49 protein-coding genes, 12 tRNA genes and 1 other RNA gene (2 of these 62 running past the window's edge) are annotated in these 56,285 nt (G+C 66.4%); 20 read left to right on the top strand and 42 right to left on the bottom strand.

The annotated features are described in order from the left end of the window. Positions 1-12, top strand: an RNA gene (gene ffs / locus AC5P5M_RS13705) — signal recognition particle sRNA small type (it extends 85 nt beyond the left edge of the window). 65 nt (positions 13-77) lie between these two features. Here the strand turns inward: ffs and AC5P5M_RS13710 are convergent. Genes AC5P5M_RS13710 through AC5P5M_RS13720 form a run of 3 tightly spaced genes read right to left on the bottom strand, consistent with a single transcriptional unit; the run spans position 78 to position 1,980 of the window. Next, positions 78-467, bottom strand: coding sequence for a nuclear transport factor 2 family protein (locus AC5P5M_RS13710; protein WP_053519070.1), 390 nt, complete (start codon positions 465-467; stop codon positions 78-80). Continuing rightward, positions 464-1,231 carry an MBL fold metallo-hydrolase gene (locus AC5P5M_RS13715; protein WP_495206040.1) on the bottom strand — a complete coding sequence of 256 codons (768 nt, stop codon included), beginning with the start codon at positions 1,229-1,231 and terminating at the stop codon, positions 464-466. The genes AC5P5M_RS13710 and AC5P5M_RS13715 overlap by 4 nt, the downstream gene beginning before the upstream one ends. Continuing rightward, the gene (locus tag AC5P5M_RS13720) at positions 1,231-1,980 is read right to left on the bottom strand and encodes a 3-deoxy-D-manno-octulosonic acid kinase (protein WP_053519066.1); all 750 of its coding nucleotides are present in this window, start codon (positions 1,978-1,980) and stop codon (positions 1,231-1,233) included. Before AC5P5M_RS13720 ends, AC5P5M_RS13715 begins: the two co-directional genes overlap by 1 nt. Positions 1,981-2,000: 20 nt before the next feature. On the opposite strand from AC5P5M_RS13720, the gene AC5P5M_RS13725 reads away from it, so the two are divergent. Then, positions 2,001-3,047 (top strand): glycosyltransferase family 9 protein, encoded by a 1,047-nt coding sequence (locus AC5P5M_RS13725; protein WP_053519064.1) that lies wholly within the window; start codon positions 2,001-2,003, stop codon positions 3,045-3,047. A gap of 46 nt (positions 3,048-3,093) precedes the next feature. Here AC5P5M_RS13725 and AC5P5M_RS13730 read toward each other — a convergent pair whose 3' ends face one another. Next, positions 3,094-3,498: a DUF6165 family protein gene (locus AC5P5M_RS13730; RefSeq protein ID WP_053519062.1), complete on the bottom strand. Its 405-nt coding sequence runs from the start codon at positions 3,496-3,498 to the stop codon at positions 3,094-3,096. Between the two features lie 133 nt (positions 3,499-3,631). Further along, positions 3,632-3,722: transfer RNA gene (locus tag AC5P5M_RS13735), tRNA-Ser, on the bottom strand. A gap of 162 nt (positions 3,723-3,884) precedes the next feature. Between AC5P5M_RS13735 and AC5P5M_RS13740 the strand changes: the two genes are divergently transcribed. Beyond that, positions 3,885-4,589 (top strand): PP2C family protein-serine/threonine phosphatase, encoded by a 705-nt coding sequence (locus tag AC5P5M_RS13740; RefSeq protein WP_053519060.1) that lies wholly within the window; start codon positions 3,885-3,887, stop codon positions 4,587-4,589. Between the two features lie 35 nt (positions 4,590-4,624). Here AC5P5M_RS13740 and dnaQ read toward each other — a convergent pair whose 3' ends face one another. The 3 genes from dnaQ to AC5P5M_RS13755 are packed head-to-tail and all read right to left on the bottom strand — an operon-like array spanning position 4,625 to position 6,471. Further along, positions 4,625-5,356 (bottom strand): DNA polymerase III subunit epsilon, encoded by a 732-nt coding sequence (gene dnaQ, locus AC5P5M_RS13745; RefSeq protein ID WP_053519058.1) that lies wholly within the window; start codon positions 5,354-5,356, stop codon positions 4,625-4,627. A gap of 4 nt (positions 5,357-5,360) precedes the next feature. Beyond that, a complete protein-coding gene (gene rnhA, locus AC5P5M_RS13750; protein WP_053519056.1) occupies positions 5,361-5,813 on the bottom strand; it encodes a ribonuclease HI in 453 nt (150 codons plus the stop codon). A 13-nt stretch (positions 5,814-5,826) separates the two neighbouring features. Beyond that, complete coding sequence (locus AC5P5M_RS13755) at positions 5,827-6,471, bottom strand: methyltransferase domain-containing protein (RefSeq protein ID WP_053519054.1); 645 nt, start codon at positions 6,469-6,471, stop codon at positions 5,827-5,829. A gap of 11 nt (positions 6,472-6,482) precedes the next feature. On the opposite strand from AC5P5M_RS13755, the gene gloB reads away from it, so the two are divergent. Further along, complete coding sequence (gene gloB, locus AC5P5M_RS13760) at positions 6,483-7,247, top strand: hydroxyacylglutathione hydrolase (protein ID WP_053519052.1); 765 nt, start codon at positions 6,483-6,485, stop codon at positions 7,245-7,247. Beyond that, entirely contained in the window at positions 7,244-8,449 is a 1,206-nt protein-coding gene (locus AC5P5M_RS13765) for a lytic transglycosylase domain-containing protein (RefSeq protein WP_065182465.1), read from the top strand. Before gloB ends, AC5P5M_RS13765 begins: the two co-directional genes overlap by 4 nt. Before the next feature lie 99 nt (positions 8,450-8,548). Here the strand turns inward: AC5P5M_RS13765 and AC5P5M_RS13770 are convergent, their stop codons facing one another. The 12 genes from AC5P5M_RS13770 to AC5P5M_RS13825 all read right to left on the bottom strand — a co-directional run bounded on the left by AC5P5M_RS13770 (position 8,549) and on the right by AC5P5M_RS13825 (position 18,105). After that, positions 8,549-10,504, bottom strand: a complete 1,956-nt coding sequence (locus AC5P5M_RS13770) for a peptidyl-prolyl cis-trans isomerase (RefSeq protein ID WP_197600975.1) — start codon at positions 10,502-10,504, stop codon at positions 8,549-8,551. 130 nt (positions 10,505-10,634) lie between these two features. Continuing rightward, a tRNA-Asp gene (locus tag AC5P5M_RS13775) sits at positions 10,635-10,711 on the bottom strand. A 107-nt stretch (positions 10,712-10,818) separates the two neighbouring features. Further along, positions 10,819-10,895 (bottom strand) — tRNA-Asp (locus AC5P5M_RS13780). An 87-nt stretch (positions 10,896-10,982) separates the two neighbouring features. Next, a tRNA-Asp gene (locus tag AC5P5M_RS13785) sits at positions 10,983-11,059 on the bottom strand. An 84-nt stretch (positions 11,060-11,143) separates the two neighbouring features. Next, positions 11,144-11,220: transfer RNA gene (locus AC5P5M_RS13790), tRNA-Asp, on the bottom strand. 26 nt (positions 11,221-11,246) lie between these two features. Continuing rightward, positions 11,247-11,321: transfer RNA gene (locus tag AC5P5M_RS13795), tRNA-Val, on the bottom strand. An 11-nt stretch (positions 11,322-11,332) separates the two neighbouring features. After that, the gene (locus tag AC5P5M_RS13800) at positions 11,333-11,605 is read right to left on the bottom strand and encodes an HU family DNA-binding protein (RefSeq protein WP_005408270.1); all 273 of its coding nucleotides are present in this window, start codon (positions 11,603-11,605) and stop codon (positions 11,333-11,335) included. Positions 11,606-11,822: 217 nt separating this feature from the next. Further along, entirely contained in the window at positions 11,823-14,273 is a 2,451-nt protein-coding gene (gene lon / locus AC5P5M_RS13805) for an endopeptidase La (RefSeq protein WP_053520353.1), read from the bottom strand. 142 nt (positions 14,274-14,415) lie between these two features. Continuing rightward, on the bottom strand, positions 14,416-15,705 hold the full coding sequence (gene clpX / locus AC5P5M_RS13810; protein ID WP_053520352.1) for an ATP-dependent Clp protease ATP-binding subunit ClpX: 1,290 nt from the start codon (positions 15,703-15,705) through the stop codon (positions 14,416-14,418). A 126-nt stretch (positions 15,706-15,831) separates the two neighbouring features. Then, positions 15,832-16,458: an ATP-dependent Clp endopeptidase proteolytic subunit ClpP gene (gene clpP, locus AC5P5M_RS13815; protein WP_053520351.1), complete on the bottom strand. Its 627-nt coding sequence runs from the start codon at positions 16,456-16,458 to the stop codon at positions 15,832-15,834. 76 nt (positions 16,459-16,534) lie between these two features. Next, a complete protein-coding gene (gene tig, locus AC5P5M_RS13820) occupies positions 16,535-17,830 on the bottom strand; it encodes a trigger factor (RefSeq protein WP_495206041.1) in 1,296 nt (431 codons plus the stop codon). A gap of 190 nt (positions 17,831-18,020) precedes the next feature. Continuing rightward, positions 18,021-18,105: transfer RNA gene (locus AC5P5M_RS13825), tRNA-Leu, on the bottom strand. 144 nt (positions 18,106-18,249) lie between these two features. Here AC5P5M_RS13825 and AC5P5M_RS13830 point away from each other — a divergent pair. Beyond that, complete coding sequence (locus AC5P5M_RS13830; RefSeq protein ID WP_081284423.1) at positions 18,250-18,909, top strand: DUF2306 domain-containing protein; 660 nt, start codon at positions 18,250-18,252, stop codon at positions 18,907-18,909. Positions 18,910-18,953: 44 nt separating this feature from the next. Here AC5P5M_RS13830 and AC5P5M_RS13835 read toward each other — a convergent pair. The 5 genes from AC5P5M_RS13835 to AC5P5M_RS13855 form a co-directional block, all read right to left on the bottom strand. Further along, positions 18,954-19,029 (bottom strand) — tRNA-Lys (locus AC5P5M_RS13835). A gap of 163 nt (positions 19,030-19,192) precedes the next feature. Beyond that, positions 19,193-19,268: transfer RNA gene (locus AC5P5M_RS13840), tRNA-Lys, on the bottom strand. A 79-nt stretch (positions 19,269-19,347) separates the two neighbouring features. Then, positions 19,348-19,424: transfer RNA gene (locus tag AC5P5M_RS13845), tRNA-His, on the bottom strand. Positions 19,425-19,597: 173 nt separating this feature from the next. After that, a tRNA-Arg gene (locus tag AC5P5M_RS13850) sits at positions 19,598-19,674 on the bottom strand. Between the two features lie 39 nt (positions 19,675-19,713). Beyond that, positions 19,714-19,790: transfer RNA gene (locus AC5P5M_RS13855), tRNA-Pro, on the bottom strand. Between the two features lie 181 nt (positions 19,791-19,971). On the opposite strand from AC5P5M_RS13855, the gene AC5P5M_RS13860 reads away from it, so the two are divergent. Together AC5P5M_RS13860 and AC5P5M_RS13865 are read left to right on the top strand one after the other, a co-directional pair. Beyond that, complete coding sequence (locus tag AC5P5M_RS13860) at positions 19,972-20,727, top strand: Bax inhibitor-1/YccA family protein (protein WP_053520416.1); 756 nt, start codon at positions 19,972-19,974, stop codon at positions 20,725-20,727. Positions 20,728-20,802: 75 nt separating this feature from the next. Continuing rightward, on the top strand, positions 20,803-21,423 hold the full coding sequence (locus AC5P5M_RS13865; RefSeq protein WP_053520417.1) for a flavin reductase family protein: 621 nt from the start codon (positions 20,803-20,805) through the stop codon (positions 21,421-21,423). Between the two features lie 3 nt (positions 21,424-21,426). On the opposite strand, the gene AC5P5M_RS13870 is transcribed toward AC5P5M_RS13865, so the two are convergent. The 4 genes from AC5P5M_RS13870 to grxC form a co-directional block, all read right to left on the bottom strand. Beyond that, positions 21,427-22,188: a sulfite exporter TauE/SafE family protein gene (locus AC5P5M_RS13870; protein ID WP_053520419.1), complete on the bottom strand. Its 762-nt coding sequence runs from the start codon at positions 22,186-22,188 to the stop codon at positions 21,427-21,429. Positions 22,189-22,385: 197 nt separating this feature from the next. Beyond that, on the bottom strand, positions 22,386-23,390 hold the full coding sequence (locus AC5P5M_RS13875) for an isocitrate dehydrogenase (RefSeq protein WP_053520418.1): 1,005 nt from the start codon (positions 23,388-23,390) through the stop codon (positions 22,386-22,388). A gap of 227 nt (positions 23,391-23,617) precedes the next feature. Continuing rightward, positions 23,618-24,010, bottom strand: a complete 393-nt coding sequence (locus tag AC5P5M_RS13880) for a carboxymuconolactone decarboxylase family protein (protein WP_053519434.1) — start codon at positions 24,008-24,010, stop codon at positions 23,618-23,620. Beyond that, positions 24,007-24,297, bottom strand: coding sequence for a glutaredoxin 3 (gene grxC / locus AC5P5M_RS13885; protein WP_004154541.1), 291 nt, complete (start codon positions 24,295-24,297; stop codon positions 24,007-24,009). Before grxC ends, AC5P5M_RS13880 begins: the two co-directional genes overlap by 4 nt. Positions 24,298-24,439: 142 nt before the next feature. On the opposite strand from grxC, the gene AC5P5M_RS13890 reads away from it, so the two are divergent. The 9 genes from AC5P5M_RS13890 to lpxH all read left to right on the top strand — a co-directional run bounded on the left by AC5P5M_RS13890 (position 24,440) and on the right by lpxH (position 38,176). Then, complete coding sequence (locus AC5P5M_RS13890) at positions 24,440-26,086, top strand: M48 family metalloprotease (RefSeq protein ID WP_053519435.1); 1,647 nt, start codon at positions 24,440-24,442, stop codon at positions 26,084-26,086. 116 nt (positions 26,087-26,202) lie between these two features. Beyond that, a complete protein-coding gene (gene phoB, locus AC5P5M_RS13895) occupies positions 26,203-26,892 on the top strand; it encodes a phosphate regulon transcriptional regulator PhoB (protein ID WP_053519436.1) in 690 nt (229 codons plus the stop codon). A gap of 105 nt (positions 26,893-26,997) precedes the next feature. After that, complete coding sequence (gene phoR, locus AC5P5M_RS13900) at positions 26,998-28,326, top strand: phosphate regulon sensor histidine kinase PhoR (protein ID WP_053519437.1); 1,329 nt, start codon at positions 26,998-27,000, stop codon at positions 28,324-28,326. A 4-nt stretch (positions 28,327-28,330) separates the two neighbouring features. Further along, the gene (gene ppk1 / locus AC5P5M_RS13905; protein WP_053519438.1) at positions 28,331-30,418 is read left to right on the top strand and encodes a polyphosphate kinase 1; all 2,088 of its coding nucleotides are present in this window, start codon (positions 28,331-28,333) and stop codon (positions 30,416-30,418) included. Between the two features lie 364 nt (positions 30,419-30,782). Continuing rightward, positions 30,783-32,309 carry an exopolyphosphatase gene (gene ppx, locus AC5P5M_RS13910; protein ID WP_053519439.1) on the top strand — a complete coding sequence of 509 codons (1,527 nt, stop codon included), beginning with the start codon at positions 30,783-30,785 and terminating at the stop codon, positions 32,307-32,309. A gap of 292 nt (positions 32,310-32,601) precedes the next feature. Then, the gene (locus AC5P5M_RS13915) at positions 32,602-35,532 is read left to right on the top strand and encodes a TonB-dependent receptor domain-containing protein (RefSeq protein WP_495206042.1); all 2,931 of its coding nucleotides are present in this window, start codon (positions 32,602-32,604) and stop codon (positions 35,530-35,532) included. Positions 35,533-35,698: 166 nt separating this feature from the next. Beyond that, complete coding sequence (locus AC5P5M_RS13920) at positions 35,699-36,844, top strand: glycosyltransferase family 4 protein (protein ID WP_111186886.1); 1,146 nt, start codon at positions 35,699-35,701, stop codon at positions 36,842-36,844. Beyond that, positions 36,825-37,364 (top strand): phosphatase PAP2 family protein, encoded by a 540-nt coding sequence (locus AC5P5M_RS13925; RefSeq protein WP_053519442.1) that lies wholly within the window; start codon positions 36,825-36,827, stop codon positions 37,362-37,364. The genes AC5P5M_RS13920 and AC5P5M_RS13925 overlap by 20 nt, the downstream gene beginning before the upstream one ends. Positions 37,365-37,435: 71 nt before the next feature. Then, positions 37,436-38,176, top strand: a complete 741-nt coding sequence (gene lpxH / locus AC5P5M_RS13930) for a UDP-2,3-diacylglucosamine diphosphatase (protein WP_053519443.1) — start codon at positions 37,436-37,438, stop codon at positions 38,174-38,176. A 54-nt stretch (positions 38,177-38,230) separates the two neighbouring features. Here the strand turns inward: lpxH and AC5P5M_RS13935 are convergent, their stop codons facing one another. Beyond that, positions 38,231-39,484, bottom strand: a complete 1,254-nt coding sequence (locus tag AC5P5M_RS13935; RefSeq protein ID WP_053519444.1) for a M12 family metallo-peptidase — start codon at positions 39,482-39,484, stop codon at positions 38,231-38,233. A gap of 225 nt (positions 39,485-39,709) precedes the next feature. Here AC5P5M_RS13935 and AC5P5M_RS13940 point away from each other — a divergent pair, with 225 nt between their 5' ends. Beyond that, entirely contained in the window at positions 39,710-41,167 is a 1,458-nt protein-coding gene (locus AC5P5M_RS13940; protein WP_495206043.1) for a T6SS phospholipase effector Tle1-like catalytic domain-containing protein, read from the top strand. 42 nt (positions 41,168-41,209) lie between these two features. On the opposite strand, the gene AC5P5M_RS13945 is transcribed toward AC5P5M_RS13940, so the two are convergent. From AC5P5M_RS13945 to AC5P5M_RS13975, 7 genes are all read right to left on the bottom strand, one after another. Beyond that, a complete protein-coding gene (locus AC5P5M_RS13945) occupies positions 41,210-42,034 on the bottom strand; it encodes a ferritin-like domain-containing protein (RefSeq protein WP_262100145.1) in 825 nt (274 codons plus the stop codon). A gap of 10 nt (positions 42,035-42,044) precedes the next feature. After that, the gene (gene purF / locus AC5P5M_RS13950) at positions 42,045-43,511 is read right to left on the bottom strand and encodes an amidophosphoribosyltransferase (RefSeq protein ID WP_065175938.1); all 1,467 of its coding nucleotides are present in this window, start codon (positions 43,509-43,511) and stop codon (positions 42,045-42,047) included. Between the two features lie 30 nt (positions 43,512-43,541). Then, positions 43,542-44,303, bottom strand: coding sequence for a CvpA family protein (locus AC5P5M_RS13955; protein WP_053519448.1), 762 nt, complete (start codon positions 44,301-44,303; stop codon positions 43,542-43,544). 43 nt (positions 44,304-44,346) lie between these two features. Continuing rightward, positions 44,347-45,357, bottom strand: coding sequence for an SPOR domain-containing protein (locus AC5P5M_RS13960; RefSeq protein WP_253118863.1), 1,011 nt, complete (start codon positions 45,355-45,357; stop codon positions 44,347-44,349). A gap of 81 nt (positions 45,358-45,438) precedes the next feature. Beyond that, positions 45,439-46,710, bottom strand: a complete 1,272-nt coding sequence (gene folC / locus AC5P5M_RS13965; RefSeq protein WP_495206044.1) for a bifunctional tetrahydrofolate synthase/dihydrofolate synthase — start codon at positions 46,708-46,710, stop codon at positions 45,439-45,441. Between the two features lie 45 nt (positions 46,711-46,755). Next, positions 46,756-47,400, bottom strand: coding sequence for a histidine phosphatase family protein (locus tag AC5P5M_RS13970; RefSeq protein ID WP_053519451.1), 645 nt, complete (start codon positions 47,398-47,400; stop codon positions 46,756-46,758). Between the two features lie 193 nt (positions 47,401-47,593). Further along, the gene (locus tag AC5P5M_RS13975) at positions 47,594-49,756 is read right to left on the bottom strand and encodes a S46 family peptidase (RefSeq protein ID WP_495206045.1); all 2,163 of its coding nucleotides are present in this window, start codon (positions 49,754-49,756) and stop codon (positions 47,594-47,596) included. A gap of 335 nt (positions 49,757-50,091) precedes the next feature. Here AC5P5M_RS13975 and tdh point away from each other — a divergent pair, with 335 nt between their 5' ends. Next, on the top strand, positions 50,092-51,114 hold the full coding sequence (tdh, locus tag AC5P5M_RS13980) for an L-threonine 3-dehydrogenase (RefSeq protein WP_053520036.1): 1,023 nt from the start codon (positions 50,092-50,094) through the stop codon (positions 51,112-51,114). A gap of 142 nt (positions 51,115-51,256) precedes the next feature. Here the strand turns inward: tdh and AC5P5M_RS13985 are convergent, their stop codons facing one another. Continuing rightward, positions 51,257-51,949, bottom strand: coding sequence for a TorF family putative porin (locus tag AC5P5M_RS13985; protein ID WP_128989467.1), 693 nt, complete (start codon positions 51,947-51,949; stop codon positions 51,257-51,259). A gap of 199 nt (positions 51,950-52,148) precedes the next feature. Here AC5P5M_RS13985 and kbl point away from each other — a divergent pair, with 199 nt between their 5' ends. Next, complete coding sequence (gene kbl / locus AC5P5M_RS13990; RefSeq protein ID WP_065175932.1) at positions 52,149-53,357, top strand: glycine C-acetyltransferase; 1,209 nt, start codon at positions 52,149-52,151, stop codon at positions 53,355-53,357. 105 nt (positions 53,358-53,462) lie between these two features. Here kbl and AC5P5M_RS13995 read toward each other — a convergent pair whose 3' ends face one another. The 4 genes from AC5P5M_RS13995 to AC5P5M_RS14010 all read right to left on the bottom strand — a co-directional run. Then, positions 53,463-53,798: a hypothetical protein gene (locus tag AC5P5M_RS13995; protein WP_065175931.1), complete on the bottom strand. Its 336-nt coding sequence runs from the start codon at positions 53,796-53,798 to the stop codon at positions 53,463-53,465. Between the two features lie 86 nt (positions 53,799-53,884). Further along, positions 53,885-54,691 (bottom strand): pseudouridine synthase, encoded by an 807-nt coding sequence (locus tag AC5P5M_RS14000; protein WP_476342339.1) that lies wholly within the window; start codon positions 54,689-54,691, stop codon positions 53,885-53,887. 20 nt (positions 54,692-54,711) lie between these two features. Next, on the bottom strand, positions 54,712-55,218 hold the full coding sequence (locus tag AC5P5M_RS14005) for a hypothetical protein (protein ID WP_065182879.1): 507 nt from the start codon (positions 55,216-55,218) through the stop codon (positions 54,712-54,714). 220 nt (positions 55,219-55,438) lie between these two features. Next, positions 55,439-56,285, bottom strand: the 3' portion of a protein-coding gene (locus AC5P5M_RS14010; RefSeq protein ID WP_164153140.1) for an OmpA family protein. Its footprint extends 245 nt past the window's final position; 847 of the gene's 1,092 nt are visible here — the last part of the coding sequence; its start codon lies beyond the right edge, outside the window — the gene reads right to left on this strand; it ends in the stop codon at positions 55,439-55,441.

Below are 56,285 nucleotides of genomic sequence, written 5' to 3' on the forward strand. Positions count from 1 at the left end.
AGCCGGCGGGGCCATCGCCTTTCTGGCAGTGCCGCGCTCTGGTAAGAGGTCAACCCTGGTTGGCCCCCTCGCCGGCGCTACCGTGCTTCGGGCGTCCCTTGATGGAATACCACCCGCCATCCCTGCCCATGCCTGCGCCACAACGAACTGCGCAGCACCCAGCGCTGCGGCTGGCCATCCAGGTGGTAGCGGCTGCGATAACGCACCTGGGCCAGGTCTGGTGCCAGCAACGAGACCGCGTACTGCTCCGATTCGATCTGCACCTGCGCCCGCTCCAGCGGAATCTCCGCCAGCGCAGCCGCACGGCCATAGCACTGGCCGGAGCTGCCGATCTCGCTGAAATCCTCATCCAGCAGTTCCGACAGCCGCGCGCGATCACCGCGCACCTGCGGGGTGTGCAGCGCGCGTTCCAGATGTTCCAGCTCGGCCGCCAGCGCCGCGTCGGCAGGCTGGCCAGAGGTATTCACGGCGGATCCTGCGCCAGCACGTGCGGCGCGGTCGGGGTCGCCAGCGGCACGCACTGGCCCGGCTGTGCCACGCGGTGTCCGCGCGCGGCCAGCGCAGCACCATCGGCCACGCTGGCGTAGTGGTACAGCATCATCCGCGCCTGCAGCTCAGCGCTGTACTCGCGCTCCAGATCATCGACCCCGGTATGCGATGGATTGCCGTGCAGGCCGCAGTCGTGGGCGATCAGCTCGTTGTCACTGGCGTACCGCGCCAGCATCTCCGGGATCGGCCGGGTATCACCGCTCCAGGTCAGCGCGCCCTGCAGGCGCAACCCATAGGCGGTCTCCGGCCAGTGGTGGCGTGCCGGGAATACTTCCAGGCGCACGCCTTCATGCCAGAACGCGTCGCCGACCACGACCAGCTGGAACGCATCCCAGAAATTGGCACCGCCCTCGGCCAGCACATTGGGGTAATCGCCGATGCGCCTGTGCAGCAGCGGCACCACGGTGGCCGGCACATACAGGCGCACCCTCCCACGCCGCTGCGCGTTGAAGTAGGTATCCACGAACAGCCGCTCGAAACCGGCCACATGGTCCAGGTGGACATGCGTGATGAACAGCGCCTGCGGCATGTGGCCGTAGTGCGCCCTGAAGGCGGTCAGGCCTTCCCCGCCACAGTCGATCGTCAACCACGGCCGACCTTCGCGCTCGATCACCGACATCGGTGATCCCAACTCGACCGCCGACGCATTGCCGACGCCGAGGAAACGCAACGACCAGTCCATCAGGTGCCCCGGTTCCAGGCCATGTCATAGGCGCGGCGCAGCCGCGCGTAGTCCTTCTGCACGTCCTCTACGCTGCGCTCGCCGCGCAGCTTGATCAACGAGCGCAGCAGGCGCTTGAGGTTGCGCTCCCGCCAGGCGGTGGCCGGAATGCGGATGACGCCACGATCGAAGTCGATCAGCCAGCCATGGCCGTTGCTGTCGAACAGGATGTTGTGCGCGTTGAGGTCGGCATGGTCCAGGCCGGCACGGTGGAAGCGGGCGATCAGCCGACCGGTCTCTTCCCACGGCGCGCCACGTCCGGCAACCAGCGCGCGGTCGGCCAGCGAACGCACCCCTTCGATCCGTTCCATCAGGATCGCCGCCCGGTAGCGCATGCCCTGCCGCATGTAGAAAGCCGCCACCGGCCGGGGAACCGGCAGCTTCAGCGCGCGCAGGGCCCGCATCAGCCGGAACTCGGCAAAACTGCGGGTCCGGTCGGCGCCCCGCCACAGGTACTGGTCGTGGCTGATCCTGGCCACCAGGCCACCGCGCAGGTAGTGGCGCAGCACGCTGGGGCCGAACGGCGCGTCGACGAACCAGGCGCTGCCACGCCCCCCTTCGCCCACCGGCCGGGCCCGGCTGCCCCAGTGCTGGGGAGAGAACAGGCCGATGTCGGCTTGCCGCAGGCGCTCGCGGTCGAACAGAATGGCCCCGATGCCGCGACCCTCGCGGCATGGCGTCAGCGCTTCATTGGCGTCGAATGCGACCATTTCTTTGAGTCTAACAACACATGGCATCAGCGTCCTCATCCTTGTGCCTTCTGCGCCTGTCCGCACTTGGCGATGTCACCCACGTGGTGCCCCTGGTGCGTACGCTGCAGGCCGCACGCCCGGACACGCCGATCCACTGGATCATCGACAAGGCCGGGCAGAAGCTGCTCGAGGGTCTGCCGGGCGTGACCTTCCACGCCTACGACAAGAAGAGCGGCATGGCCGGCGTCAAGGAGCTGCGCAAGCAGCTGCCACCGGGGCGCTTCGAGGCGCTGCTGCAGATGCAGGTGGCCTTCCGCGCGAACCTGCTGTCGGCGTTCATCCCGGCCGAACGCCGCATCGGATACGACCGCAGCCGCTCGAAGGATCTGCATGGGTTGTTCATCAACGAACGCATTCCGGACCGCCCCGGCATCCATGTGCTGGATGCGATCGGCAGCTTCTGCGAGCCGCTGGGCCTGCGCCAGACCGACGTGAGCTGGGACCTGGCCGTGCCGCAGTCCGCGTTCGAGTGGGCCGCGGCGCAGTGGCAGGATGATGGCCGGCCGGTACTGATGATTTCGCCCTGCTCCAGCCACGTCCGCCGCAACTGGTACGCCGACCGCTATGCGGCCGTCGCCAACCATGCCACGCAGCGCGGCTGGCAGGTGGTGCTGTGCGGTGGCCGCAGTGAACTGGAACGCAGCATGGCCGACGCGATCCAGGCCCAGCTGCACACGCCGGCACTGGACCTGGTCGGCAAGGACACGCTCAAGCAGCTGCCTGCGCTGCTGGCACGCGCCAATCTGGTGATGACACCCGATTCGGGACCGATGCATATCGCCAATGCCATGGGAGCGAAGGTGCTGGGCCTGCACGCGGCCAGCAACCCGCACCGCAGCGGCCCGTATTCGGATCGCCGCTACTGCGTGGACCGCTATGACGACGCCGCACGCAAGTATCTCGGCAAGCAGGCCGCCGACCTCAAGTGGGGCACCAAGATCGAGTTCGATGATGTGATGGAACTGATCACGGTCGAGGACGGCATCGCCGCCTTCGAACGTTACGTGACCGACCACCTCACCTGAGTCGATGGATCATCGGTAGCGCCGGGCGACGCCCGGCGGATCCATCTCACCCGCGCTGTGCGTAATCCTGGTACGACTTCTCTTCCACGTAGGCAGAGCCCAGTGCCAGGTTGATCGCCTTCTTGATGCGCGCACGCTCGTCGTTGCGCAGATACACACTGCGTGCAAGGTCGATGAAGCCCTGGTCGAACGCCTGCGCCTTCTCCTTCAGGCGGATGTCGTCCTCGATGTCCCACAACTGCTCGTTGACGGCCTTGAGTTCACCGCGCAGCTTGGCGATGTCCTTGACCGCGGCCGGGTGCGCCATCCAGGTCTGCTCCAGCGCCGACAGCTCCTTGCGCACGTTGGCCAGCTTGCCCTCGTCGCTGATCCGCTCGGACTTGATCTGCAGGATCGAAATCTTGTCGAGCAGTTCGCCAAAGGACACGGGAACGAGGATTTCAGCAGTCATGGGGGAGCTCCAGCAGGTGATGCGTACATGTTAACCCGCAGCACCCCGAGGGGAGATCCATTGCCGCCCCGCAACGCGCGCGGCCAGCGGGACAACGAAAAAAGCCGCCCGGGGGGCGGCTTTCTTCTTCATCTGGCGGAGAGGGGGGGATTCGAACCCCCGAGGCGCTATAAACGCCTGCCTGATTTCGAGTCAGGTACATTCAACCACTCTGCCACCTCTCCGGGTGGTCCCCGGCGAACCGGGGACGCGCATCATACGAGGAAGTGAGGCTGCCGACAAGTCTCCTGGGGCCTGCGGCGCAATTTTCCTGCCGCCATGCCTTGCCGGATGCCGGTCACGCCGTGATGATGCCCTCTCCCCCGCGCTACTCCGCCCCGCACACCATGATCGAATTCGGACATCTCACCCATCCCGGCCTGCGCCGCGAGCTCAACGAGGACACCTATTACGGTGACAGCGAGCTGGGCGTGTGGCTGGTGGCCGATGGCATGGGCGGGCACGCCTGCGGCGAGGTCGCCAGCGCGCTGGCGCGCGAAGCCATCGTCCGCGAGATCCGCCGCGGCGCGTCGCTGGAGCAGGCCATCCGCACGGCCGACGAAGAGATCATCCGCGCTTCGCGGCGACGCAACGATACGCTGCCGATGGGCACCACCGTGGTCGCCGCGCGCGTGCAGGGCAATCGCTACGAAGTGGCCTGGGTCGGTGACAGCCGGGCCTACCTGTGGCGCGACGGCCAGCTGGCCCAGCTCAGCCAGGATCACAGCGTGGTGCAGGAACTGGTCACGCAGGGCAACCTGACCGCGGAGCAGGCGCGCGCGCATCCGCACCGCAATGTGGTCACCCAGGCGCTGGGCGTGACCGATCCGGCGCACCTGAACGTGGCCACCACCCGTGGCGAACTTCGTCCCGGCATGCAGCTGCTGCTGTGCAGCGATGGCCTGACCGAGGAGGTCGATGATCGCGGTATAGCCCGCACGCTGGCCTTCGACGACGCCAGCGCACAGGAATGCGTGGATACGCTCGTCGCCGCCGCGCTTGATGGCGGCGGCCGCGACAACATCAGCGTGATCCTGGTCCGCTGCCACTGAGCCAGCGGACCGCACGTGCACCCTGCGCCGAGGGTCTACGCGCTGGCGGGCTCTTCCACTTTCGGGCCGTCCCACAGCGCGTGACCGGCCTTCTTGCGCAGGCGCTCCAGTCGCGCGGCGTGCGCTTCACGTTCCGATGCGGTGGCGACCACGCGCGGACGGGGCAGCAGCTTGGCAGCATCGAACGCCTGCAGCACCGCGCCACCCGCGCCGGCCTCGTCCTCGCCCAGACCGAAGCCGATCTCTTCCTGCCCTGACGTCAGCGCGATGTAGACATCGCCCAGGATCTGCGCATCGAGCAGGCCGCCGTGCAGTGCACGGTGCGAATTGTCCACGCCCAGCCGCTTGCACAGCGCATCCAGCGAGTTGCGCTGGCCAGGGAAACGCTCGCGCGCCATCGCCAGGGTATCGATCACGGTGCAGCGATCGGTGATCTTCCCGTACTGCGGCCCCAGCAGGGACAGCTCGTTGTCGAGGAAACCCAGGTCGAATGCCGCGTTGTGGATGATCAGCTCGGCGCCGTCGATGAACGCCAGGAACTCGTCGGCGATCTGCGCGAACTCGGGCTTGTCGGCCAGGAAGTCCAGGGTCAGGCCGGTGACTTCCTGCGCGCCCTGTTCGAACTCACAGTCCGGCTTGATGTACTGGTGATAGTTGTTGCCGGTGGGGCGACGCTTGAACAGCTCCACGCAGCCGATTTCGACGATGCGGTTGCCCTTCTTCCACTCCAGGCCGGTGGTTTCGGTATCGAGGATGATCTGACGCATGGGCTCAGTTTACCGGGCTGGCATCGCGGATCTGGATGGCGGCATTGCGCGCCAGCGTATCGACGCGTTCATTGTCCGGATCGCCGGAATGCCCCTTCACCCAGCGCCAGTCGATCTGGTGCCGCAGCGTCGCCGCATGCAGCCGCTCCCACAGCTCGCGGTTCTTCACCGGATCACCGCCGGCGGTCTTCCAGTTCTTGCGGATCCAGCCCGGCATCCATTGGGTCAGGCCCTGCCGCACATACTGGGAGTCGGTGAACAGCACGATGTTGCAGGGCTCGGTCAGCGCCTCCAGGCCGGAAATGGCCGCCATCAGTTCCATCCGGTTGTTGGTGGTATGCGCTTCGCCGCCGCTCAGTTCACGCTCGTGGTCCTTGTAGCGCAGCAACGCGGCCCAGCCGCCGGGACCGGGATTGCCGAGGCAGGATCCGTCGGTATGGATTTCGATGGTTTTCAATACAGCTCCAGAATCAGGTAGCAACGGTGCCATGCCAGCGCACCGGCAGCGGTGTCGGCCCGGGCAGGGCCAACGTACGTTTTTCGGCATGGAACAGGCAGGCCGCGCGCAGCGGGGCCCAACCCCCGCGGCCACGACTGCCGGCGCCCTGCCAGAGCGGGCCCAGGTAGCGCATGTCGTCGCAGTCCAGCCCGTGACGACCCAGCAGCTGGCGGATCCGCTGCGGCGTACGCACCGTCAGGCCATGCTGGCGCCAGTGGGTGCGGAACGGACTGAACGGATTAAGGCTGCTCAACCACAGATGGCCGCCGGGCATCAGCACCCGCTCGCACTCGTCAAGCAGCTGGTCGGCATCAGCGGCCGTCACGTGCTGCAGCACGATGGCATTGACGCTTTCGGTGGCCAGCGGCAGCGGCAGACCGCAGCACGCATCGCCGGCATAGCGGCCGCCATTGCGGTACAGGCGCAGGCCGCGCCCGCCCGGCTGCGCATCTTCCAGCCAGGCAGCGCTCGGCGCGATCCACATCCAGGGCTGTGCGGGCAGCACCGACAGCTGTGGCAACAGCAGTTGCCGCTCCAGCACGCGCAGGGCCGCCGCCGGCTCGCTGTCGAACCACGGGGCCAGGCTCGCTTGACGGGTGCTCTGCAGCGCGGGCATGGTCCAATTCTATGCGACTGACTGCCCTGCCCGCATTTGCGGACAACTACATCTGGGTGCTGATCGATGATGAAGGCGCTGCCATCGTCGTCGATCCCGGTGATGCCGCGCCGGTGCTCGCGCTGGCCGAACAGGGCCTGCGCGTGGATACCATCCTGCTGACCCACCATCACGACGACCACATCGGTGGCGTGCCGGCCCTGCGTGCCCGTTTTCCCGGCGCGCGGGTGGTCGCACCGGTGGAGGAACGCATCACCACCGCCACCGAACGCGTCGGCGAAGGTGAACGCGTTCAGGCACTGGGCCGGACGTTCCACGTACTATCCGTGCCCGGGCATACCCGCAGCCACATCGCGTTTCACACTGCTGAACATCTTTTCAGCGGAGATTCGTTGTTCAGCCTGGGCTGTGGACGCCTGTTCGAAGGTACGCCGTCCCAGCTGCTGGCATCGATGCGCACGCTGGGTACCTTGCCTGCACGACTGCTGCTTTGTTGTGCCCATGAGTACACCGTGTCAAATGCCGTCTTCGCGCGGCATGTCGACCCCGCCAACGCTGCCCTGCGGCAGCGCCAAGAGGAGGCTTTGGCCATGCGCCGCGATGACCGTTCCACCCTGCCGGTAACCCTGGCCAACGAACTGGACTGCAATCCGTTCCTGCGTGTGCACACCGCGCCGATCCGCGCGGCGGTGTCGGCGCACCTGGGGCGCGACGTCGTTGACGATGTCGATGTCATGGCCGGTCTCCGGCATTGGAAAGACGGCTTCCGCGCATGATGCGCCGAAGTCTGCCGCTGGCCCTGGGCATCGCTCTGGGGCTGGCTGGAACCGCAGGCGCGCAGTCGCTGGGCGCTGGCATCGGCCAGAATCTCACCGCCGCTGCTGCGTTGCCCTTGGACGCCTCTTCGCTGCCACCTGCATCGGTGCGCAATGGCCAGGAGATCTTCTCCAGCTTCCGCGATGGCCTGGCTGAACCCACCTGCGACGCCGAGGCCACCAGCCCGCGCTGGCAGAAACAGTTCGCGCACGCCCCGTCGCGCCTGGCCAACCAGGATGACGATGCACTGGTCCTGTTCGGCTATGTGGTCGAAGAACTGCGCAAGGCCAACCTGCCGACCGAATTCGCGCTGATTCCCTTCGTGGAAAGCGGCTACCGGCCCAATGCCCGCAATGGCAGCGGACCGACCGGGTTGTGGCAGTTCATCGCCACCACCGCCCGCAACCATCGCGTGCCGATGGCCAACGGCTACGACGGCCGCCTGTCGGCGGTGGATTCGACCCAGGCCGCGGTGCGCTACCTGAAAACCCTGCACGGCATGTTCGGCGGCGACTGGCGGCTGGCCACCATGGCCTACAACGCTGGCGAATATCGCGTGCTGCAGGCACTGCGCAAGGCGGGCATGAATGCGCAGAACGCCACGCCCTCGGCCCTGCCCGGCCTGTCGCCGGTCACCTATGCCTACGTCGAGAAGCTTCACGCCCTGGCCTGTGTGCTGGAAGACGTGGAAGAACAGCCGGGCGTCATGGCCTCGCTGGACCGCACCGTGCCGGTGCTGAAGGATCATGCCCTGCCGGCCGGCACCAGCGTCCAGCAGTGGGCCGCCCAGCGCTCACTGGACCCGGCACGCATCGCCCGCCTGAATCCCGCCCTGGCCGCCGGTGGCCGCCCCACGGGCACCACCCGGGTGCTGGCCCCTGTCGCAGCGGCGACCGCCGACGTGGTGGACAGCACGACGGCGCTGGCGGCCTCGGTTTCGCCCGCCTCTGCCCCCGCTGCCTCGCCAGCGCCGCAGGTTGCCCGCACCGTCGCCGCCGCCGTCGACCGTCCGCGCAGCCGTCGGCATACGGTGCGCAACGGCGAGTCGGCCTGGACCATTGCCCGTCGCTACGGCATGCCGGTCAAGGCGCTGCTGTCGCTGAATGGCCTGAGTGGCAGCAGCGTGCTCAAGCCGGGCGCGGTGCTTCGCCTGGAAGACTGACCGGCGCACAGCAGCGCCGCGCGATCCTCCTGCTACCGGGCACCCGCCCACGAAAAAGGCCCGGCAATGCCGGGCCTTTCCGTTCTGCCCGCCGTGGGCTTACAGATTCGCTTCGGTGGTCTGCACCACGAACTTCTTGCGCATCGCGTCGATGTAGGCCTTGGCTGCGGCCATGCCGTCGATCTGGCTCAACTGTTCCTTCAGCTGCTTCTGCTGCTCGGCGGTCACGTCCTTGATGTCGCCCGGATTGACCTTGTTCACCGCGAACACCAGCGCACGGCCGTTGACGTCGACCTTGCCGTAGGTCGGCTTGCCTGCGGTGGGTACCGGCGCGCTGAAGATCGCGCTGTTGATTTCCGGGGTCGGCACCGGCTGGCCACGCGGCAGGCCCGGCATCGGGCTCAGCTGCAGCTTTTCGCTGGCAGCCAGCGACTGCAGGGTGGCACCGCCCTTCAACTTGGCCAGCAGCGCTTCGGCCGCCTTGTCGCTGGCCTGGCGCTGGCGGTCGGCACGGATCGCGGCGATCACCTGCTCGCGGGCCTTCTCCAGCGGCAGCGCCTGCTCCGGCGTGTGGGCCGCGACGCGGATCACGACGCTGTGGTTGGTGGCGCCTCCCAGGGCGATCGGATCGCTGGCGGTCCCGTCCTGCACCAGCACGTCCGAGAACGCGGCGCGCAGCACAGCCGGGTCGCTGGCGATGCCGCTGGCGGTAGCGCGGGTGATCGGTCCCAGGGTCTGCAGCGGCAGCCCCACTTCCTTGGCTGCGGCAGCCAGGTCGCTCGGGCTCTTGTTGATGGCATCGACCAGACGGCCGGCCAGCTCGTTGAAACCGCGCTCACCGTCGGCCTTGAGCTGTTCGGCGGCCAGCGTATCGCGCACGTCCTCGAACGACTTGCCTTCGCCGCCGCGTACCGCGGCGACCTTGATGATGTGGTATCCGTATTCGGTCTTGACCGGACCGATCACGTCGCCGGCCTTGGCCGCGAACAGGGCGTCTTCAAACGGCTTGACCATCGCGCCACGCTCCACCCAGCCCAGGTCACCGCCCTGGTCCTTGGAGCCCGGATCCTCGGAGTTGGCCTTGGCCAGGGCTGCGAAGTCGGCACCGGCCGCCTTTGCCTCGGCCGCCAGCTTGTTCGCCTTGGCCTCAGCACCGTCGCCGGTAATCAGGATGTGGGCGGCCTGGCGCTGCTCCGGAGAGGTGAACTTGGCCTTTTCTTCCTCGTAGCGCTTGCGCAGGGTGGCTTCGTCGGCCGGCGTCGGCGCCGGCAGGTTGGCACCGTTGACCTCGACATACTCCAGCGAAACGGTTTCGGCCTGGCGGAAATCCTTGCCATGGCTGTCGTACCACTGCTTGATCTGCGCATCGGTCACCGGGGCCGTGTCAGCCGGCACCGGCGGCAGCGCAGCCAGCTCGACATCACGGGTTTCGCCCAGCAGCTTCAACAGGCGTTCGGTCTCGGCCTGGGTGACAAAACCGGAGTTCTGCAGTCCGGCCGGAATCACCGACTGCTGCAGGCTCTCGCGCACCAGTTCCTGGAACTGGGTCGGGGTACGCGGAGGATTGCCGCCGGCCAGCGCCAGGCGGTAGCTGTTCTCGTTGAACTTGCCATCCGGCCCCTGGAACGCCGGCATGGACATGATGTACTCGCGCACGGCGCCATCGCCAATCACCACACCCGCCTGCTCGCCGACCAGGCGCACGACCTGCTCGTCGATCAGCTGATCCAGGACCGCCAGCTTGTTCTCGGTGCTTTCGAACGCGCGCGGGTCGAAGTTCTCGCCCTGCTGCTGGCGCTCACGCATGCGCTCCTGCTCGAAACGGGTGCGGAAATCCTGCGCGCTGATCTCATGGTGCTGCCACAGCATGCGTACCGGCCACCACGACGGCGCGGAAGGCCACCAGGTCGGCGGTGCGGAAACCTTGGCCACGTTCTGTGCGCCAACGCCACCCAGGTAGCTGTTGTCGATCACGAACAGGAACGGAATCATCAGCAGCCCCAGGATCACGGTGACGATCCAGCCTGAGGTCTTGTCGCGGAGTTTCTGCAGCATGGTGAGGAATCACAAGGCCTGATTGGCGAGCCCGGCAGTGTAACCCGCTTCGTCGCAGGGACCAAAAACGCCAAGGGCGACATGCGCGCAAAGAAAAAGCCCCCGGCATTCGCCGAGGGCTTTTGAAAGTTGGCGGAGCGGACGGGACTCGAACCCGCGACCTCCGGCGTGACAGGCCAGCATTCTAACCAGCTGAACTACCGCTCCGCGCTTGAAACTTTGCAGGCGCCCAGTATATCCGAAGACACCCTGGAAACCCAGCCCGATGAACACTTTTTTCAAAGTTTTTTCACAGGGACTTAAGAACTTCGCAATGGCGGAGCGGACGGGACTCGAACCCGCGACCTCCGGCGTGACAGGCCAGCATTCTAACCAGCTGAACTACCGCTCCGTGCTTGCGACAACCCTTCTGCCTTCGTCCCGGACAGGCCGGGGAGAAGACAAGGCCCCCAGCTTTGGACCGGGGGCCTCGATGTAATGGCGGAGCGGACGGGACTCGAACCCGCGACCTCCGGCGTGACAGGCCAGCATTCTAACCAGCTGAACTACCGCTCCACGTTGTACTGCTTGTGTTCTCTTCCCGATCAGGATCAGGGAGAAAACAAAGCCTCCAGCTTTTGGCCGGAGGCCTCGTTGAAGTGGCGGAGCGGACGGGACTCGAACCCGCGACCTCCGGCGTGACAGGCCAGCATTCTAACCAGCTGAACTACCGCTCCACACTCAAACTTTTACCGCGGTGCTGTGGTGGGTGCTGAGGGTTTCGAACCCCCGACCCTCTCCGTGTAAAGGAGACGCTCTACCGCTGAGCTAAGCACCCCAGCGAGCCGCTTAGTTTACAGCATCCTTAAGGGCCTTGCCAGCCTTGAAGGACGGATTCTTCGAAGCAGCGATCTTGATGGTGTCGCCGGTCTTCGGGTTGCGGCCGGTGCGGGCTGCACGGTCGCGGACCTGGAAGGTACCGAAGCCGACCAGGGTGACCGCATCGCCGTCCTTCAGCGCCTTGGTGATGGCAGCAACGACGGCATCGACAGCGCGGCTGGACTCGGCCTTGGTCAGGTCGGCAGCTTCAGCAACGGCGTCGATCAATTCGGTCTTGTTCATTCTCTACAACTCCTTTGGCGGTGGGTTCCGCGGATTCGACAGGGAAGCAACCGCACGCCATCTGCGTGCGATCGCCATGTGGAAACGGTTCGCCGATTCAGAGATCGCCAACAGCGATCACTCATTTGCGAGTGCTGCTTTTATACCAGTGGCCCTACCCCCACGCAAGCTGGAAAGCCAGTAACGACGCGGGTTTCAGGCCATTCGGCAACGCGCGTCAGTGCTTGACGCGCGCGTTTCCACTCGGTTTCGCCTTGCTACGTACCGTGACGCGCTGCGCACTCTTGCGCGCCTTCTTCGGTGCCAGCGGACGCTCCAACGCCAGATCAAGCACTTCTTCGATGTACTTCACCGGCACGATCTTCAGATCACGGGTGACGTTGGCCGGGATGTCGGCCAGATCCTTGCGGTTCTCTTCGGGAATGATGACCGTGCGGATACCGCCACGCAGGGCAGCCAGCAGCTTCTCCTTCAGTCCACCGATGGCGGTGACCCGCCCACGCAGCGTGATTTCGCCGGTCATCGCCACATCGGCACGCACCGGCACCCTGGTCAGCATCGAGACCAGGGACGTCACCATCGCCGCGCCGGCGCTCGGGCCGTCCTTCGGCGTGGCGCCGTCCGGAACGTGCAGGTGCACGTCGTGCTTCTGCAGGAAGTCGCTGTCGATGCCGAAACGATCGGCGCGCGAACGCACGACCGACAGCGCCGCCGAAGCCGATTCCTTCATCACGTTGCCAAGCTGGCCGGTCAGGATCAACTGGCCCTTGCCCGGTACCAGCGTCGATTCGATCTGCAGCAGGTCGCCACCGACTTCGGTCCAGGCCAGGCCGGTGACCAGGCCGATCTCGTTTTCTTCCTCGGCGCGACCAAAATCGAAGCGGCGCACGCCCAGGTACTTGTCCAGGTTCTTGCCGGTCACCGTGACCAGCGCCTTGGCCTTCTTCGCGCCCTTTCTGGCCTTCACCGGCTGCGGGCCTGCCAGCGCGATCTCCTTCACCACCTTGCGGCAGATCTTGGCGATCTCGCGTTCCAGATTGCGCACGCCCGACTCGCGGGTGTAGTAGCGCACGATGTCCTGGATCGCATCGCTGCCGATTTCCAGTTCCTCCGGCTTCAGGCCATTGGCCTTGATCTGCTTGGGCACCAGGTAGCGGGTCGCGATGTTGAGCTTCTCATCCTCGGTGTAACCGGGGATGCGGATCACTTCCATGCGGTCCAGCAGCGGGCCCGGAATGTTGAGCGAGTTCGAGGTGGCCACGAACATCACTTCCGACAGATCCAGGTCCACTTCCAGGTAGTGATCGTTGAATGCGTTGTTCTGCTCCGGATCGAGCACTTCCAGCAGCGCCGAGGAGGGATCACCACGGAAGTCCATCGACATCTTGTCGATCTCGTCGAGCACGAACAGCGGGTTCTTGCTGCCGACCTTGTTGAGGTTCTGCACGATGCGGCCCGGCATGGAGCCGACGTAGGTGCGACGGTGGCCACGGATCTCGGCCTCATCACGCACGCCGCCCAGCGACATGCGCACGAACTTGCGGTTGGTGGCCTTGGCGATGGACTGGCCGAGCGAGGTCTTGCCCACGCCCGGCGGCCCGACCAGGCACAGGATCGGGCCCTTCATCTGCTTCACCCGCGACTGCACCGCCAGGTATTCAAGGATGCGCTCCTTGACCTTCTCCAGGCCGTAATGGTCGGCATCGAGCGTATCCTGCGCGGCCTTCAGGTCCTTGCGCACCTTGGTGCGCTTCTTCCACGGCACGCCCAGCAGCCACTCCAGGTAATTGCGCACGACCGCCGCCTCAGCGGACATCGGCGACATCTGCTTGAGCTTGTTCAGTTCGTTGCGCGCCTTGGCTTCCACGGCCTTCGGCATGCCCGCTTCGGCGATCTTGCGGGCCAGCTCTTCCAGCTCGCCCGGCGCGTCGTCGAGGTCACCCAGTTCCTTCTGGATGGCCTTCATCTGTTCATTGAGGTAGTACTCGCGCTGGCTCTTCTCCATCTGCGACTTCACGCGGCCGCGGATGCGCTTTTCCATCTGCTGCACGTCGATCTCGCCGTCGACCAGGCCGACCAGCATCTCCAGGCGCTCGCCGACAGCCAGCGTTTCCAGCAGGCGCTGCTTGTCGGCCAGGCGCACGCTGATGTGGGCGGCGATGGTGTCGGCCAGGCGCGCAGGCTCGTCGATCCCGGCCAGGGTCTGCAGCAGCTCCGGCGGAAGCTTGCGGTTGGTTTTCACGTACTGCTCGAACAGCGACATCAGCGAGCGGGCGATCGCCTCGATCTCGCGCGGCTCGCGCTCGTCCGCAGCGTCGATCTCCACGGCCTGGCCGTGCAGCGAACCGTTGCGTTCGTCGACATGGGTCACCTGCACGCGCGAGAGGCCTTCGACCAGCACCTTGATCGTGCCATCGGGCAGCTTCAGCAGCTGCAGCACCTGCGCCAGCGTACCGACCTGGTAGAGATCGGCCGCATGCGGGTCGTCGGTCTCGGCGGACTTCTGCGCGAGCAGCAGGATGCGCTTGTCTGCCTCCATTGCCTGTTCGAGCGCGTGCATGGACTTGTCACGGCCGACGAACAGCGGGATGACCATGTGCGGGAACACCACTACGTCGCGCAGCGGCAGGACCGGCAGGTCGAGGGTTTCACTTGGGGAACGGGCCATGGGGGCTCCAGGGAAGGGGAAAACCGCCTCCGGGAGGACATCTTCCGGAGACAAAAAAAGCCGATGGCCCCGTTATGGGGCCATCGGCTTTCAGATGCAAGGCATTCCTTTAAAATTCTTTCCAATCAACAACTTGGAAGAATCACTCGGCGCCTGCGGCCTTCTGTTCAGGGGCCGCCGGGGTCTGGTAGATCAGGTACGGCTCGGACTTGTGCTCGATCACCGATTCGTCCACCACCACCTTGCTGACGTTTTCCTGCGAAGGCAGGTCGTACATGGTGTCCAGCAGCACCGATTCGACGATGGTGCGCAGGCCACGGGCGCCGGTCTTGCGCTTGAGCGCCTTGCGGGCGATGGCCGACAGGGCGTCCGGACGGAACTCCAGTTCGACGTTCTCCATCTCGAACAGCTTCTTGAACTGCTTGGTGATGGCGTTCTTCGGTTCGGTCAGGATCTTGATCAGGGCCGGCTCGTCCAGCTCCTCCAGGGTCGCCACCACCGGCAGGCGGCCGACGAACTCGGGAATCAGGCCGAACTTGATCAGATCTTCCGGCTCGACTTCCGCCAGCAGCTTGCCCACTTCCTGCTTGCGCTCGGCGCTCTTCACCTTGGCGCCGAAGCCGATGCTGCCCACGTCGGTGGAACGGGCCTGGATCACCTTGTCCAGGCCGGCGAACGCGCCGCCGCAGATGAACAGGATGTTCTTGGTGTCCACCTGCAGGAACTCCTGCTGCGGATGCTTGCGACCGCCCTGCGGCGGCACGCTGGCCACGGTACCTTCGATCAGCTTCAGCAGGGCCTGCTGTACGCCTTCGCCGGACACGTCGCGGGTGATCGACGGGTTCTCGCTCTTGCGCGAGATCTTGTCGATCTCATCGATGTAGACGATGCCCTGCTGCGCCTTCTCGACGTCGTAGTCGCACTTCTGCAGCAGCTTCTGGATGATGTTCTCCACGTCCTCGCCCACGTAACCGGCTTCGGTCAGCGTGGTGGCGTCGGCCATGGTGAACGGCACGTTGAGCAGGCGGGCCAGGGTTTCGGCCAGCAGGGTCTTGCCCGAACCGGTCGGACCGACCAGCAGGATGTTCGACTTCGCCAGCTCGACGTCGTCGTTCTTCTGCCGGCTCTCGATGCGCTTGTAATGGTTGTATACGGCCACGGCCAAGGTGCGCTTGGCACGGTTCTGGCCGATCACGTACTGGTCGAGGACCTCGAGGATCTCGCGCGGCTTCGGCAGCGAGCTGCGCGCCGACTGCGCCTTTTCCTCAAGTTCTTCGCGGATGATGTCGTTGCACAGCTCCACGCATTCATCGCAGATGAACACGCTCGGACCCGCAATCAGCTTGCGCACTTCATGCTGGCTCTTGCCGCAGAAAGAGCAGTAGAGGATCTTGCCGGTGTCCGTGGAACGACCTTGGCGGTCTTCGCTCATGCTTCGCTTACCCAGTTACCCCACCCGCTGAACGGGGGTTCGATTCGAGAATAGCACAGGGCCGGAGGGACACCAGTCCCGCCCGACCCTGCAGGAACGAGGCCTGCCTGGCCCCGTGAAGGCGGCTCAACCCGCCTGGACCGACTCATCCGGGCGACGCTCCAGGACCTGGTCGACCAGGCCGTAGGCCTGCGCTTCGACCGCACTCTTGAAGTTGTCGCGCTCGGTATCGCGAGCGATCGTTTCCAGCGACTGGCCGGTGTGGCGGGCCAGGATCTCATTCAGGCGCGAACGCAGCGTCAGGATCTCGCGCGCGTGGATGTCGATGTCCGTCGCCTGGCCCTGGTAACCCCCCAGCGGCTGGTGGATCATCACGCGCGAATTGGGCAGCGCATAGCGCTTGCCGGCTTCACCTGCGGCCAGCAGGAGGGCACCCATCGAGGCCGCCTGGCCGATGCAGGTGGTGCTCACATTCGGCTTGATGTACTGCATGGTGTCGTAGATCGCCATACCGGCGGTGACCACGCCACCCGGCGAGTTGATGTAGATGTTGATGTCCTTCTCCGGGTTCTCCGATTCCAGGAACAGCAACTGCGCCACCACCACGTTGGCCATGTGATCGTCGATCGGGCCCACGAGGAAGATCAGGCGCTCCTTCAACAGGCGCGAATAGATGTCGTAGGCACGCTCGCCGCGGCTGGTCTGCTCGACCACCATCGGAACCAGGTTCAGGGCTTTGGTTCGGTTGTCCATTACGTGAGGTACCTATCTTGGGGGGAAACAACCCCGCGCCGGCAGGGGCGCGGGGCATACGGTGATCCGCCCGGACTTACTGGCGGATCGCGTCCTGGAACGACAGCTTCTCTTCGGTGTGCTGGGCGCGCTCGGCGATCCAGTCGATCACCTGCTCTTCCATCACACGGTTCTGCAGACCAGACATCAGCTGGGGGTCGTTGCGGTACATCTCAATGACCTGCTCCGGCTCTTCGTAGGTCGAGGCGATCAGACGCAGCGTTTCGTTCAGGCGCTTGGGCTCCAGGCGCAGATCGTTGGTGCGCGCCACTTCGCCGACCAGCAGGCCGACCAGCACGCGCTTGGCGGCGGCGTCCTTGAAACCTTCGTGGGCATCGGCCGGGATCTCGCCCGGGTTGCGGCCGCTGCGGCGGATCTGCTCGACCTGCTGGGCCAGCATCGCGCGGGCTTCGTTCTCGACCAGGCGCGGCGGCATTTCCACCGAGGAATAGGCGGCGATCAGCTGCTCGCCCACTTCACGGCGCAGGCGGTTCATCAGCGCGCCCTTGAGCTCGCGCTCCAGGTTGGCGCGGATGTCGCTGCGGAACTGCTCGACATCACCGCCCTTCACGCCGAAGCTCTTGATGAAGGCCTCATCGACCGTCGGCACCACCGGCTCGGACACTTCGGCAACCTTGACGGTGACCTGCACGGTCTTGCCGGCCAGCACCGGCACGCGCCAGTCGGCCGGGAAATCGACGTCCAGCGTCTTTTCCTCGCCCTTGGCCAGGCCGACCAGGCCCTTTTCGATGGTCTCGAACATCATGCCCTGGCCGAGCACGATCGAACCCTTCTCGGTGCCTTCGGCCGGCAGGCGCTCTTCGCCGGCCTGCGACCAGGTTTCGACCGCGACCAGGTCGCCATCCTGCGCGCCACGCGCAACCGGTGCCCAGGTGCGGCGCTGGTTCTGCAGGTTCTCGATCATCTGGTCGATGTCGGCGTCGGTGATCTCGGCGGTGTGGCGCACCACGGTCAGCTTGCTGACGTCGATGTCACCGAAGTCCGGCACCACTTCCACGGTGGCCACGAAGGAGAACTCACCCTCGTCGCCCTTGTCGATGCGCGGGCTCCCGACGATGCGCAGATCGTGCTCACGCACGGCCGCGTCGAAGGTTTCGCGCAGCAGGCCGTCCAGCGCCTCGCCACGGACCTGCGCGCCGAAGCGCTGCTCGATCACCTTGGCCGGCACCTTGCCCGGGCGGAAACCCTTGATGCGGGTGGTACGGGCGATTTCGCCGAGGCGGCCGTTGATGTGGCTCTGCAGACGGTCTTCCGGCAGCGAGAAGCTCAGGCGGCGTTCCAGGTTGCCGATGGATTCGATCGAAGCTTGCATGTTGACTCCTGCCACCGGTGGCGCTCTGGCCTCCGGCTCGATGATGGATGAAACGGTTGTAAGGTGACGGCGTCCGGGACGCGCCTGCTTGCCGCAGCCCTTTAGTTTCGCCCAATTCGGCGTGCACTGCCAGCGCAGGCCGGGCAAGCGCCTCGGGAACGCCCGGCGGGGGGCGGAGGCAGGCCGGCACTGGTGCGAAAGGGGGGACTCGAACCCCCACGCCTTGCGGCACTGGAACCTAAATCCAGGGCGTCTACCAATTCCGCCACTTTCGCGTGGCCGGCACAGGCGGTCATTGTCGCAGGCGGGTGCACAAAGCGGAAGGCATGACAAACCTGAATACGTAGCCCGGACGCCCACGCGCAGGCGCCAGCACGTGCGCGTAGACTCGTGCCGTTGCCGCCACCCGGTCTGCCCCGATGGAACGCACCCCACTCCGCACGCCCCTGCAGGCCCGGATGCCCGGCTGGTCCACACTCGTCTGGCTGCTCGGTCTTGCAGTCGCGCTGCACTTCCTGTGGGTCACCGCACAGCGCTACGGGCAGGTCAGCGCCGAGGCCTATGGCATGTTCTGGGAGCGTCGCAACTGGCTGTGGCTGCATGTCGCCGGCGGCAGCCTGGCCATGCTGGCCGGCGCCACGCAGTTCATCGGTCCCCTGCGGCGACACCGTCCCCGGCTGCATCGCTGGCTGGGACGGATCTACCTGGCCGGCATCCTGCTGGGGAGTGCCGCTGTCGCCGGCCTGATCGCCACCACCCAGGGCTGGCTGGCACTGAAAATGGCGTTCGCTGCGACCGGCCTGGCGTGGTTGGTCACATCATTCTGCGGCTATCGCAGCATCCGGCGTGGCGACGTCGAGCAGCACCGGCGATGGATGCTGCGCAGCTACCTGGTGACGCTGTCACCCGCGGTGTTCCGCCTGTCGCTGCTGGTGCCTGCGCTCATGCAGCTGGCATCGCCCCTGGTGATGGTGCCGAGCCTGCTGGTGCTGAGCTGGGCCCTGCCGTTGATGGTGCATGAAGCAGGAAGGCGCCTGGTGTCCATCGGCACACTCGCAGAGCCGTCCGGCAGCCGCTGAACACCCAAGAAAAAAGCCACCTGGAGGACCAAGTGGCTTTCGTCTGGTGGGCTGTCAAGGATTCGAACCTTGGACCTATTGATTAAGAGTCAACTGCTCTACCAACTGAGCTAACAGCCCGAAATCGGGGCGCGAATTATGACCTGATGCGCACACGGGGTGCAAGCTTTTTTCAACATCGTTGATCGATGCATGCGTGCCACGACCCAAGGTGCTTCGCATGCCCTTTGCGCGGCCTGCAGGCAAGAAAAAAGCCACCTGGGGTACCAGGTGGCTTCTGTCTTGGTGGGCCGTCAAGGATTCGAACCTTGGACCTATTGATTAAGAGTCAACTGCTCTACCAACTGAGCTAACGGCCCGTGAAACTCAGACGCACATTATAGCGTGCATTCTGTTTATTGCAACACCGTGTCGGCTGTGCCGATGCGGTTGAATCAGTGGGGTGGCTGAGGGGATTCGAACCCCCGACCACCGGAATCACAATCCGGTACTCTAACCAACTGAGCTACAGCCACCACTGAAACATTCGCTTCATCGCCAATGCTGCTGGCGCTGGAGCTTTGAAGCCTTGCCTGGAGACCGTCACCGAAGTTCGGGCCGCCGAAGCGAGTCCGATATTCTGGTGGAGTCCTCACGCTTTTGCAAGCCTTTCTTCACATCCGCCGATGCGGTCCCGGTGCTTCGCCAATGGCGCGCCCGACAGGAATCGAACCTGTAACCGCCGGCTTAGAAGGCCGGTGCTCTATCCAGTTGAGCTACGGGCGCCCGAACCGGAACGGCGTCCAATCCGACGTGGCGTGGGATTGGTCGGGGTAGAGGGATTCGAACCCCCGACATCCTGCTCCCAAAGCAGGCGCGCTACCAGACTGCGCTATACCCCGGTCTTGCAATCCCCTCGAGCCAGGCCCGGGGAGTTGGCCATTGTCGCCAAGCACGCGGCGAACTGTCAACGCAGCGATCTGTCCCGGGCGCGCGGTCACGGCAGTGCCAGTGGCCATCGGCTATGCTCGACATCGTCGGCCGGATGGCCTTCCTGATCCCTCATTCGCACGGAGAACGCGCATGCGCAGCGGCAACCCGGCTCTTTCCGAGTCGACTTTCCTCGACCTCGCCAACGGCTCGGTGGTGACCCGCCCCGACCAGGCGATGACCCTCAACGGCACCGTCAACAAGACCGGCATCCTGTTGCTGCTGACCGTGCTGACCGCAGCCTTCGCCTGGAACCAGACCGTGGCCTTCGGCCAGGTGCTGCCGGCCGCCAAGCTGTATGCCATGGGCGGCGCGATCGGCGGCCTGGTGCTGGCGCTGGTCACCGTGTTCAAGAAGCAATGGTCGCCGGTCACCGCACCGCTGTACGCGCTGGTGGAAGGCCTGTTCCTCGGCGCCATTTCCGCCGTGTTCGAGCTGCGGTTCCCGGGCATCGTATTCCAGGCCGTGCTGCTGACCTTCGGCACGCTGGCTGCCCTGCTGGTGGCCTACCGCACCGGCGTCATCAAGGCCACCGAGAATTTCAAGCTCGGCGTGGTCGCCGCCACCGGTGGCATCGCCCTGCTCTACCTGGCGTCGTTCGTGCTGTCGTTCTTCAACATCGAAGTCCCGCTGATCCACTCCTCCAGCGGCTGGGGCATCGCCTTCAGCCTGTTCGTGGTCGTGGTCGCCGCGCTGAACCTGGTGCTGGATTTCGATTTCATTGAGAGCGGTGTGGCCCAGCGCGCGCCCAAGTACATGGAGTGGTATGGCGCATTCGGCCTGATGGTGACCCTGGTCTGGCTGTACGTCGAGTTCCTCCGCCTGCTGTCAAAGATCCAGCAGCGCTGATTCCGGTCAAGCTGAAAACGACAAAGGGCGCCTCCGTGGCGCCCTTTCTGTTCCCCTCCCCCTTTCGACCTCGCCATGCCTGCCCTCTTCCACAGCTATCGCCCCGCTGACGGCCATCGCCTGCCGCATGACCCGTTCAACGCCATCATCGGCCCCCGCCCGATCGGCTGGATTTCCAGCTGCGCTGCCGACGGCGCGTTGAACCTGGCGCCCTACAGCTTCTTCAACGCCTTCAACTACACGCCGCCGATCATTGGTTTCTCCAGCCAGGGCCGCAAGGACTCGCTGCACAACATCGAAGCGACGGGCGAGTTCGTCTGGAACCTGGCCACTTTCGACCTGGCCGAAGCCATGAACGAGAGCTGCCGGGCGGTCGCGCCGGACGTCGACGAGTTCACGCTGGCCGGCTTGACGCCGTTGGCGTCCGGGCAGGTCAAGCCGCCGCGTGTTGCAGAAAGCCCGGTCAGCATGGAATGCCGCTGCACCCAGATCGTCCGCCTGCGCGACGCCGCCGGACAGGACACCAACGGCTGGCTGGTGCTCGGCGAGGTGGTCGCCGTCCATATCGAGGCACGACTGCTGGTCGATGGCATCTACGACACTGCAGCCGCCGACCCGATCCTGCGCGGCGGTGGACCGGCCGACTATTTCCGCGTCAGTGCCGAGCAGCGTTTCCGCATGTTCCGGCCGGCCTGAATCTCAGCCGGCAACCGGGCGCGCCAACAGGGCCGGCAGCGACGAGGCGAGCAGCGCGATGCCCGACAGCGTCAGCAGGCTCAATACGATCTGGCGGAACCGCGCCTCGCTGATGCCGATGTAGACCCGGGCCCCCAGCAGCGCCGGAACCAGCATGGCCGGGGCGACGACAGCGAAGTACGGCAGCATCTGCCGGGTGACCAGGCCACTGCCGACGTAGGTGGCCATGGTGACCGACAGCATCGCCAGGTTGAAGTTCTGGATGACCGCGCGCTGCTCCTCCTTGCCGAAACCACGCAGCGTGCTCCACAACGTGGGCACGGGACCTGCGAAGCCGCCGATGCCGCTGAGCACGCCACCGGCCATGCCCGCCACGGTGTCGCCGATGCGCCCGCCCGTGGTGATCGGCGGCAGCGAACGGGCCATCAGCATCACCGGGCACCACAGTGCCAGGAAGCCTCCCAGCAGGGCCTTGAACCAGTCCATGTCCAGCTGCGGCAATACCATCACGCCCAGCGGAATGCCCGCCAGGCCACCGAAGACGAAGGGCAGCAGCAGACGCAGATTGAATCCGCGCCGCACGGTGAACACCGCCACCAGCTGACCCACCAGCGCGCCGAACACCGACAGTGTAGCCGCCAGGCGTGGCTCCAGCCCCCACGCCCAGAACGACATGGCGACCATTCCGAACGCAAAGCCGGACAGTCCCTGCACGAATCCCGCCACGATCGCTCCAAGCGCGACCAGCAGATACACCGAATCCATCATCACCTCGCTGCGACCCCGTGGCTACGCTGCCACGCCGGCCTGGGCAGCGTAGTGCGTGGCAAGGTACCCGACCAGCGCGCGCACTTTCGGTGCCGCCACACCACATGAGCTGCGCAGAGCATGCGCAGGCACCCAAACGCAACGGGGCGCCCGAAGGCGCCCCGCTGGAAATCCAGGCAAGGTCCAGCCACCGCTTACAGGCGCGTGGCGATGGCCTTGGCGAAGCTCATGGTGGTGCCGGTGCCGCCCAGGTCGCCGGTCAGCGAGTCCTTGGCTTCCATGGTCGCCACGATGGCCTTGCGCAGGCGCTCGGCATTCTGAGGCTGGCCGATGTGATCCAGCATCTGTGCCGCCGCCAGCAGCAGCGCGCAGGGATTGGCTTTGCCCTGGCCCGCGATGTCCGGCGCGGTGCCGTGCACGGCTTCGAAGATCGCCGCGTCCTTGCCGATGTTGGCACCCGGGGCCAGGCCAAGGCCGCCGACCAGGCCGGCGCAGAGATCGGAAATGATGTCGCCGAACAGGTTGGTGGTGACGATCACATCGAACTGTTCCGGGCGCATCACCAGCTGCATGCAGGTGTTGTCGACGATCATTTCCTGGAATTCGATGTCCGGATACTGCGCGGCCACTTCACGGGCAACGTTCAGGAACAGGCCCGAGGTCGACTTGATGATGTTGGCCTTGTGCACGGCGGTGACCTTCTTGCGGCCGACGCTGCGGGCCAGTTCGAAGGCGTAGCGCACGATGCGCTCCGAGCCCTTGCGGGTAATGCGGGTGCCGGAGAAGGCAGTCTCGCCGTCGGCCGACACTTCCTGGCCTTCGGCCAGGTAGGCGCCTTCGGTGTTCTCACGCACGGTGATCAGGTCGACGTTGTCGAAACGCGACTTGGTGTTCGGGAAGGTGTGGGCCGGACGCACGTTGGCGTACAGGTCGAAATGGCGGCGCAGGCTGACATTGATCGAGGTGAAGCCACCACCGACCGGCGTGGTCAGCGGGCTCTTCAGGGCAACCTTGTTGCGCGCGATCGAGTCCAGGGTGACCGCCGGCATCAGGTCGCCGTGCTTCTCCAGCGCCGCCAGGCCGGCGTCGGCCTCTTCATACTCCAGGCCGGCATTGAGCTGGTCGAGCACGTACAGGGTGGCGTCCATGATCTCCGGGCCGATGCCGTCGCCGCGGATGACCGTAATTTTCTGCGTCATTGATCGATGTTCCGAACAGGGGGAAAAAACGCCGTCCGGACGTGCCCGGAAACGCCGGCGCAAAGGAAGTTTCACCGGCAATTATGCCTGAGCCGGGGCCGAGGTCCCAAATAGACCATGGTCCCAGTCCCCGGCTCAGGCAGAATTGCCCGCGTATTCCGGTGGCGCCGGGCCATGCCCGGCGGGTGGGCGTCCGGTCATTCGCCGGGCATGGCCCGGCGTTACCCTCAGTGCTCGTGGGCTTCCGGGGCGGCGGCACCGCCTTCGAGCTGGTCGAGGAAATCGACTGCGCGGCGCAGGTGCGGGATCACGATCGAGCCGCCGACCACCAGGCCGACCGAGAAGGTCTCGAAGAACTCCTCGCGGGTCACCCCGGCCTCCTTGCACTGGGCCACGTGGTAGCTGATGCAGTCGTCGCAGCGCAGCACCATCGAGGCCACCAGCCCCAGCAGCTCCTTGGTCTTCACATCCAGCGCACCGGCCTGGTAGGTCTGCGTATCCAGCGCGAAGAACCGGCGCACCACCTGGTTCGGCTCGCCCAGGATGCGCTCGTTCATGCGCTTGCGGAACGCGGTGAACTCGGCGATGCGGTCCTTGCTGCCGTCGTCGGCCGCGCTCATGCCTGGCCCTGCCCGGCCAGCAGCGGCTCAAGCTTGCCTTCACGGTGCAGCGCCATCATGTCGTCATAGCCACCGACATGGACGTCGCCGACGAAGATCTGCGGCACGCTGGTGCGGCGGGTCAGCGCCATCATCTTCTCGCGTTCGGCCGGGTCCAGGTCGATGCGGACCTCGGTCCACTGCTGGCCCTTGCTCTTGAGGAAGTTCTTGGCGGCCACGCAGTACGGGCAGACGGCAGTGGAATAGATGGTGATGGCGGGGGCACCGCCGGCGGTCTGGGCTGTCACGGGAAACTCCACGATGGATCGACGGTCTACATATGGTACCGGTGCGCTGGAATTTCCACGCTACCACCGCAACACTGTGGATTAACGAATGGTTGCCCCCTGCCCTGCCACGCTTGGCGCGCCCCGCCCGAGGACCTCCCGCTTGCGAGCCCTGCTGCTTTCGACCGCCGTCACCTTCGCCCTGGCCATGCCGCTGGCCCAGGCCCAGGAGAAGCTGCCCGACATCGGCTCCTCGGCCGGCGAGCTGCTGACCCCGGCCCGCCAGGCCGAGTACGGCGCGATGATGCTGCGCGAGCTGCGCAACTATGGCTACCTGCTGGACGATCCGCTGGTCAATGACTGGCTGCAGACCATGGGCACCCGCCTGGGGTCCAACAGCGACCAGCCGCGCCAGCCCTACACCTTCTTCGTGATGAAGGACCGCCAGATCAACGCCTTCGCGACCCTGGGCGGCTACATCGGGGTCAACGCCGGGCTGGTGCTGACGGCCGAACGCGAAGACGAGGTTGCCGCGGTGCTGTCACACGAAATCGCCCACGTCACCCAGCAGCACGTGCTGCGCGGGGTCGAGCGCGCCCAGCGCGACCAGATCCCGATCCTGCTGGGCATGCTGGCGGCGGTGGTGGCGGCACAGGCCAGCAACAGCACCTCTTCAGGCAATGCGACCATGGCCGCGATCAGCTCGGGCATGGGCCTGATGCAGCAGCGGCAGATCAACTACACCCGCTCCAACGAATCGGAAGCCGATCGGCTGGGCATACGCACCCTGTCACGCAGCGGTTACGACGTGGACGCGATGGCCGGCTTCTTCGAGCGGATGTCGACGGCCATGCGCGGCAACGAGGGCGGCTACAGCGTGCCGGAGTTCCTGCGCACGCACCCGGTCAACATCACCCGCATCAGCGAAGCGAAGGCCCGCGCCGAGCAGATGAAGAAGGACACGGTGCTGCTGACCACCACCACGCCCAGCGGCGAGCGCAGGGAACGGGTGGACCCGGCCGACCCGACCCTGTCCGAACCGCTGCTGCGCGGCAGCAACCCGCTGCTGCCAAGCAGTGTGCTGCGGGTGCCGGTTGGCCAGCTCAGCCGGGGCCCCAGCGGCGACTTCGACTGGGCACGTGAACGGTTGCGGGTGCTCAGTGCCGACTCCACCGGCGAGGTGGAGCGCGAGTACGCCGACCTGGGCAAACGCCAGAAGAGCGGATTGAACGATGCCCAGCGCTACGGCCAGGCCCTGGCGGTGATGCGGGGGGGACGCAGCGGTGCCGGCGAGGCGCGGCAGACCCTGAACGGCCTGCTGCAGGCCCATCCGGACAGCCTGTGGGTAGCCCTGGCCCTGGCCGAGGCCGAATCGCGCTCGGGCCAGGCCACGCAGGCCAATGCCCGTTTCGAGCAGCTGCTGCGTGAGCATCCCAACAGTCGGCCCGTCGCGCTGACCTACGCCGAGATCCTCAACGAACAGGGCAACCGCGAGGCGGGGCAGCGCGCGCAGGCCATGCTGCGGCCGCTGCTGTCGCAAAGTGGTAACGATCCGGTGTTCCAGCAGCGCTACGCCCGTGCCAGCGAGCTGGCCGGGGACAGCGTCCGTGCCAGCGAGGCCTACGCCGAGGCCGCCTTCCTCAGCGGCCGGCCGGAGCAGGCGCTGATGCAGCTGCAGGCGCTCAAGCGCAATCCTGCACTGGACTACGTAGGACGGGCCCGGGTCGACGCGCGCATCGAATCGATCACCCCGACCGTGCTGGAGCTGCGCCGGCAGGGCGTGCAGGACCCCGATCTGGACCGCCGCTGAGCGCTGCATGACCGGTCCGTGGCAATCGGGAGCGGTTCCGGCCCGATGGTCACAAACATGTCATCAAACCGTAGTCTACTGGCACCCGTCCAGTAACCGAGCCCTACGGTGCCCTCGTGCAGAAACGTATCCTGATCGTCGATGACGAGCCCGCGATCCGCGAAATGGTCGCCTTCGCCCTGCGCAAGGGTGACTACGAGCCGGTTCATGCCGGTGATGCCCGCGAAGCCCAGACCGCGATCGCCGACCGTGTTCCCGACCTGATCCTGCTGGACTGGATGCTGCCCGGCACCAGCGGCCTGGACCTGGCGCGCCGCTGGCGCAAGGAGACGCTGACCCGCGAGGTGCCCATCATCATGCTGACCGCGCGTGGCGAGGAGAACGACCGTGTCGGCGGCCTGGAAGCCGGCGTCGACGATTACGTGGTCAAGCCGTTCTCGGCCCGGGAGCTGCTGGCCCGCATCCGTGCGGTCATGCGCCGCGCCCGCGAAGACGACGAGGACGGCAGCGTGGCGGTCGGTCCGATCCGCATCGACGGTGCCGCGCATCGCGTGTTCGCCAACGAACAGCCGGTGCCGATCGGCCCGACCGAGTACCGCCTGCTGCACTTTTTCATGACCCACCCCGAGCGCGTGTACACCCGCGCCCAGCTGCTGGACCACGTGTGGGGCGGCAGCGTGTACGTGGAGGAGCGCACCATCGACGTGCACATCCGCCGCCTGCGCAAGACGCTGGAACCGTTCAATGCCGAGAACATGGTGCAGACCGTGCGCGGCGCGGGTTACCGCTTCTCGACCGCCACCTAAGTCCCGTCGTGCCGGCATCGCGCACCACGGGTGCCGGTGCCGGCAACTCTGCTATAACCCTTGGTTCATTCCAGTGAACCACCGCACCTCATCGACGAGACCGCAATGCCCCGCCACATCCGCTCTGCCTGGTTGAAGACGCTGGCTACCGTCGCCGCGGTACTGCTGTTCGCCGGACTGGTGGGATGGTTCACGGGCCATCTGTGGTTGTGCGTCGCACTGGGCGCGCTGGCGACGCTGGCCTGGCATTACTGGCGCTTGCGCAGCGTGCTGCGCCGGCTGACCGCGCGCCAGCGCTGGGATACCGCCGAAGGCACGGGTGTGTGGAATGAACTGGATCGCCTGCTGTACCGCAACCAGGTCGAAATGCGCGTGCGCAAGCGGCGCCTGCTGGACATGCTGCGCAGCTACCGCGCCGCGGCCGCCGCGCTGCCCGACGCAGTGGTGGTGCTCGACCGCAACAGCCAGCGCGTGCAGTGGTTCAACGAAGCGGCCACCGCCCTGCTTGGCCTGCACCACCCGGGCGACCTGGGCGAGGCCCTTGTCGAGCGGTTGCAGCCGATGCCGCTGGCCCACTGGCTGGCCGGTGGTCGCAACGCCGAGCCGATCCTGGACGTGCCCTCGCCGGTCGATCCAGCGATCCGCCTGAACCTCCGCCTGATTCCGTATTCGTCGGACTACTGGCTGCTGATCGCCCGTGATGTCAGCAAGCTGCTGCGCCTGGAGCAGGTCCGCCGCGATTTCGTCGCCAATGTTTCACATGAGCTGCGCACCCCTCTCACCGTGGTGCACGGCTACCTGGACATGATGGATCCGGAGGATTTCCCCGGCACCGGCCCGATGCTTGAAGAGATGCGCAAGCAGAGCCAGCGCATGGCCCAGCTGGTGGAAGACCTGCTGACCCTGTCGCGGCTGGAGTCGCAGGAGCACACCGAGGAGGAAGTCGTGGCCATGCAGCCGATGCTGGCCACGCTGCGTCGCGAAGCCGAGGCCCACAGCCAGGGTCGCCACCAGATCAGCATTGAGGACCTTGCCGGCGTCGACCTGCAGGGCTCGACCAAGGAGCTGCACAGCGCCTTCTCCAATCTGGTCACCAATGCAGTGCGCTACACGCCGGCCGACGGCCGCATCACCGTAGAGTTCCGTCGCGAAGGCGACGGCGCGGTGCTGGCCGTGCGCGATACCGGCTATGGCATCCCGGCAACCCACCTGCCGCGGCTGACCGAGCGCTTCTACCGCGTTTCCAGCAGCCGCTCGCGCGAGAGCGGCGGCACCGGCCTCGGCCTTTCCATCGTCAAGCACATCCTCGGCCTGCACCATGCGCGGCTGGAGATCGAAAGCGAGGTCGGCAAAGGATCGGTGTTCTCCTGTCATTTCGATGCCGACCACGTGCGCCCGCGCGAGTCCGCCCCCCTGACCTCCGTCGAAGAATGAAGCCATGAGCAGCCTCGGATCCCTCCCTCTCCCCGTGAGCCCGGACAACGATCCGCTGCGCGATCCGGCGCTGTACATCAACCGCGAACTGTCGCAGCTGGATTTCAACTTCCGCGTGCTGGCCCAGGCCATGGACCCGCAGGTGCCCCTGCTGGAGCGCCTGCGCTTCATGTGCATCTCCTGCACCAACCTCGACGAGTTCTTCGAGATCCGGGCCGCCGCTGTCCGCCACGCGCAGGAATACGGCCTGCCGCCGGCTCCGGACGGGATGAGCCCGCAGGCCATCCTCAACGCCATCCATGAACGCGCCGCCGAACTGGTGGACCAGCAGTACCGCTGCTGGAATGAGACACTGCGCCCGGCCCTGATGGATGCCGGCATCGGCGTGCTCGGCCGCCATTCGTGGAACCACCGGCAGAAGCGCTGGCTGCGGGCCTACTTCCGCAACGAGATCATGCCGGTGCTGTCGCCGCTGGGCCTGGATCCGGTGCATCCGTTCCCGAAGATCCTCAACAAGTCGCTGAACATCGTCGTCGTGCTGAAGGGCACCGATGCATTCGGCCGCGCCGGCCACCTGGCCATCGTGCGAGCACCGCGCTCGCTGCCGCGCATCATCCAGCTGCCGGAAAAACTCGGTGGCTCGCAGAACTTCGTGTTCCTGTCCTCGGTGCTGTCCACCTTCGTGGATGAACTGTTCCCGGGCATGGAAGTCCAGGGCGCCTACCAGTTCCGCGTGACCCGCAATTCCGAGCTGGTGGTGGACGAGGAGGAAGTGGAGAACCTGGCGCTGGCACTGCGCGATGAACTGGTCGACCGCGGCTACCGGCCGGCGGTGCGGCTGGAAATCGCCCATGACATGCCGCGCGAGATCGTGCGTACCCTGCTGCAGAACTTCGGCCTGACCGAGAACGCGGTGTATCGCATCGACGGCCCGGTCAACCTCAACCGCATCATCCAGCTGTACGACCTCATCGCGCAGCCGGACCTGAAATATCCGCCGATGACGCCGCGCACGCTGCGCGACACCGATGGCATCTTCGAGACCGTGGCGCGCCAGGACCTGCTGCTGCACCATCCCTTCGATGCGTTCGCCGCCGTACTCGACCTGATCCGCCAGGCGGCGCTAGATCCGAACGTGCTGGCGATCAAGCAGACCCTGTACCGCACGGGCAAGGATTCGCTGATCGTCGATGCGCTGATCCAGGCTGCACGTGCCGGCAAGGATGTGACCGTGGTGGTCGAGCTGCGCGCACGCTTCGATGAAGAGGCCAACCTCGGGCTGGCCGATCGCCTGCAGGAAGCCGGCGTACAGGTGGTGTATGGCGTGGTCGGCTACAAGACCCATGCCAAGATGCTGCTGATCGTGCGTCGCGAAGGCCGCAAGCTGCGCCGTTACGTGCACCTGGGCACCGGCAACTACCACAGCGGTACGGCGCGCGCGTACACCGACATCAGCCTGATCACCGCTGATGCGGACATCGGCAATGATGTGCACCTGCTGTTCCAGCAGCTGTCCGGGCTGGCCTCGAAGATGAAGCTCAAGCGCCTGCTGCAGTCGCCCTTCACCCTGCATACCGGCATCCTGGCGCGGATCGAGCGCGAGACGCGCATCGCGGCCGCGGGCCGCCCGGCACGCATCATCGCCAAGATGAACGCCCTCAACGAGGCCCAGGTAATCCGCGCGCTGTACGCCGCCTCGCAGGCCGGAGTGCAGATCGACCTGATCATCCGTGGCGCCTGCACCCTGCGTCCCGGCGTCCCGGGCGTGTCCGACAACATCCGTGTCCGCTCCATCGTCGGCCGCTTCCTGGAACACAGCCGGGTCTACTGGTTCGGCAACGATGGTGCACCCGAACTGTACTGCGCGAGCGCCGACTGGCTGGAGCGCAACCTGCTGCGGCGGGTCGAGACCTGCTTCCCGATCCTGGATCCGACGCTGGCCAAGCGGGTCTACCGCGAAGTCCTGCAGAACTACCTGGACGACAACCTCAACGCCTGGGAACTGGATGCCGATGGCATCTATCACAAGCGTGCCCCGGCCCACGACGAGGCCCCGCATTCGGCGCAGATGGCATTGATGCAGGGTCTCTGACCCGGTAGGTGCCGGCCTTGGTCGGCACAATGCGTCCAATGTAGAACACCGGGGGCAGAGCCCGTTGCGCAGCAACGGGATCCGACCCCGTGTCGTTCCGGCAGACCGCGGCCAACTGTCGAAGGCGGGGTGGGTCCGGTTGAGGGGGTGTGAGCGGCATGGATGCCGCGACCAAGCCCCCAGGGATGGGTTGACGGCGTCCCCCTCATCCGGACCCACCCCGCCATCCCTCAGAAAACCCGCTTTTGACGTTGACGTTGACGTTGACCTTGCCGGCCAGCGGCCGGCACTACCGAACGCCCCCCGACAAAATGTGAAGGCCATGCGGTGACGAGCACACCGCCCCTTCGGCTAACATTCGCCCATGCCGCATACCACCACGACTCCGCCCGCATTGCAGGATGGCGACCTGCTGGCCGCCATCGACCTTGGCTCCAACAGTTTCCACATGGTCATCGCGCGCTACACGCTCGGCCAGCTGCGGGTGATCGACCGCCTGCGCGAAACCGTGCGCATGGCCGACGGTCTGGATGGCAAGGGGGGCCTGTCGGCTGCGGCACGGCAACGCGCACTGGAATGCCTGGCCCGCTTCGGCCAGCGCATCCGCAATGTCCCGTCGCACCGCGTGCGTGCACTGGCCACCAATACCGTGCGGCAGCTGCGTTCACCGCAGTCGTTCCTGGTTCCCGCCGAAACCGCGCTTGGACATGCCATTGAAGTGGTGAGCGGCCGCGAGGAGGCGCGCCTTATCTACCTGGGCGTCGCCCATGCCCAGCCGCCCAAACCGGGCGAGCGCCGGCTGGTGATCGACATCGGCGGTGGCTCGACCGAGTTCATCATCGGCATGGGCATGCAGACCCTCGAGCGCGAGAGCCTGCAGGCCGGCTGCATTGCCAGCACCCGCCGCTTCTTTCCGGGCGGCAAGCTCAGCAAGAAGCGCTGGAAGGATGCACTGGCCGAGATCGGTCGCGAGTTCCAGCCCTTCGCCAGCAAGTACCGTGCGCTGGGCTGGCAGGAGGCACTGGGTTCTTCGGGCACCCACAAGGCGATCAGCGAGATCTGCGCGACGATGAAGCTGAGCAAGGGGGCGATCACCGCCGAAGCCCTGCCACAGCTGCGCGACGAGCTGCTCAAGGCCAAGAAGATCGACGACATCGTGTTGCCGGGCCTGTCCAGCGATCGCCGCCCGATCATCGCGGGCGGCATCCTGGTGCTGGAGGCGGCCTTCCAGGCATTGGGCCTGCAGAAGCTGCTGGTCAGCAAGGCCGCGATGCGCGAAGGCATCCTTTACGACATTGTCGGCCGTGCCGGCGAGAACGACCTGCGCGACGAATCGGTCGCTGCGCTCACCCACCGTTACGGCATCGACACCGTCCAGGCCGACCGCGTGCAGGACACCGCCCTGTCGCTGCTGGAGCAGGTACAGGAACGCTGGAAGCTCGACGCTGACGATGCCCGCATGCTCGGCTGGGCGGCACGCCTGCATGAGCTGGGGCTGATGATCGCCCACAGCGGCTATCACGTGCATGGCAGCTACGTGCTGGAACACTCGGACATCGCCGGCTTCTCGCGGCAGGAGCAGCAGATGCTGGCGGCCCTGGTCCGCAGCCATCGCCGCAGCGTGGGCAAGACCGCGTTCGACGCCCTGCCCGAGCGCCTGCTGCTGACCGCGCGGCGGCTGGCCGCGCTGCTGCGCCTGGCGGTGCTGCTCAACCGTGCCCATGAGGACGCTCCGCTGCCGCCGCTGGAACTGACCGCCGATGACAACCGGTTGTCGCTGATCGTGCCGCAGGCGTTCATCGACGCCCGGCCGCTGCTGCGCGCCGACCTGATCGGCGAGACCGACGGCATCGCCGGCCTCGGCATCCAATTCCGTCCCTTCGTTGCCTGAATACGCGCGCCTCGGCGTTACATTCGGTGACACTTTGCGCAATCTGGCGGCTTTTCCTGCTGCATCGCGTCAGCCGGTCGTTGGCGGTCCATTCGCGACGGCACCGTAAGCGATTGCTTTTGTTCATTTTTTGTGAGGATTTGTGACAAGGCGTTAATTTGTTCGACACACCCTCTTTACACAGCATTAACCAACGAGACTACTATCGGGTTGCTGGTCCGGTCGCACGACCTTCCGGCTTCTTCGACGCCCTTTTTGGCGTCCGTTGCACGACCTGAGAGAGAGAGCTCGTATGACTTCACGCACCACCGCCCTGGGGCAGGCGATCCGCTATGCCCTGGCTACCACTGCAACGCTGGCGGCACTGCCCGCGTTCGCCCAGAGCGAAAGCACTGCTTCGCCGACCAACCTGGACCGTATCGAGATCACCGGTTCGCGTATCCGTCAGGTCGACGTGGAAACCGCCCAGCCGGTGTTCGCGATCAGCCGCAACGATATCGAGCGCCAGGGCTTCAGCTCGGTTGCCGACATCCTGCAGAACGTCACCGCGATGGGCAGCCCGGCAATCAGCCGCGCCAACGCGCTGACCGCAGGCGAGAACGCGGGCGGCACCTACATCGACATGCGCAACCTGGGCACGCAGCGCACGCTGGTGCTGGTCAACGGCAAGCGCCTGGGCATCAGCACGTCCGGCTACCAGGACGTTTCCTCCCTGCCGGTGTCGGCAGTGGAGCGCATCGAGGTGCTGAAGGACGGCGCTTCTGCGATCTATGGTTCGGATGCCATGGCTGGCGTGGTCAACATCATCACCCGCTCCAACGTCACCGGCGTGACCGCCAACGTCTACCACGGCCAGTACAGCGAGGGCGACGGCGCGCGCGACCGCTTCGACGTGGTCGCCGGCTGGAACAACGACCGCATCTCGCTGACCCTGTCGGCCGAGCATGCAGAAGAGAAGGGCGTGTGGGCACGTGACCGCGGCTTCAGCCAGTACGGCATGACCGATCGCCACCCGAACGACAGCAGCAACTGGACCACCATCAGCCAGTACGGCCAGTTCACCGGCGTGCGCGGTCCCGGCTGCAATGCGACGCCTCCGGCAGGCTGTGGCTACTCGCTCAACCGTGGCACGGACCCGACCAATCCGGCCAATTACCACCTCACCAACTCCACGCCCTTCACCGGTGACGTGAGCAACGCCAACGACCAGATGCACGTGATGTACCCGGTCAAGCGCGACTCGATCTACTTCGACGGCCGGTTCAAGATCACCGACAACGTCAACTTCCGCACCGAGCTGGGCTACAACCAGCGCGAGTCCACCCGCCAGATCGCGGGCTATCCGCTGCAGTCGAGCACCGCCGGTGTCGGCTCCATGTCGATCGACAGCTACTTCAACCCGTTCGGCAACCAGCACGGCTTCGCCACCCCGACTGCGGTGGCCTGGAACCGCCGCACCTGGGAAGTGCCGCGCGTGACCACCAGCGAGCTGAAGACCTACCGCGCGGTGGCGTCGTTCGACGGCTCATTCGATATCGGCGAGCGTTACTTCGACTGGGAAGTGGGCTACCAGTACAACCGCAACGAGCTGGAATCGGTGGCGACCGGCAACCTGCACAAGGGTCGCGTAGCGGCCGGCGTAGGTCCGTCCTTCTTCAACGCCGCCACCGGCAAGGTGCAGTGCGGCACGGCCGCTGCTCCGATCTCCTACGACGTCTGCAAGCCGTGGAACCCGCTGGTTCCGTACGGCACCACCGCTGCCGATGGCATCTATGGCAACGAAGAACTGCAGGCGTGGCTGTTCCCGGATGAGATCACCAAGGGCCGCACCACCTCCAAGAACTTCTTCGCCAGCATCGCGGGCAGCATCGTGACCCTGCCGGCCGGTGACCTCGGCTTAGCCTTCGGCGTGGAAAGCCGCAAGGAAGAAGGCAAGTACACCCCGGATGCCCTGGCCCAGACCGGCGCCACCACCAACCTCGCGGCTGGCCCGACCGGTGGCGACTACACCGTCAATGAAGCCTACCTGGAAGTGAACGTTCCGGTGCTGGCCGATCTGCCGGGCGCGAAGGAACTGAGCTTCAACGGTGCTACCCGTTTCTCGGACTACAACACCTTCGGCAACACCCTCAACAGCAAGTTCGGCTTCAAGTGGAAGCCGATCGACTCGCTGATGGTGCGTGGCACCTGGGCGGAGGGCTTCCGCGCCCCGACCATCAACGATCTGTTCGGTGGTGGCTCCGAGACCTTCGCGCAGTTCAGCGATCCGTGCGACACCCGCTTCGGTTCCTCGGCCTCCAGCGCCGAAGTCCGTTCGCGTTGCGCCCGCGACATCGCCAATGCCGATACCTTCCGCCAGCTGCGCCAGGGCGGCACTCCGGTGAACACCTCCACCGATGCCACGCCGGTGCCGTTCACCTCCGGCTCGAATCCGCTGCTGACTCCGGAAACCTCGACCAGCAAGACGCTGGGCCTGGTCTGGAGCCCGAGCTTCATCCAGGGCTTCAACGCCTCGCTGGACTGGTGGAAGATCCGCATCGACAACACGATCATTGCCGATACGCCGACCCAGATCCTGCAGGACTGCTACGAAGCAGGCATCGATTCGCGCTGCACGCGCTTCCAGCGTGACCCGGTGACGGGCATCGTGACCAACCTGAAGTTCGGCAACCGCAATGCGGGCTTCATGGAAACCGAAGGTTACGACCTGGATGTGAGCTACCGTCTGGACACCCGGTTCGGCAAGTTCAACGTGAATTCGGCCACCACCTACGTGTCCAGTGCGACCTACCGCACCTCGAACGACAGCTCGATCGTTCCGATCGTCACCAATGGCATCGGCAGCGCCTTCCGCGTCCGCTCCAACCTGGCGCTGGGCTACGATCTGGGTGACTTCGGCGTGACCTGGACCGCGCGCTACTACTCGGGCGTGAAGGAGACCTGCTCCAACATCGGTCTGTATCCGGACGAGTGCTCCGATCCGGGCGTGTATGCACCGTGGTACAAGGGCTCGCGCAACTACAACGAGCGTGGTTCGGTGACCTTCCACGACGTGCAGTTCCGCTACAACCTGCCGTGGGATGCGACCGTCGCCGTCGGCGCCAACAACGTGTTCGAGAAGTCCGGCCCGATCATGTACAGCAAGCCGAACTCCGCGTTCTCGTACTACGGTGGCTACGACATCGGTCGTTTCATCTACATGAAGTACCAGCAGCGCTTCTGATCGATCGCACTGCGACGCTCCACGACCACGGCCCTTCGGGGCCGTGGTTTTTTCTGGCCCCGGCCCCGCAGCCGGCACTCCTGCGCGTCTGTCATGCCTGTGTCGCCAAGCCGTCATGTCGGCTACATCGCCAGGCCCGAGCATGCCGGGAAACCGGAGGCCCGCCATGCGCTATGCCATCGTCACCGAGACGTATCCGCCGGAAGTCAACGGCGTCGCACTGACCGTGCAGGGACTGGAACAGGGCCTGCGGACGGCCGGGCACGAGATCGACCTGATCCGGCCACGCCAGGCCAGTGAAGCGCTGGATTCCGCTCCCGGTACCCTGCTGGTGCCCGGCGCCGCCCTGCCCCGCTATCCCGGCTTGCGGTTCGGCCTGCCGGCCCCGATCCGGCTCGGTCGCCACTGGCAGCAGCAGCGCCCGGATGCGATCTATGTCGCTACCGAAGGCCCGCTGGGCTGGTCGGCGCTGCGTACCGCGCGGCGCCTCGGCATCCCGGTAGCCAGTGGCTTTCACACCCGCTTCGACGAGTATCTGCCCGACTACGGGGTCGCCTGGCTGCAGGCCGCTGCGATGCGCTGGATGCGCCGCTTCCACAACCAGGCCGACGCCACCCTCGTGCCCACCCGCGAGCTCCAACAGTTCCTTGCCGAACAGGGCTTCGAGCGCGTCCGGCTGCTGGCCCGCGCGGTCGACAGCCAGCAGTTCGACCCGGGCCGGCGTGACCCCACCCTGCGCGAGGAATGGGGCATCGACGGCAACGGCCTGGCAGCGATCTACGTTGGCCGCATCGCCGCCGAGAAGAACCTCGGACTGGCCGTGAAGGCGTTCCGCCGCCTGCAGCAGATACGGCCGAAGGCACGCTTCGTCTGGGTCGGCGACGGGCCCGCACGGGAGAAGCTGGCGCATGAGAACCCCGACTTCATCTTCTGCGGCATCCAGCGCGGCGAAGCGCTGGCCCGCCATTTCGCCAGCGGCGATCTGTTCCTGTTCCCCAGCCGCAGCGAGACCTTCGGCAACGTGACCCTGGAAAGCATGGCCAGCGGCCTGGCCACGGTGGCCTTTGATTACGGCGCGGCGCGTGAGTACCTGCGCAACGGCGAGAACGGTGCCGCCGTGGACAACGACGAGCAGTTCGTCGAAGCGGCCGTGCAGCTGGCCAGCGATGACACGCTGCGCCGCGAACTGGGCAGCCAGGCCGCACGGGCGATGAAGCGGCTGCATCCGCAGCAGGTGGTGGCCGAGTTCGATGCGCTGCTGGCCGAGCTGGCGAACACCCGGAGGATTGGCCATGCGCACCACGCCGCTTGAACTGCTGCGCGGCAGCGAAACACGCCTGTGCCGGCGGGCGAACCACTATTGCCGGCGCCGCCGCGTGCGCCGTCTGTTCTCGATCATCAGCCGGCTTGGCGACGGCGTGTTCTGGTACGTGCTGATGGGTGTACTGGTGGCGATCGATGGCTTTGACGGGCTGCGCGCATCGGTGCACATGGCCGCCACCGGCCTGGCCGCGCTGCTGCTGTACAAGGGCCTCAAGCGCTGGACCCGGCGCCCCCGCCCGTATGCCGCGGATCTGCGCATCCGGGCCTGGGTGGCCCCGCTGGACGAGTTCAGTTTCCCGTCCGGGCATACCCTGCACGCGGTGTCGTTCACCATCGTGGCGTTGGCCTATTACCCCTGGCTGGCGCCGCTGCTGGTGCCGTTCACCCTCGGCGTGGGCCTGTCGCGGGTCGTGCTGGGCCTGCATTACCCCAGCGATGTGCTGGCCGCCACCGGCATCGCCGCACTGCTGGCGTCGGCCAGCCTGGCCTGGCTGCCGCTGCCGGTGTGAGGGCCACCGCCGCCGCGCTGGCGGGCCACGGCCCGGCGCTACCGGTATCCGGGATGACCTAGAATGCAGGCATGACCACGCTGTTCATTTCCGACCTGCACCTGGACCCGAGCCGTCCGGAAATCACCGACCTGTTCCTGCGTTTCCTGCGCGAACAGGCGCCCGGCGCGGACGCGCTGTACATCCTGGGCGATCTGTTCGAGGCCTGGATCGGCGACGACACGCCCTCACCCGCCGCCGATGCGGTGGCGGACGCGTTGAGGACGCTCGCCGACAGCGGCGTGCCGGTGTACTTCATCCGCGGCAACCGCGATTTCCTGCTTGGCGAAGACTACGCACGCCGTGCCGGTCTGCGCATCCTGCCCGACCCGTGCGTGATCGAGCTGTACGGCCGTGCGGTGCTGCTGCAGCACGGCGATCTGCTGTGCACCGACGACATTCCCTACCAGCAGTTCCGCGCGCAGACGCGCGATCCGGCATTCCAGGCGCAGTTCCTCTCGCAACCGCTGGCCGCACGCATTGCCTTCGCACAGAAGGCCCGTGAAGCGAGCCAGGCACGGCAGTCGGAAATGAAACAGGGCGATCGCGCGCAGTTCGAGACAGTGACCGACGTGGCCCCGGCCGAAGTGGAGGCCACCTTCATCCGTCACGGCGTGGACACCATGATCCACGGCCACACTCACCGCCCTGCAATCCATGCGCTGCAGGCCGGCGGACGCAGCTGCACCCGCATCGTTCTGGGTGACTGGTACGAGCAGGGCTCGGTACTGCGCGTGACCCCACAGGGCTGGACGCTGGATTCGCTGACCTGAGGCCCGTCCATCCACGGCAGCGCACGACCCCGGGTCGTGCGCCCCGAGTACCGGTTACCGGAAGCCGGCGATGGTGTGCTTGGTATTGACCAGCACGCGCTGGTTGTCGGCGGTGCTGGCAGTGCCCATCGGGATGCCGTTGTAGCTTATGTTCGGATTGGACCAGTAATTCAGGCGCGGGCAGCTGCGGGTGCAGTTGTACGCCATGATGGTGCGCCAGCCGGTACCACTGGACGGCTCATAGCGATAGCCATGGCCATAGGCGTACGGCGACGTGCTCGGATCGTTGGCGAGATCGTGCCGCGCGCTCTGCAGGTGGCCGATCTCGTGGGCGAACGAGTAGTAGCCGGTCGCGCAATCCCAGTACACCGCCGCGAACGCGGTGGATGCGCTTGAGCCGATGCCCGAGGCCAGGCCGCAGTACGACGCGTTGTTGATCAGCAGCACGCCGACATCGGCCGTGTAGGTATTGCGGCTGCTGTGGATGCTGTCCATGTAGCCGTCGCTGGTGCCGCGGAAACGTGCCAGATCGGTATTGAAGTCGCCGGATTCGCTGTAACTGGTGGTCTCGTAGCGGGCCAGCTGCAGCGTCAGGCCGACATTGCTGTTGGTGTAGCCCTGGTTCGACTCGGCGACCGCCAGCTGCACCAGCGACTGCATGTTGCCGCCATAGGCGGCGACGGCGGCATTGGTGGCCACCACCAGTACGCGGATGGTCGCCGGCGTTCCCGAAGACGCCTGGGCAATGCCGATGCGGTCATCGGCCGGCAGCGGAATCTTCGGCAACTGGTTGTAGTCGGCCGGGTGGTCGGCCGGCATCCGCGATTCATCCACTTCCACCAGGACGTGGCGGTTGCCGAGCGGACGCAACCGGTAGAGTTTGCCGTCCTTGCGGATCGAGCCGGTCAGCGTGTCGCCGGAGCGGACCAGGATCACCGAATTGCCAGGGTCATCCTGTCCATTGGAGGTGGCCGCCTGCAGCCTGCCCGACGCGGAGCGGAGCTGGCCGTACCAGACAGAGCCGCCGTCGGGCAGCGTTTCGACCTTGCTGCGTACCGCCTGCACCCGCTGGCCAAGCAGCTCGAACTCCAGCTGCGGCTGCGCGGTGGCAGCGGCATCGACCCGCACCTCCTGCACGGCGGCCGTGGACGGCGTCGCCAGCAACCGGCCCAGCGCAGGTTCACTGCTTGCCGATGCACGACTGAGTACCGTCACCGGCTCGAACAACGGTGCAGCACCGGCGGCCGCAACCACCGACATTCCCAGCAACAGGCCACCCGCCGTCTTGCCAATCGATCTGGACATCATTTCGTCGCTCCTTGAATGAAGTGAACAGCAGTGATGCAGCACGACCCGTTGTGTCGGGTCCGGCCATCTGGCCTGCGCAGGTCGTGTGAATTCAATAGGCGGTGGGAATGAGAATCTGGATCTGTGATCGACCGCATCTGTGTTCAGTCAGGTCAACAGCGTCGCTACACTTCGCCAACACACCGCTTTCGCGCTACCGTGACGTAGCCACGACGGGGAATGCACATGGCACCAGCGCAGGACACCCATGACGATGCCGCCGTGCTGCGGATTGGTCTGTTCTTCGATGGCACCCGCAACAACGCGCACAACCTGGCGCGCGGACACGTCCAGGTACCGCAACCCCGCCCTGCCGTGCTGCGCGCCGACGATGATTCGACCTATCAGAGCCGGTTGACCAGCAGCTACGACAATGGCCTGACCAACGTCGCACGGCTGCACCGGTTGTATCCGGACAGCCGCCAGGAGACGCTGCCGTTCCCCTCGCTGGCCATCTACGTGGAAGGGGTGGGCACCCGCGATGATGCCGAAGACGATCTGCTGGGACTGGCCTTCGGCATCGGCGCCAGCGGTGTGCGTGCCAAGGTCGAGCGCGCGCTCAACGAGCTGTTGCCGGCAGCATTGACCAGCGTGTCCGCGCGCTGGCACAAGCCCGTGCAGGGCGTGCAGCTGGATCTGTTCGGATACTCGCGCGGGGCGGCGGCGGCGCGCGATGCCGCCAACCGCTTGCAGGCCTGGGATACGGCCCGCTGGCAGCAACTGCTGCAGGACGCGGGGCTGGTGTGCGCCGCCGGCTTCGCGCCGGCACGGCCGCTGCTGCGCTTCATCGGCCTGTTCGACACGGTCGTCGCCGTAAGCGGGGGAAGAGCCGATGAGCGACCACGCGTCGCCCTCGCCGCCGACATCGCCGGACGTGTCGTGCAGCTGGTCGCGCGCGACGAACATCGCCAGCACTACCCGCTCACGCGGGTGGCCGCAGCGCACATGGAGATCGCACTGCCCGGCGTGCACGCCAACATCGGCGGTGGCTACAACCAGACAGAGGAAGGACCGAAGCTGCTCAGTCGCCCACGCCGGCAGCAGCTGCGCCGGCCAGGCTTGGCCGACTACCAGGTCCCCCCGCTGGCACAGCTTCAGGCCACGACGGTGTACGCCGAGGCGCAGGCGGATGCCGAACGCTGGCGGCAGCAGCTCGGGCTGGGCGAAAAGGATGTGTGGGTCGATGTCTGGCACCAGTGGCAGCAGCAACGCCGCGCCGGCAGCCGCAGCGTGCTGCTGTCGCCGGTGTTGTACGTCACCGCGGCAGTGGTGCTGCGTCGGCGCATCGACTGGCGTTACCAGCTGGTGGCCCTGCAGGTGATGCAGCAGCAGGCCATCGCCGCCGGCGTACGCTGGCGCGCAGATGCCAACGCGGTTGCCGGCTGGGAACTGCCCGAAGCACTGCTGCCGATCGCGCGCCGGCTGATGGCCGGCCAGGCCCTCACCCCGGCCCAGGAAGCACTGCTGCGCAGGCGCTACCTGATGCAGTCGGCACACTGGAATTTCGACGCTCTGGGCGATACCGCGCTGACCTATGCGGCCGATGCCGGCGTGAGCGAGCTGCCGTATCGACCCGGTCCCGGCCTGTTCTACATCAACCGCCCCACCGTGGATGGCAAGCGGGTGGTGCTGCCGAACACATGAGACGCGCCCGCGCAGGGCGGGACTGGGCTCCCGCGTTGCCGGTCAGCCGGCCTGTTCGACCAGGTTGGCCAGTTCGTCGGCATCGAAGCCCGCCAGCAGGCGGGCTTCCAGGTTGAACGGACCATGCAGGTAACCGCCTGCGAACTCGACCAGCAGTGCCTTGAAGCGTGCGCGCGGTTCAACGCCGGCACGTTCGCAGTACCAGCGGTACCAGCGCGAACCTGCGGCGACGTGCGCCACTTCCTCGCGCAGGATGATCTCCAGCACATCCGCGGTCTCGCCATCGCCGACGTTGCGCAGCTTGTCGATCATGCCCGGTGTCACGTCCAGGCCACGCGCTTCCAGTACGCGGGGCACCAGCGCCATGCGTGCCAGGCCGTCATGTGCGGTCTTCTCGCACATCTCCCACAGGCCGTTATGCGCAGGGAAGTCGGCGTAGTCGTGGCCATGTGCCAGCAGGCGCTCACGCAACAGCATGAAATGCCGCGACTCGTCATCGGCACAACTGACCCAGTCGGCATGGAAGGCTGCGGGCAGGCCGCGGAAGCGATACACGGCATCCCAGGCCAGATCGATCGCATTGAGTTCGATGTGGGCGATGGCATGGATGAACGCGGCGCGCCCTTCCACGCCACCGAGGCCACGCCGCGGCACCTCGCGCGGATGGACCAGTACCAGGCGGTCCGGCCTGCCCGGCATCCGGATCGGCTCCGGTGGCGGCGCATCCACCGCCACCTTCAGCCGCCCCGCACGGAATGCCGCGGCATGGGCCTGGGTCAAGGCCACCTTGCGCAGCGGATCGGCTTCTGCAAGGCACTGCTGCGCGGCACGCAGCAGGTCGCCACCGACGTCGGCCACCTCGACCACGCCCTTGGCCTCAGGCGCGGCGCTTGTGCTTGGCGTCGTCCGAACGCAGCTGCTGGATGCGCTCGAAGTAGCCCGGTTCGATGCCGGTGGGATAGTGGCCGTTGAAGCAGGACGAGTCGAAGTTGCGCAGTGCGGGGTTGCCCTCGCTCACGGCCGCTTCCATGTCTTCCAGATCCTGGTAGATCAGCCAGTCGCAGCCCAGGTGGGCCTCGATTTCTTCAACGCTGCGGTTGTGCGCGACCAGTTCTTCGGCGGCCGGCATGTCGATGCCGTAGATGTTCGGGAAGCGCACCGGCGGCGCGGCACTGGCCAGGTAGACCTTGCGTGCGCCCGCATCACGGGCCATCTGCACGATCTGCTGGCTGGTGGTGCCACGCACGATCGAGTCGTCCACCAGCAGCACCACCCGGTTGCGGAACTCCAGGTGGATCGGGTTGAGCTTGCGCCGCACCGACTTCACCCGCTCACCCTGCCCCGGCATGATGAAGGTGCGGCCGATATAGCGGTTCTTGATGAAGCCTTCGCGGTACTTCACCCCGAGCACATTGGAGATTTCCAGCGCCGCATCGCGCGAGGTGTCCGGAATCGGGATGATGGTGTCGATGTCGTGGTCCGGGCGCAGGCGCAGGATCTTCTCGCCCAGCTTGATGCCCATGCGCATGCGCGCCTTGTGCACCGAGACATTGTCGATCATCGAATCCGGGCGGGCGAAGTACACGTACTCGAAGATGCACGGCGTATGCTCGGCCGGTTCGGCGCAGATTTCCGAGAACAGCTCGCCACGCGCGGTGATGACCAGCGCTTCGCCCGGCTGCACGTCGCGTACGCGCTGGAAGCCGAGCACGTCCAGTGCGGCCGATTCGGAAGCGACGATGTACTCGTCGCCCTCGGCATGGCTGCGCTTGCCCAGCACCAGCGGACGGATGCCATGCGGATCGCGGAAGGCAACCAGTCCCAGGCCCAGCACCACGCTGACCACCGCGTAGCCGCCCTTGCAGCGACGATGCACCCCGGCCACCGCGCGGATGGCGGCTTCCGGACTGAGCTGGCGCTGCTGTTCCAGTTCGTAGGCGAACACGTTCAGCAGCACTTCGCTGTCCGAATCGGTGTTGACGTTGCGGCGGTCCTGCTCGAACACCTGCTGGCGCAGAGCCTCGGTGTTGATGAGGTTGCCGTTGTGCGCCAGGGCGATGCCATACGGCGAATTGACGTAGAACGGTTGGGCCTCGTCCATGCCTTCCGAACCGGCCGTGGGATACCGCACGTGGGCGATACCGACGCTGCCCTCCAGGGTGGACATGGTGCGTGCGTCGAACACGTCGCGGACCAGGCCGTTGGCCTTCTGCACCCGCAGGCGGCTGCCGTTGGCGGTGGCGATGCCTGCCGCGTCCTGGCCGCGATGCTGGAGGACGGTCAAGCCGTCATACAACTGCCCGGCGACGTTCTGGTTGCCGACGATTCCGACGATGCCACACATGGTGCGAGGTCTCCGCTGGGCTGTGCCCAGTTACAAGGAAGGTGGCCGTGCCTGGCCTGGGGTCCCGCCCGCGGCAGGCGCGGGCCGGGCCGGACGCGCGGGCGCCGGCTCGATGTTGCTGGGCAGTGTGGGGGCCGGCCGGGGCTCCCGCTCCACGTCCACGGGCCGCGGCCATCCGCCGCCCGCCACTACCTCGTTGAGAACGCCATTATCGCCTGTCGGCGCCGGCTTGCCCAATACCTGCGAGGAGGTGGGGGCATTCTCGAGCAGGGGCAAGGGCAGTGCCCCCGGCAGCAGGCCGTCCAGCGGCAGCGCCTGTGGCAGCATGCCGTCCAGCTGCGGCAGCTGGGCCTGCATCCAGGCCACCGCCGGCTGCAGCAACGGCCGCACCTGCGACTGCTGCCATGCCGGCTCAGCCGGCAACGCGGTGAAACCGGCCAGCAGCAACAGCACGCTGGCGAAGAACAGGCCGCGGACCAGGCCCAGGGCACCGCCCAGCAGGCGATCCACGCCGCCCAGCAGGGTCAGTTTGATCGCTGCCTTCAGCAACAGCCCGACCAGCCCGACCGCCACCACGGTGAGCACGAACACCCCCAGATAGCCGGCCAGATAGTGACCCGTGCCGGGTGGCTGCGGCGCCGCCCACCAGTGCGATGCCTCGTTGCCGAAGGTGAACGCCATCCAGCCGGCCAGCAGCCAGGACACCAGCGCGACCACCGTGCCGACGAAACCGCGGATGAAGCCGAACAGCACCGACGCACCGATCAGCACGCCCAGCACGATGTCGATCACGCTGCCCGCTCCTGCCGACGACAGCGGCGGACAGCGCGCGTGATCACGGGTGCGGTCGGACCATGCCGGCCACGCCGACCTTGGCCGCCACCTGGGCCTTCAGCTGCTCGGCATCGGCGCGGTTGGCCACCGGCCCGACGCGCACGCGATGCAGGGTGCCCTTTTCGGTGCGGACCTGCTCGACGAAGGCACTGAATCCGGCAGCGCGCACCTTGTCGCGCAGCGCGTTGGCGTCGTTGGCCTGGCCGAACGCCCCCAGCTGGACCGCGAAACCAACACCGCCCGCCGCCGGCGCGGCCGGGGTTTGCGGTTGCGGCTTTGGCTCGGGCTTGGCGACCGGCTTCGTCGCCTCCGGCGTCGCCGTTGCCTTCGGTGCTTCAGGCTTGGCGACCGGCGTGCTGGGCGGCAGGCTCTCGCTGCGCACCGGGTTGCCCGTGGCCGACGGCGTGGACGCCGCCGCCGGGGTGCTGGCCGACGGTGCCGCCGGCGCCGGAGCAGCGGCGGCCGGTGCAGCCGCAGCTGCGGGCGCATCCAGCGTGATCACCTCGGCATGGACGTCGGAGCGGATCTTCACCGCCTGCAGGCGGGCCGCCTCGGCCTGGGCGCGATCGGCATACGGTCCGACGCGCACGCGCCACGCCTGCCGGCCGTTGATGGTCGCCGCCTCGGCAAAGCCCGGCAGCTGCGAACGCTTCAGATAGGCGATCACCGCATCGGCGTCGGCCTTGCTGCCATAGGCGCCGAATGTCACCGCATAGTTGCCGGCAGCCACCGCCGGCGAGGTGTCCACGGTCGGCGGCGTGGCGGGCGTGGCTGCGTCCTGCAGCGGTGCGGCCTGCCCACTCTGCAGGCCGGTGGCACCCCCGGCCGGGGCGACCAGCGGCAGCTCACGCGTCTCGAACTGGCCGTCGGCGGGCGCATTGGGCGCTGCGATCGGCACACTGGCGACGCCACTGTCCGGCGCCGGCCCCTTCACCAGCATCGGCAGGAAGATCACGGCGAGTGCCACCAGCACGATGGCACCAATCAATCGCTGTTTCAGAGGCGTATCCACGTGAGGCAGGCAACTGTCCGGGGGTTGCGGTCGATTATACGGGTGCCGGACCGGACGGCGTCGGCGTTGGCTGAACGTGGATCAGGGCGCGGGCTGCAACCACTGCAGGGCCGCAGCGGCCGTGTGGAACGAACCGAATACCAGCACGCGGTCGCCTGGCTGGGCCTGTGCCAGCACCTGCGTCAGTGCCTGCTCGACAGTGCCGGCCACCCGTGCGGTGACCGCAGCGGTGCCGTGCAGACGTGCCTGCAGCTGCTGCGCACTCTGTCCGCGCGGACCTTCCAGGCCGGCCAGCGTCCACTCGTCCACCACATCCTGCAGCGCCTGCACCACGCCTTCCGCATCCTTGTCCTGCAACGCGGCATAGACCGCCAGGGTCCGGCCCGGGACAGCTTCGGCCTTCAGCGCGCGTGCCAGCTGGCCAGCCGCCTGCGGGTTGTGACCCACATCGACCCGCACCTGCACGCCATCACGATCGAATGCCTGCAGGCGGCCGTTGATGCGGGCGGCGGCGATGCCAGCCGCCCACGCCGCGCGTGGCAGCGGCCGGTCCAGCGCGCGCAGCGCGGCAATGGCCGCACCCGCATTGGCCAGCTGGATCGGACCGGCCAGCGCGGGGGTCGGCAGTTCCATGCGCAGGCCGACATCGCGCCAGCGCCAGCGCTGGGCATCGATCGGCTCGTAGAAGTAGTCGCTGCCGCCGCGGATGGCGTTCGCGCCCAGCAGATAGGCCCGTGCCAGCACACTCGACGGCGGGTCGGTCTCGCCCAGGATCACCGGTTTCCAGCCGCGGATGATGCCGGCCTTTTCCGCACCGATCGCTTCACGGTCCTCGCCCAGCCACTCGGCATGGTCGATGTCCACCGTGGTGATCACGGCCACGTCGGCGTCGACGATGTTGACCGCATCCAGGCGCCCTCCCAGCCCGACTTCCAGTACCGCCAGGTCCAGCGCTGCCCCCGCGAACAGCTGCAGGGCGGCCAGCGTGCCGTACTCGAAGTAGGTCAGGGTGATGTCGCCACGCGCAGCTTCGACGGCGTTGAATGCCGCCACAAGAGCGGCATCCTCCGCATCCTGCCCATCGATGCGCACGCGTTCGTTGTAGCGCAGCAGGTGCGGCGACGTGTAGGCCCCCACCTTCCAGCCTGCAGCGCGGCCGATGGCCTCGATGAAGGCGACCGTGGAGCCCTTGCCGTTGGTCCCACCGACCACGATGGTGCGCTTGGCCGGCGCGCCCAGTCCCATCCTCGTGGCCACGGCGCGGACGCGCTCCAGGCCCATGTCGATCATCGCCGGGTGCTGGCGTTCAATGTAATCCAGCCATTCGGCCAGGGTGGTCGGCAGGTTCGTCACGGCAGCGGTTCCAGCAGAAGCAGGGTGGTTCGATGTGGACAGGGATCAGAGGGCGCGGTGCTTGGCTTCGCCGAAGAACGGGGTGTGGTGGGCGCAGTCGTTGAGGCGCACGACCTCCAGGCTCTCCAGGTCCGGACCTTCAAGCAGGTTCAACGTGGTCGGTGCCTGGCGGAAGGTCCACAGCCGCGACAGCGGCAGGCCCAGCACCCTGCACAGGATCACCCGGTTGACGGCATCGTGTGCGACCACCAGCAGCGTGTCGTGCTCCCCGAGGCCCTCGCTGGCGCGTGCCAGGCCGCGCCAGCTGCGCTCGAGCACCAGACGCAGCGACTCGCCGCCCGGCATCAGCACGGTATCGGGTTCCTCACGCCACGCCTTCAACCGCGACGGGTCCTTCTCGTTGATCTCGCTGGCCAGCAGGCCTTCCCACTCGCCATGGGCGATTTCCTGCAGATCCGGTTCGGTCTGCAGCGTGCCGGCACGGTCGGCGCCGAGGGCCAGCTGGGCGGTGCGCTGGGCGCGCGACAGCGGCGAGGCCACCGCACGGGTGATGTCCACGGATGCCAGGCGGGCGCCCAGCGCCTGGGCCTGGGCTTCGCCGATGGGCGAAAGCGGGATGTCGATCTGGCCCTGGTAGCGGCCTTCGGCGTTCCACGGGGTTTCGCCGTGGCGGGCAAGCAGGATGCGCATGCGTGCAAGGAGTCCTGGGGGGAGGAGAGGGCCGCGTTTCGTTCACATCCTGTGAAGTACGCGGAACAGGGATGATACCTGTTCGGCGCATCGCACCGGTCGGGACATGAAAAAACCCCGCGACGGGGATCGCGGGGTTTCGGGATTGCAGACGGATTCCGCCGGGCATGGCCCGGCGGCGCCAGCATGAACCTTACTGCGCCAGGTTCAATTCCTTCAGCAGCTGCGGCGCGGGGGCCACTTCCTGCATGATCCACTGCATGTAGCGGCTGTCCACCGCGATCATGCGGGTCATCACCGGGTCGAATACCCAGTTGGAGCTGACCGATTCCCAGTTGCCGTCGAAGGCCAGGCCGACCAGCTTGCCGTGCGCATCGAGCACCGGCGAACCGGAGTTGCCACCGGTGATGTCCAGGTTGGACAGGAAGTTCACCGGCACCGAGCCGATCCGCTTGTCCTCCAGGCCGCCATACCGCTTGGCCTTGACCGCATCCAGCAGTGCCTTCGGCGAGTCGAACGGATCGACGCCGGTTTCCTTCGCCGCAACGCCTTCCAGCGTGGTGAACGGGGTGTACTGGACACCGTCCTTGGCATAGCCCATGACATTGCCGAAGGTGATGCGCAGCGACAGGTTGGCATCGGGGTAGACGAACTCGCCCTTGCTCTTCTTGTAGTCCGCCACCGCCTGCAGGTACAGCGGACGGGCCGTCAGCGATTCACCTTCGCGGATCTTCCTCTGTTCTTCCTGCTTCAGCAGGGCCGGCATCACGGCCACGGCGTACTGGATGGCCGGATCGGTGCTAGCCTCGAAGGCAGCACGGTCGGCCTTGAACCACTTCAGGCGTGCATTGAGGCTGCCCAGCCCGGTGCCGGCCAGCTTCTTCACCAGGCCGTTGACGGCCCCGGCATCGCTGCCGCCCAGCCACTGGTTGAGAACCTCGTTGTTGCGCTGTGCCGCCGGCAGCGCGACGTACTGGTCCAGCCAGTACTGCTGCAGCTGCTGATCCATGCTGGCGACGTAGCGACGGTCCATCTGGCGCAGATTGCCTTCCAGGGTCGGCAGATCGCGCTCCTGGTAACCGGCTTCACGCTCGGCGTCCGGCTTGGCGCGTTCGATCGACAGGCGGTACAGCGACAGCGCGGCGCCCACGGCCGAGGTGTTGTTGAACTGGCCGACGAACAGATCGCGCTCGCGGGTACTCTTGCTGGTATCCAGGTGCTTGAGCAGCTGGGCGTGTGCGGCCAGGGCCGGCTTGCCGGCTGCGCCCTGCTGCTTCAGCCAGGCCAGCACGGCGGCCTCTTCGGCCCGCTTCTGCCCGGCCGCGTCGATGCGCTTGAAGCCTTCCAGCTGGCCGACGTAGTTCTTGGCCACGTTGTTCATGCTGGCCGCCGTGTTGGCGTACTTGACCTTGACGTCGGCGTCGGCCTTGCCGGCCTTGTCGATCAGCGCCAGCACTTCGTTGTAATGGCGGGCGATGGTCGGGTAGGTGAACTCGGCGGTTTCATTGAATTCGCCGGCCAGCGCATAGCGGTTGGTGCGGCCCGGGTAGCCGGCCACCATCACGAAGTCGTCCGCGCCCAGCGGCTGGTCGGCGAACTTCAGGAAGTGCTTCGGCTGGTACGGCACATTGTCGGCCGAGAACGCGGCCGGCTTGCCATCCTTGCCCACGTAGGCGCGATAGAACGAGAAGTCGCCGGTGTGGCGCGGCCACATCCAGTTGTCGACGTCGCCGCCGAACTTGCCGACGCTGCCCGGGGGCGCATAGACCAGGCGCACGTCCTTGATTTCCATGTTGCGGAACAGGCGGTAGGTATTGCCGCCGGAGAAGCTGTACAGACGGCAGCGGAAACCGGCGTCGGCTTCACAGGCGGCGGTCTGGGCCTTGTCGAACGCTTCCAGCGCACGGGTGCGGGCCAGCGGGTCCTTGCCGGCGGCGGCAATGGCGGCCTTGGCCTGGTCGGTGACGTCGGTGATCCGGTCCAGCACGAACACGCGGGCGTTGGGACCGGCGCTGAGTTCGTCCTTCAGGGTCGGCGCGTTGAAACCGTCCTTGATCAGGTTCTTCTCGGCGGTGGAGTTGAGCTGGATCGCGCCGTAGGCACAATGGTGGTTGGTGACCACCAGGCCCTGCGGGGAAACGAAGCTGGCGGTGCAGCCGCCCAGCGCCACCACCGCGCCCATCGGGTCGCCGGTCAGGTCGGACAGCTGTTCCGGCGACAGTTTCAGGCCGGCCTTCTGCAGCGGGCCGGCGATCTCCGGCAGCTGCTGCGGTACCCACATGCCTTCGGCGGCATGGGCGACCTGGACCAGCCCAAGGCTGGCGACGACGGAGAATGCAAGCAGGTTCGAGCGCATGGAGCGGCCCTTGGTAGTGGAACCTTCGATTGTAGCCCGCCCCCCTGCCCTGTCCCGAACCCCGGAAGTCATGGCCCCTGGCCCGCCGGGCATGGCCCAGCGCTACCCGCACGATTTCCCGATGGCGCGGGACCATGCCCCGCGAGCGCGAGCCGCCCGATTTCCCGGCAGCGCCGGGCCATGCCCGGCGAGCACGCCGGTCGCGTTCGAAACGCCCGCCGGCGCACGCCTTTCGTTCCGCCAGCGCGCCCGCAGCGCAACATTGGAATTCCGCGCAGACCTCTATAATCCGCGCTTTCCCCCTGATGAGTTCCACCCCGATGGCGCAGCAAACGATGAAGGCCCTGGTCAAGCGCGAAGCGGCCAAGGGCATCTGGCTCGAAGAGGTCCCGGTGCCGACCCCGGGCCCGAACGAGGTCCTGATCAAGCTGGAAAAGACCGCCATCTGCGGTACCGACCTGCACATCTACCTGTGGGACGAGTGGAGCCAGCGCACCATCAAGCCGGGCCTGACCATCGGCCACGAATTCGTCGGTCGCATCGCCGCGCTTGGCTCGGCGGTGACCGGCTATGAGGTTGGCCAGCGCGTCTCGGCCGAAGGCCACATCGTCTGCGGCCACTGCCGCAACTGCCGTGGCGGCCGCCCGCACCTGTGCCCGAACACCGTCGGCATCGGCGTGAACGTCAATGGCGCCTTCGCCGAGTACATGGTGATGCCCGCCAGCAACCTGTGGCCGATCCCCGACCAGATTCCGTCCGAACTGGCGGCCTTCTTCGACCCGTACGGCAACGCCGCGCACTGCGCGCTGGAGTTCGACGTGATCGGCGAGGACGTGCTGATCACCGGCGCCGGCCCGATCGGCATCATCGCTGCGGGCATCTGCAAGCACATCGGTGCGCGCAACGTGGTGGTGACCGACGTCAACGACTTCCGCCTGAAGCTGGCCGCCGACATGGGCGCGACGCGCGTGGTCAATGTCACCAACACCTCGCTGAAGGACGTGATGAAGGAACTGCACATGGAGGGCTTCGACGTGGGCCTGGAAATGAGCGGCAATCCGCGCGCCTTCAACGACATGCTCGACTGCATGTACCACGGCGGCAAGATCGCCATGCTCGGCATCATGCCCAAGGGTGCCGGCTGCGACTGGGACAAGATCATCTTCAAGGGCCTGACCGTGCAGGGCATCTACGGCCGCAAGATGTACGAGACCTGGTACAAGATGACGCAGCTGGTGCTGTCCGGTTTCCCGCTCGGCAAGGTGATGACTCACCAGCTGCCGATCGACGACTTCCAGAAGGGCTTCGACCTGATGGAAGAAGGCAAGGCCGGCAAGGTGGTACTGAGCTGGAATTGATCACTCGTGCCTCCGGCGCGACTGCCTGATTCCCCCGCATCTCACTTTGTCCCCGGCCGTTGGCCGGCCCACAGAGTGCCCGACGCCAGACACGAAAAAGGCACCTCCAGGGGTGCCTTTTTCGTGTGATGTCATGCGCCGCTTACTGGCCTACCGCCACCGTGAACACCACCCGGTTGTCGGCCAGCTTGCCGCTGTTGTCGCGGCCGTTGCCGTCGGTGCCGTAGTAGCCCAGGCCGAGGGTGAACAGACCCCAGGTACGGGCCACGCCAACGTTCCAGTCGGTGTAATCCTTGGCAATACCCTTTTCGAAGGTGCTGCGGCCGACGCTGGCGCTCAGCGTGAAATCCTGCGGCAGGCCCCACTCGCCGCCCAGCGCGTAATACCAGCCATCGGTGCTGCTGTTCCACACGTCGTTGCTGTAGGCCACCGTCAGCTTGTAGGTGTCATCCAGCGTGGTGGTGGTGATCAGCTCGTTGTAGTTCAGCTCGCTGGCGCCGGGGTAGGTGTAGCGGTTCAGCAGCACATCGAAGTTCACGCGCTCGGTGGCGTCGACGCCGTAGCCGATCTGGTAATCCACTTCGACGCTCGGGTCGCCCGGGCCGAAGTCCACGCCCGATCCCCAGACACCGGCATACAGACCAACCGGGCTGGTATAGGTGAAACCGGCCTGCAGGGTGGGATCCTCATCGGTCTGCGACACACCACGGAACAGGTAATCCGACACGGCGGTAACGTTCCAGCTGTACGGCGATTCGCTTTCCTGGGCGCTGGCGGCAAACGGGGCCAGGGTCAGGGCGGCGGCAAGGGCGAGGCAGGCACGAGCGTGCTTCATGGTCGTCTCCGGTGGGGGGCGGTGGCGTGCAGGGCAGTTGCGGGAACCGGAGCCAGAACGGGCCGGTTCACGATTTTTTAACCCGTTTGCTATTGCATTGCAACATGTGCCGGCCATGGCGGTGCCTGCCTGCCGCCGGTCGCCAGCCATCGATGCCCGGTAGAATCGTCGGTTTCCCGTGCTGAGCCGTGCCCACGCCATGACCGACGCCTCCTCCGCCCTGACCCGCCACTATGCCGAGGAACTGGACGCCATCCGCGCCCAGGGCCTGTTCAAGTCCGAGCGGATCATCACCAGTCCGCAATCGGCCGAGATCACGCTGGCCGATGGCCGCAAGGTGCTGAACTTCTGCGCCAACAACTACCTGGGCCTGGCCGATCATCCCGACCTGATCCAGGCCGCCAAGGATGCTCTGGATACCCACGGCTTCGGCATGGCCTCGGTGCGCTTCATCTGCGGCACCCAGGACCTGCACAAGCAGCTTGAGAAACAGATCGCCGATTTCTTCGGCAAGCAGGACACCATCCTGTATGCGGCCTGTTTCGATGCGAACGGCGGCCTGTTCGAGCCGCTGCTCGGCGAGAACGATGCGATCATCTCGGACGCACTGAACCACGCATCGATCATCGACGGGGTGCGCCTGTGCAAGGCCAAGCGCTTCCGCTACGCCAACTGCGACATGGCCGACCTGGAAGCGCAGCTGCAGGCCGCCGACGCCGCCGGCTGCAGGACCAAGCTGATCACCACCGACGGCGTGTTCTCGATGGACGGCTTCATTGCCCCGCTGGACGAGATCACCGCGCTCGCGAAGAAGTACAACGCGCTGGTGCACATCGACGAATGCCATGCCACGGGTTTCCTTGGCGCCACCGGTCGTGGCTCGGCCGAGGTGAAGGGTGTGCTGGAAAAGATCGACATCATCACCGGCACTCTGGGCAAGGCCATGGGGGGCGCACTGGGCGGCTTCACCTGCGCCAGCGCCGAAGTGATCGAACTGCTGCGCCAGCGCTCGCGCCCGTACCTGTTCTCCAACTCGCTGCCGCCGCATGTGGTCGCCGCCGGCATCAAGGCCTTCGAGATGCTGGCTGCCGCCGACGACCTGCGCGATCGGCTGGCCGAGAACACCGCGTACTTCCGCGGGAAGATGACCGCCGCCGGCTTCGACGTGAAGCCGGGCGTGCATCCGATCAGCCCGGTGATGCTGTACGACGCACCGTTGGCGCAGAAGTTCGCCGAGCGCCTGCTCGAGGAAGGCATCTATGCGATCGGCTTCTTCTTCCCGGTGGTGCCCAAGGGACAGGCACGTATCCGCACCCAGATCAGCGCCGCGCACAGCCGCGAGCAGCTGGACCGCGCGATCGACGCCTTCTCCCGCATCGGCGTCGAGCTGGGCGTGATCAAGGGTTGATCGCCCCGAGGGGCAGCGCCGGGCCATGCCCGGCGGTTTCCCGACAGCCGCGCCATGCGCTCGCCGGGCACAGCCCGGCGCTACCGGAATGACGCGCAATGCGCGTCATTTCTTTTTCTTCTTGTCCTTCGGCTCATCCTTGCTGGCCACCACGACCGGCTTGGCGGCAGCGTCCTGGGCATTGCCACGGGCGACGCGGATGCCATTGGCCTTCATCCATGCATCGAACTCGTCGGCGGTCATCTTCCTGTCGCCGTCGCTCATCAGGAAGCGGTAACTGCCGCGACCATCCAGTTCCGGGGTTTTCACTTCCACCACCGGGGTTTCGGCAGGCGTTTCCGTCTTGGCCATTTTCTTGTGGCCACCGCAGGCGGCCAGCAGCACGATCGGCAGCAGCAAGCCGGCACAGCGCAGGGTTCGGTTGAGGGACGAGTGGTACATGGGCAGGCTCCGTTCGGGATTTCGACGACCAGGCGCCCCCTACGCCTGGAACGGTGACCGGCATCCGCCGGCCGCGGGCATGACGCTCAGCCCGGTGCAGCGGCCCCCAGCCGCTGCTGGTCATTGACCTCCAGCATCCGCCACTGGCCCTTGCCGAGATCGTCGAGCGCCAGGTCGCCGATCGCGACCCGGACCAGGCGCAGCACCTGCAGGTCGAAGGCCGCCAGCAGGCGGCGGATGTGGCGGTTGCGGCCCTCGTCGAGGACCACCTCCAGCCACGCGGTCTTGTCGCCGCTGCGCAGCACGCGCACGGCCCGGGCGGCCAGGAATTCACCCTCGTCGTCCACCCCGGCCTGCAGCGCCGCCAGCGTGGCCGCATCGGGCAGGCGATCGATCTGCACGTGGTAGGTCTTGTCCGGCCCGGTCTGCGGATCGGACAGGCGCGCCGCCCACTGCGGATCGTTGCTGAACAGCAACAGGCCCTCACTGGCCTTGTCCAGCCGGCCGACCGGCGCGATCCAGGGCAGGCCGGCGCCGTCGAAGCAGCGGTATACGGTGTCACGGCCGCGCTCGTCCTGCGCGGTGGTCACCACCCCGCGCGGCTTGTTGAGCATCAGGTAAAGCCGCTGCGGCGGCGCCAGCGGCAGGCCATCGACCTCGATGGGAGGTGCCGGGCTGCCGATCGGAAACTCCGGGTCACGGACGATACGGCCGGAGACGCGCACGCGGCCCTCGGCGATCCAGCGCGCGGCTTCGCTGCGCGAGCACACGCCGGCCTTGGAGAGCACACGCGCCAGGCCATGGCGCACACCCTTGGATGCATCCGGATCCGCGCGCCCACGCAGGACGTGGGAGCGGGCGGCGGGGGCGGCAGGTGGGCGGCGCGTACGCAAGCCTCTGCTCCCCGCGACGGTTACTTCTTATCGACCGGCTTGGTCTCAGCCGGTGCTTCGGCCGCGGCCGGGGTGGCCACCGGTGCCGGGCGCGCCTTGACCACGCGGACGCCACGCGCCTTCATCCAGGCATCGAATTCCTCGGCGGTCATGCGCTTGCCGTTCTGGCTCATGTCGAAGCGCCACGGCGTATTGTCGAATTCGGTCTGCGGCTTGTACGCCGCCGGATCGTTCGGCTTCACCGCCGGCGCGCTCGGAATCGCCTTGGCGATGTTCTGGCAGCCGTCGATGCGCAGGCGTTGCAGCACCTGGTCCAGCGACTGCGAAGGATCGTAGCTGCTGCTCAGCACACCGGCCGGCATGCCCAGCTGGTTGCCACGGATGTACAGCTCGTCGGCCACCGGCGCGATGGTCGTGGCCGGCAGCGGCAGCGGCGAAGCGCTGGTATTGACCGAGCAATCGACCGCAGCGTGAGCGGCAGGAACCAGGGCCAGCGCCAGGACGGCGGCCGATGCAGAGCGCAGCATGAGAGGCATCCACGGAAGGAAGGTGACGCGGCGAGTGTAGCAATGCGGCGACAGCTTTCAAGCGCCACTTTCAATGAATGCGCCAACTCATTGGTTTTTTGGACAAAAAGCCGACAAACGGTTGGTCCATCAAGGCCCGTTCCGGCTTTTCCCGCCGCAGATACAACAAGACCCGGCCGAAGCCGGGTCCTGCTGTGTCTTGCGGGCGAAACGTCAGAACTTAGTTCTGGACGTTCAGCTCGGTACGACGGTTCTTGGCGCGACCTTCCGGATTGTCCGAACCATCCGGGTTGGTGTTCGGAGCAATCGGACGGCTCTCGCCGTAGCCGATCGGGCCGACCAGACGCGAAGCGTCCACGCCGTTCTTGGTCAGGTAGTTGTACACCGCGGTGGCGCGGCGCTCCGACAGCTTCTGGTTGTAAGCGTCGGTACCCTTCGAGTCGGTGTGACCGGCGACTTCAACGCGCAGATCCGGGTAACGCTTCAGGATCTCGGTGGCTTCGCTCAGGATGGCCACGGCGTCCGGACGCAGGTTCGACTTGTCGAAGTCGAAGTTCACGCCCTTCAGGTCGATCGAGACCGGCACCGGGCAACCGTCCGGACCGATGGTCTGACCCGGCTGCGAGTTCGGGCACTTGTCATCGCAGTTGTTGACGCCGTCACCGTCGTCATCCAGGTCGGCGCAGCTCGGGGCAACCGGAGCCGGAGCCGGAGCAGCCGCGACCGGAGCCGGGCCCAGCGGGATCACGACACCGACCGAAGCCAGCACGTCGCCGAACCAGTCTTCGCTGGCAGCGTGGTAGCTCTTGTCGTCGAAGTCAGCGCGGTATGCCACTTCGGCGCGGACAGCAACGCGCTTGTCGAAGGTGGTCTGCAGGCCGACGCCGAGCTTGGCGGCAACGTTGCCGTCCTTGCGCTCACGCGGACCATTCAGGCTGTTGGCCGGGTACTCTTCTTCCGACTTCTGGTAGCCCAGGCCACCGACGATGTACGGGTTCCAGCCGCGGCCTTCCTTGATGAAGTGGCGACGCAGGTCCAGCGAGATGCCGTACTGCGACCAGTTCAGG

This window comes from Stenotrophomonas sp. YJH_SMC_106-19, from assembly GCF_059368375.1.

Excerpts from the sequence above, each read along its gene's own strand:
- AC5P5M_RS13715 (WP_495206040.1), bottom strand. The coding sequence starts at position 1,231 with ATGGACTGGTCGTTGCGTTTCCTCGGCGTCGGCAATGCGTCGGCGGTC.
- phoR (WP_053519437.1), top strand. The coding sequence starts at position 26,998 with ATGCCCCGCCACATCCGCTCTGCCTGGTTGAAGACGCTGGCTACCGTC.
- AC5P5M_RS13865 (WP_053520417.1), top strand. The coding sequence starts at position 20,803 with ATGCCTGCCCTCTTCCACAGCTATCGCCCCGCTGACGGCCATCGCCTG.
- AC5P5M_RS13995 (WP_065175931.1), bottom strand. The coding sequence starts at position 53,798 with ATGTACCACTCGTCCCTCAACCGAACCCTGCGCTGTGCCGGCTTGCTG.
- AC5P5M_RS13880 (WP_053519434.1), bottom strand. The coding sequence starts at position 24,010 with ATGAGCGCGGCCGACGACGGCAGCAAGGACCGCATCGCCGAGTTCACC.
- AC5P5M_RS13875 (WP_053520418.1), bottom strand. The coding sequence starts at position 23,390 with ATGACGCAGAAAATTACGGTCATCCGCGGCGACGGCATCGGCCCGGAG.
- AC5P5M_RS13740 (WP_053519060.1), top strand. The coding sequence starts at position 3,885 with ATGATCGAATTCGGACATCTCACCCATCCCGGCCTGCGCCGCGAGCTC.
- lon (WP_053520353.1), bottom strand. The coding sequence starts at position 14,273 with ATGGCCCGTTCCCCAAGTGAAACCCTCGACCTGCCGGTCCTGCCGCTG.
- AC5P5M_RS13755 (WP_053519054.1), bottom strand. The coding sequence starts at position 6,471 with ATGCCCGCGCTGCAGAGCACCCGTCAAGCGAGCCTGGCCCCGTGGTTC.
- AC5P5M_RS13985 (WP_128989467.1), bottom strand. The coding sequence starts at position 51,949 with ATGAAGCACGCTCGTGCCTGCCTCGCCCTTGCCGCCGCCCTGACCCTG.
- AC5P5M_RS13770 (WP_197600975.1), bottom strand. The coding sequence starts at position 10,504 with ATGCTGCAGAAACTCCGCGACAAGACCTCAGGCTGGATCGTCACCGTG.
- tdh (WP_053520036.1), top strand. The coding sequence starts at position 50,092 with ATGAAGGCCCTGGTCAAGCGCGAAGCGGCCAAGGGCATCTGGCTCGAA.
- AC5P5M_RS13870 (WP_053520419.1), bottom strand. The coding sequence starts at position 22,188 with ATGGATTCGGTGTATCTGCTGGTCGCGCTTGGAGCGATCGTGGCGGGA.
- clpX (WP_053520352.1), bottom strand. The coding sequence starts at position 15,705 with ATGAGCGAAGACCGCCAAGGTCGTTCCACGGACACCGGCAAGATCCTC.
- AC5P5M_RS13915 (WP_495206042.1), top strand. The coding sequence starts at position 32,602 with ATGACTTCACGCACCACCGCCCTGGGGCAGGCGATCCGCTATGCCCTG.
- AC5P5M_RS13720 (WP_053519066.1), bottom strand. The coding sequence starts at position 1,980 with ATGGTCGCATTCGACGCCAATGAAGCGCTGACGCCATGCCGCGAGGGT.
- AC5P5M_RS13970 (WP_053519451.1), bottom strand. The coding sequence starts at position 47,400 with ATGCGCATCCTGCTTGCCCGCCACGGCGAAACCCCGTGGAACGCCGAA.
- AC5P5M_RS13730 (WP_053519062.1), bottom strand. The coding sequence starts at position 3,498 with ATGACTGCTGAAATCCTCGTTCCCGTGTCCTTTGGCGAACTGCTCGAC.
- AC5P5M_RS13765 (WP_065182465.1), top strand. The coding sequence starts at position 7,244 with ATGATGCGCCGAAGTCTGCCGCTGGCCCTGGGCATCGCTCTGGGGCTG.
- AC5P5M_RS13935 (WP_053519444.1), bottom strand. The coding sequence starts at position 39,484 with ATGATGTCCAGATCGATTGGCAAGACGGCGGGTGGCCTGTTGCTGGGA.
- AC5P5M_RS13725 (WP_053519064.1), top strand. The coding sequence starts at position 2,001 with ATGGCATCAGCGTCCTCATCCTTGTGCCTTCTGCGCCTGTCCGCACTT.
- AC5P5M_RS13860 (WP_053520416.1), top strand. The coding sequence starts at position 19,972 with ATGCGCAGCGGCAACCCGGCTCTTTCCGAGTCGACTTTCCTCGACCTC.
- clpP (WP_053520351.1), bottom strand. The coding sequence starts at position 16,458 with ATGGACAACCGAACCAAAGCCCTGAACCTGGTTCCGATGGTGGTCGAG.
- tig (WP_495206041.1), bottom strand. The coding sequence starts at position 17,830 with ATGCAAGCTTCGATCGAATCCATCGGCAACCTGGAACGCCGCCTGAGC.
- AC5P5M_RS13800 (WP_005408270.1), bottom strand. The coding sequence starts at position 11,605 with ATGAACAAGACCGAATTGATCGACGCCGTTGCTGAAGCTGCCGACCTG.
- purF (WP_065175938.1), bottom strand. The coding sequence starts at position 43,511 with ATGTGTGGCATCGTCGGAATCGTCGGCAACCAGAACGTCGCCGGGCAG.
- kbl (WP_065175932.1), top strand. The coding sequence starts at position 52,149 with ATGACCGACGCCTCCTCCGCCCTGACCCGCCACTATGCCGAGGAACTG.
- gloB (WP_053519052.1), top strand. The coding sequence starts at position 6,483 with ATGCGACTGACTGCCCTGCCCGCATTTGCGGACAACTACATCTGGGTG.
- AC5P5M_RS13975 (WP_495206045.1), bottom strand. The coding sequence starts at position 49,756 with ATGCGCTCGAACCTGCTTGCATTCTCCGTCGTCGCCAGCCTTGGGCTG.
- lpxH (WP_053519443.1), top strand. The coding sequence starts at position 37,436 with ATGACCACGCTGTTCATTTCCGACCTGCACCTGGACCCGAGCCGTCCG.
- ppx (WP_053519439.1), top strand. The coding sequence starts at position 30,783 with ATGCCGCATACCACCACGACTCCGCCCGCATTGCAGGATGGCGACCTG.
- ppk1 (WP_053519438.1), top strand. The coding sequence starts at position 28,331 with ATGAGCAGCCTCGGATCCCTCCCTCTCCCCGTGAGCCCGGACAACGAT.
- AC5P5M_RS13830 (WP_081284423.1), top strand. The coding sequence starts at position 18,250 with ATGGAACGCACCCCACTCCGCACGCCCCTGCAGGCCCGGATGCCCGGC.
- AC5P5M_RS13925 (WP_053519442.1), top strand. The coding sequence starts at position 36,825 with ATGCGCACCACGCCGCTTGAACTGCTGCGCGGCAGCGAAACACGCCTG.
- dnaQ (WP_053519058.1), bottom strand. The coding sequence starts at position 5,356 with ATGCGTCAGATCATCCTCGATACCGAAACCACCGGCCTGGAGTGGAAG.
- AC5P5M_RS13940 (WP_495206043.1), top strand. The coding sequence starts at position 39,710 with ATGGCACCAGCGCAGGACACCCATGACGATGCCGCCGTGCTGCGGATT.
- AC5P5M_RS14005 (WP_065182879.1), bottom strand. The coding sequence starts at position 55,218 with ATGCTGCGCTCTGCATCGGCCGCCGTCCTGGCGCTGGCCCTGGTTCCT.
- AC5P5M_RS13920 (WP_111186886.1), top strand. The coding sequence starts at position 35,699 with ATGCGCTATGCCATCGTCACCGAGACGTATCCGCCGGAAGTCAACGGC.